Source organism: Acidisphaera sp. L21 (assembly GCF_009765685.1).
Taxonomy (GTDB): Bacteria; Pseudomonadota; Alphaproteobacteria; order Acetobacterales; family Acetobacteraceae; genus LMUY01.
Window position 1 is genome coordinate 1,526 of the sequence record NZ_LMUY01000089.1, and the last position, 42,837, is coordinate 44,362.

A 42,837-nucleotide genomic window follows, 5' to 3' on the forward strand; every position below is an offset into this window, starting at 1 on the left:
TGCTGCCACTTACCGCGCGGGTCGGTGAAGCGCAGGTCCACATACTCGACCGAATGCTCCTGGATCATTTCCAGGACTTTCGACGCCTCGCTCGCCGCCACCGGCGTCGCTGCCTTCTTCGCCATACCGTCTGTTCTCCTAAAAGATGGCCGCAATGTGCGGCCGACTAGATTGCTTCGTTTCCGCGCTCGCCAGTGCGTATCCGCACGACTTCCTCAATATTGCTCACGAAGATCTTGCCATCGCCGATTCGCCCGGTTCGGGCTGCAACGACGATCGCCTCGACCGCCCGTTCCACAACGTCATCCTCGCAAACGACCTCGATCTTCACCTTCGGCAGGAAGTCCACGACGTATTCGGCGCCGCGATACAGTTCCGTGTGACCTTTCTGACGACCGAAACCCTTCGCTTCCACGACAGTGATGCCTTGAAGCCCGACCTCGTGCAGAGCGTCCTTCACTTCATCCAGCTTGAATGGCTTGATGACCGCCTCGATCTTCTTCACCTCGTCTCCCCCATATCTGAGGCCGCCGCAACCGGGGTGCGACGGCGGCGGAGGGTTGCATGCGCCGTGCCATGGGGCAATGCGCTAGGCGGGGGATTGGCCCGAAATGGCAGCTTTCGGTGCAGCAGATTGAATGCCCGGCCCTACAGCGCCATAATGCCTCGATGCGCCAGCGGAGGAACCGCCCAAAATGAAGCCTGCGAACGAGCTGCTATCCGGGATCGGCACCACGATTTTCACGGTGATGTCGGCCCTGGCAACTCAGCACGGCGCCATCAATTTGGGCCAGGGCTTTCCAGACAGTGACGGCCCCTTGGACGTGCTCGCCGCGGCCGCGGCCGCGCTGACCGACGGGCGCAATCAATACCCGCCTCTCACCGGCGTGACAGAACTGCGTCAGGCCGTTGCCGCGGCGAATGCTAGGTTCTATGGCCTGGATGTCGACCCGGCGACCGAGGTGGTCGTCACCTCCGGCGCGACCGAAGCCATCACTGCCAGCTTGATGGCGTTGTTGAACCCCGGCGACGAGGTCGTGCTGATCGAACCGCTATACGACACCTACCTCCCAATCGTGCGCATGTTGGGCGCCGTCCCCCGGCTCGTTCGGCTGGAGCCGCCGAAATGGGACTTGCCGCGCACCGAATTGGCCGCCGCTTTCGGCCCGAAGACCAAGGCCATCCTGCTGAACACCCCGATGAACCCCACCTCCAAGGTGTTCACCAATGCCGAGCTCGCCTTCATCGCCGATCTGCTGGTTAAGCACGATGCCTACGCAGTTTGCGACGAAGTCTACGAACACCTGACCTATGACGGCTGGCGCCACGTCCCGCTGATGACGCTGCCCGGCCTGCGGGATCGCTGCCTGCGAATCGGCAGCGCCGGCAAAACCTTCAGTCTCACTGGCTGGAAGGTGGGTTACATCACCGCACCGGCCCCGCTGGCCTTGCTGGCCGCCCGTGCGCACCAGAACCTCACCTTCACCACGCCCCCCAACCTGCAGCGGGCCGTGGCAGTCGGTCTGGCGAAGGATGACGCTTATTTCCAAGGCCTGGCGAGTGCGTTGGAGGCAAAGCGCGATCGGCTATCGGCCGGGCTGGCCGGGTTGGGCATGACGGTACTGCCCAGCCAGGGCAGCTATTTCGTGTCGGTCGACTACAGCCCGCTCGGCTTCGCCGGCGACGACGTGGCGTTCTGCCGCCATATCACCGAGCAGGCGCGCGTCACCGCGATCCCGCTAACTGCGTTCTACGACGCCTCGGGTGGTCCTGCGCCGTCACATTACGCCCGGTTCGCCTTCTGTAAGGCCGACGCGATCCTGGACGAGGCGGTGGCACGTTTGCGTCAACATTTTACCGCCCGCAGCGCCGCAAGGTTGACGGCAACCGGTTGACAGCGCTAAGTCCGCGGCCCTGGCGGCGGACGTAGCTCAGTTGGTAGAGCGCCGGTTTGTGGTACCGGTTGTCGCGGGTTCGATCCCCGTCGTTCGCCCCAGGCCGATATCCCCTATCGGGGATCGGCAATGATCCCAGCACTCATCCTTGCTGGTGGCGCGGCCCGCCGAATGGGCGGCATCGACAAGCCGATGCTGCTGCTGGCCGGGCAATCCCTTTTGGCTCATCTCATCGCTAGGCTGTCGCCTGACCATCCCCACCTCGCGATCAGCGCCAATGGTGACCCAGCCCGGTTCGCCTTGCCATACCCGATTCTGCCGGATCCCATCCAGGGGCAGGGCCCATTGGGCGGTGTGCTGGCTGGGTTGGAATGGGCAGCCGCACTAGGCGCTACTACGCTGCTGACGGTGCCCGGCGACACCCCTCTCATTCCCGTAGGCCTCGCAAGCCGCCTCGCGCCTGCCCCGGCAGCGGCCGAAAGCGGCGGTCAGCGCCATCACCTGGTGGCGCTCTGGCCTGTCGCTGCCGGGCCGCTCCTGCGCGCCTGGCTGCTCCACCCCGGCACCCGAAGCGTGCGCGCCTTTGCCGAGACCGTGCCGATGCGCTCTGTCTGGTTCCCCGGCGACCCCTTCGCCAACATCAATACGCCAGCCGATCTCGCAGCGCTCGAAGCCCGCGTGCAAGCTGGCACGTGACGTGCTTCTCTACGCCACCAAACTGCCGGAGAATTGGCTGATGAAGCGTTTGTGGGTCGCAATGGCCGTGTTTGCCGCCGGGCTGTCGACCGCCCATGCGGAGGATATCCTGATCGGAGCCATCTATCCACTCAGCGGCAACGCCTCCCAAATCGGCGTCGACGCCCAGGCGGCCGTCGGCGTGATGAGCGACATCATCAACACCGACCACGCAGCCATTCCCATGCTGCTGGGCAAGGGGGGCGGCCTGCCGCACATGCACGGTGCCCATATCAAGGTCATCTTCGCAGACCATCAGAACGACCCGCAAAAGGCCCGCGCCGAGGCTGAGCGCCTGATCACGCAGGAGCATGTCGTCGCCCTGATCGGCAGCTACACCAGCGCCACCGCCGCCACCATCAGCCAGGTCGCCGAGCGCTACGAAGTACCCTACATGGCGATGGACAACTCCTCCCCGTCGTTGAGCCAGCGCGGCTTGAAGTGGTTTTTCCGCACCAGCCCACATGATGAGATGTTCACCCAGGGCATGTTCGACTTCTACAAGGCCATTGGCGAAAAGACCGGCCACCCGGTGAAGACCGTGTCGTTGTTCTATGAGGACAGCATCTTCGGCAGCGACAGTTCCAACGTGCAGAAGAAGCTTGCCGCCGCCGCCGGAATCAAGGTTGTCGCCGATATCAAGTATCGCGCCAACTCCCCGTCTTTGTCCGCCGAGGCGCAGCGGTTGAAGTCGGCCGATGCGGACGTCGTGATGCCATCCTCCTACACCTCGGACGCGATCCTGCTGATGCGGTCGGATAACGAGATCGGCTATCACCCGACCATCATGGCGCAGTCGGCCGGATTCGCCGAAAACTCCTTCCTCACCTCGGTCGGCACCTTGGCCGATGGCGTGATGAGCCGCTCGTCCTTCGCGCTCGACGCCGTGAAGTCCCGCCCGGCGATCCCCGCCGTGAATGCGATGTTCCGGGCTCGGGCGAATAAGGACCTGAACGACAACACCTCCCGCCAGATCGTGGCCGTGCAAACCCTGGCCGACGCGATCGACCGCGCCGGGTCGTCCAAGCCGGAAGACATCCGTGCAGCACTGACCAAGACCGACATCCCGGGCGATCAGACCATCATGCCGTTGAAAGGTGTGAAGTTCGACAGTACCGGGCAGAACACGGAAGCGACGCCGGTGATCCAGCAAATCTCGGGCGGCGCCTACCACACGATCTACCCGTTCGACATTGCGGTGCAGGCGCCCGTCTGGAATGTCGGCAAGTAGGTGACGCTCGATACCGTTCTGCAGGTCGCACTCAGCGGCCTGCTGATGGGGTTGATCTACGCGCTAGTTGCCGCCGGGCTAAGCCTGATCTTCGGCTTGATGGACATTGTGAACTTTGCGCATGGCGAGTTGTTGATGCTCGCCATGTACGCCACGGTGTTGCTGAATGCCGCGACTGGGCTCGACCCGCTGCTGCAACTTCCCGTGGTCGCGGTCGGCATGTTCGTGCTGGGCGTACTGATCTATCGCTGTCTGATCGGTCGCGCCCTCGGCGTGCAGTTTAACCGCGGCATGGTGCAGATCTTCGTCACATTCGGTCTGGCCATCTTTATCCGCGGCGCTGCCCAGCTCGCCTTCGGTGGCGATTTCCGCAGCGTCAACGTGTCTTGGCTGGGCAATAAGACCGTGCATTTCGGCGGTGTTTACGTGCCGCTGCCACAATTGGCCGCCAGTCTGGTCTGTCTGGTGGCATTCGCCGCTTTGCTTGGCATCAGCCGCACCGAATTCGGCCGCGCGTTGGAGGCAACGCGAGAGGATCGTGATGCCGTGGCGCTGATCGGCATTGATCGCGATCGTATCTTCGCGCTCGGCTGGGGCCTCGGCGCTGCTGCCGTTGGCATCGCCGGCACCATGCTGGCGACATTCTATTATGTGTCGCCGACGGTCGGCGCCAACTTCGCCCTCATCGCCTACGTCACCGTGGCGCTCGGCGGGTTCGGCAGCATGACGGGCGCGCTTGTCGCCGGTGTGCTGATCGGTGAGGTCGAAGCCGTCACCGCCCAAGTGCTGGAGCCATCGCTCAAGCAGGTCGGCATGTTCGCGATCTACCTCGTCGTGCTGATGGTCCGTCCGCGTGGGTTGTTCGGAAAGATATGATGACCAACAGCATCCTTCGCCGCCGCCGCAACGAATTGGTTGCCGGCGTGCTCGTCCTCATCATCCTGGCCGTGTTGCCCCTGCCGATCCGCGACGTCTACACGCAGAACCTGATCATCCTCACCATCCTCTACGCCGGGCTGTCGCAGGCGTGGAACATCTTGGGTGGCTATTGCGGACAGATCTCACTCGGCCACGGCCTATATTTCGGCATTGGCGCCTACGTCTCCACCATGCTGTTTGTCAGCGCCGGCATTCCCCCCACGATCGGCATGTTTGCCGCCGGCATCGTGGGGGCTGTGGCGGCGTTGCTGGTGGGTTGGCCATGCTTCCGCCTCTCCGGCCACTACTACGCCATCGCGACGGTGGTGGTGGGGGAGATTGGATACCTGCTATTTCTGAACTGGGATTTCGTTGGCGCCGCAACCGGCTTGTATGTGCCGTTTCACGGCGAGAACTGGGCAGCCCTGCAATTTCGAACCTCGAAGCTACCGTTCCACTATGTCGTGCTCGCCTTCGCGGCACTCACCTGGATCGTTGCCTGGGTGATCGAGGGCTCGCGTTGGGGCTATTCGTGGCGGGCCGTCCGCGATGACGTCACGGCGGCGCGGTCGCTGGCGGTGCGGGTGTTCCCGTCCAAGATGGCTGCGGCGGCGATCAGTGGCTTCTTTACCGCGATCGGCGGCGCGATCTACGCGCAATATGTTGGCTATATCGACCCGGACAGCGTGCTTGCCTCTTCCTTCTCCGTGCTCATTGCGCTGCCAGCGGTGCTGGGTGGTGTCGGCACGCTATGGGGCCCACTGGTCGGCGCCATCGTGCTGATCCCGACCAGCGAACTGACCCGGTCCTATATGGGCGGTGCCGGCGGTATCGATCTGATGATCTATGGCGGTCTCATCGTCGTCATCGCCTTGGCCCGGCCCACCGGGCTCGTCAGCCTGCTGGGGATTCGCAAGCAAGTAGGTGGTGCCAATGCCGCCCCTACTTGAGGTCCAGAACGTCAGCAAATCCTTCGGCGGCGTGGCGGCCAATGTCGACATCAGCTTCGACGTCGCCGCCGGCGAGATACTGGGACTGATCGGGCCGAACGGCGCTGGGAAGACCAGCCTGTTCAACTCGATCTCCGGCGAGGTGTCACCTGACCGCGGGGAGATCCGGCTGGAGGGCAGGCGTATCTCCGGCACCGGCCCACTGGTCTGTGCCCGGGCCGGGATTGCCCGCACCTTCCAGGTCGTCCGCTCGTTCGACAGCATGACAGTCCGAGAAAACGTCATGGTTGGCGCATTCAGCCGCACCAATCGTGCGCGCGAGGCGATGGCCGAGGCGGAGCGCGTGCTCGACGTGGCAGGGCTGAGCGCTCGGGCCGACCATGCCGCGTATTCGCTGACCCCGCCGGAAAAACGCCGGCTGGAGATCGCGCGCGCGTTGGCCACCCGGCCGCGCATCCTGCTGCTGGACGAGATGCTGACCGGCCTGACCCCGACGGAGGCGCAATCCGGCGTGCAGCTAATCCGCGACGTACGTGACCAAGGTGTCACCGTGATCATGGTCGAGCACGTGATGGAGATTCTGCTGCCATTGATCGACCGCGCCGTAGTGCTGAATCTTGGCCGTGTACTCACCCAGGGCCTGCCGAAAGATCTAGTGCGCGACCCGGCGGTCATCCGAGCCTATTTGGGCGACAAGTATGCCGGGTGACGTGATCCTGCGTCTGGAGGACGTCTCCGCCGCCTATAAGGGCCTCAGGGCGCTGCAGGGCGTCTCGTTGGAGGTGGCGCGGGGCGAGATCGTAGCCGTGGTCGGCGCCAACGGGGCCGGCAAGAGCACCCTGCTGCGCGCGATTTCCGGGCAGGTGAGCACCGGCGGCGTCATCACCTTCGACGGCAAGTCGCTGGCCCGGGTGCCACCCCACCAGATCACTCGCATGGGCGTCGGCCTAGTGCCTGAAGGGCGGCGGTTGTTTCCGCGGCTGAGCGTGGAGGACAATCTGCGCCTGGGTGCCTATGCCCGCCGGGGCGAGGCCGACCGGTTCAAGCCGTTGGACACTGTATTCGCGCTGTTCCCCCGCCTCAAGGAGCGCCTCGCGCAACGAGCGGAGACGCTGTCTGGCGGGGAGCAGCAAATGCTGGCCATCGGCCGGGCGCTGATGACCCAGCCTCGCCTGCTAATGCTGGACGAGCCCAGTCAAGGCATCGCGCCCAAATTGGTCGACGACATTCTGGCCGCCGTAGCGCGCATTCGCACCGATCTGGGCGTGACGGTGCTGCTGGTGGAACAGCGCTTGGGCGAGGCTTTGGCGCTGGCCGACCGAGCCTATGTCCTCCAGACTGGACGCGTGGTTATGTCCGGAATGGCAGCTGATATTGCGGCAGATGATGGTGTCCGCCGGGCATATTTAGGTCTTTAGAGGGGATGATCGCATGAACCGCCTGAGCCGCCGCGGCCTCGCCGCAGCTTCCGCATTGCTGCCCGTCGCCGCGTTGATCGGCCAGGCCCACGCGCAGAGCAGCGGCACCGAGTCGGCGTTGGATCGTGTCCAACGCACCAAAACCCTGCGCATCTCCGCCCTGCCCGGCGCCGCCCCCTACTTCGCCAAGGATCTGGCCAGCGGGACCTGGAAGGGCGCCTGCGTCGAGATGGCGGCCGACATCGCCAAGGTCTTCGATGCCAAGGTCGAATATGTGGAGGGAACCTATGCCTCCTCCGTGCTGGACCTGCAGTCGAACAAGGTCGACCTTGCCTTCGCGCTGAACCCGACCCCAGCGCGGGCGCTGGCCATCAACTTCACCCATAGCTTCATCACCCATCCATTCGGCTGCATCGCCAAGGCCGGGTTCAGCCCGAAAACCTGGGACGATTTGAACAAGCCGGAGATCCGCATCGCCTGCGACGTCGGCTCCCTGCATGAGGTGGCGGCCCGGCGCTACTGCCCGAAGGCGCAGATCACCGCATTGAAGACCCCGGACGAGGCGACGCTGTTCTTCCAATCCGGCCGGGCCGACGCCTTCATCCTCGCGGCCATGCTGGGCCTGTCCGCCCTGGCGAAGAACCCGTCCATGGGCAGATACGAACTGCTCAGCGGGCCGGTGGTCGCTCTGCCAAGCAATTTTGGCGTGCGGCGAGAGGCGGATACTCGCTTCGTGGAAGTCATCAACGCCTGGATCGACTTCAATCGCGGCACTGGCCAGGTGCGTGAGTACCTCCTCGACGGGCTGGCGCTGAACGGGGTGACGCGGGACATGCTGCCCGCCGGATTGACGTTCTGACCACGCTGGCCTGATGGGCTATCAATGGGGTTTCGGCTTTCTGCTGCGTTACACCCACCTCTTCGTCGTAGGGGTGGAGGTGACGCTCGCCTATACGGTCGGCACGGTGCTGCTGGGCCTGCTACTGGGCCTTCTGATCGGGCTTGGCCGCTTGTCGAAGTCGCGTCTGGTCAATCTGCCGCTGATTGCATTGATCGAGGTGTTTCGCTGCACGCCATTATTGGTGCAGATCATCTGGTTCTACTATGCGCTGCCAATCATCCTAAATATTCAGATCCCAGCCGTCGTCGCCGCCACGCTGGTACTGTCGTTCTACACTGCAGCCTTCTATGCCGAGATCTTCCGCGGCGGCATCGCCTCGATCGAGCGTGGGCAGTGGGACGCCGCCCGGGCTGTGGGGCTGCGGCCCTGGCATGTCATGCGCCTCGTAGTGTTGCCGCAGGCGATCCGGCGGATGGTGCCGCCGTTTCTAAACCAGTCGATCATCCAGTTGAAGAACACGTCGCTAGTGTCGACGATTGCAGTACCCGATTTACTGTATCAGGGTACCTTGATCACGGGTGATACGTTCCGGCCGCTGGAAGTTTATACGGCGGTTGCGGTCATCTACTTCGTCCTGCTGTTTCCGCTCACCCGATTAGTACAGTGGTACGAAGGTAGGCTGCAGCGCGGCCATTGAGGTTAGCGAGCCAAGCAATGCGCGGCACTGTTGCAGCGTTTGGCGATTAACGAGACTTTCATTTAGCGCATCTATACCGATGGCATGCGCCCGCTTCTCAAAATACTGTCCGTCATCGCTTGCCTGACCGGCATCGACGCGCCTGTTTCCGCGCAACTGTTCGAAAGTGGTCGCTTGCTGGCAACAACCGGCGTGAATCAGTTGGAGGGCGCAGGCGGCGGAGGCCTGGTGCCGTGGGCGCTGATCACCGGCTATGGCACGCGCGACGCTATCGGCGGCAATGTTCATGGCACTTACGTCTGGCTGCCGAACTTCACCCTTGGCAGTGCCGGTGCGGCGATCGGCTTGTATGACCGGGTCGAGTTGTCGTACGCGCACGAAACGTTCGACACCCGGACAACCGGGGGCAAGCTGGGCCTGGGGAATGGGTATGCCTTCAACGAGGATGTCGTCGGCTTAAAGCTGCGCGTGTTCGGCAACGTCGTCTACGATCAGGATAGCTGGATGCCGCAAGTCGCGGTTGGCGCGCAGTTCAAATCGACTGATAATCATGCGATACTGCATGCCATCGGAGCCAAATCCTCCAAGGGCGTGGATATGTACCTGGCCGCGACCAAGCTGTTCCTGGAGGAAAGCCTGCTGCTGGATGCGACGGTGCGGCTGACCAAGGCGAACCAGTTTGGCCTTCTTGGCTTTGGTGGCGACCGCAATGGCGGTTACAGTTTTGAGTTCGAAGGCTCGGCAGCCTATCTCATCAGCCGGCAAATTGCCATCGGTGCTGAGGTGCGAACCAAGCCCGACAATCTCAGTTTTGCGAAAGAGGGAACGGCTGTCGACGTGTTCGCGGCATATTTCCTCACCAAAAATCTTTCAACCACGGTCGCCTATGTCGGCCTTGGCGATATTGCCCGGCAGAAGGGGCAGAACGGCGTTTACGTATCTCTGCAAGCCGGTTTCTAGGCCAGAAAGGCACATTGGATGGCTCATTGGATCATTGCGTTTCCAGCTATAGCGTTCTTGCTGGTGGCGGCACCCGAGGCAAAGGCGACCCTCTATGACGATATGGGCGGCAAGGAAGGGATCGATCGCCTGGTCGATAACTCGATCAAATCGTTTCTCGCAGACCCGCGGATTGGCAAGACCTTCGACGACACCAACATGGTGCGATTTCGTACGATGCTGACGGCACAATTCTGCCACATCGCCGACGGCCCTTGCAAATATAATGGGCACAGCATGGCAGTCGCGCATCGCGGCCTGGCGCTGCGACAGGTTGATTTCAACGCCCTGGCCGAGGATCTGCAATCCGCAATGGACGTGTCTGGCATTCCCTTCCGGACGCAAAACCGGCTGCTTGCCTTGTTGGCCCCCATGCAGCGTGATGTGGTGACGAAATGAGCCGCCGGCTGGCTTTTGCGAGCCTGACTCTCACATCACTGGCGCTTGGAGCCCCATGGCTGCACGCTGGTGCTGCCAACCTCGTTACGATAATTCAGTCGCACCGCGCCTTCAGCGTGACCGACCTACACCTTAAGCGAGGGGACTCTGTGCGATTCACCAATGACGACCTGTTCAATCATCAGGTCTACGTTAAGTCCCCGGCCTTCTCCTTCGACAGTGCTGAGCAGGCACCGGGTGAGGCGGTCAGTGTTGCTTTCCCGGTTGCCGGCACCTTCGACGTCCTGTGCGGCATGCACCCACGGATGCATCTGGCCGTCATTGTAGAATAATAGCGACGCGTCGGAGACCCCCCCCTTCCGGAAGAGTCTGGTGCCGATACGGTTTAAAATACTTTTGGGCTGCCTTGCGCTGACCCTTATGACGGTGGGTCTGGGATTATACAGCCGGTCGGCTGAACAACAACTCGGTGCGCTAAGCGTTCGGCTGTATGACGATGCGTTTCTGGCGATGAGTTATTTACGCTCGGCCCAGAACGACCTACTGCTCGCCGCCGCATTCCAGGACGACAAGGCCGAGGAGCGCCTGCACGACGCCGTAGCCGATATCACGGTGGCTGAGGACCGGGCCATGTCCCCATCCGGCAAGAAGGCTGCTGCCGGACTGCATAAGTCGCTGGTCGAAATATCAATGCTACACGGCCAGGCGCGCATCGACGCTATTGCCGGGGCAGAGGAAGATTTTGACACGGCGGTCGAGATCTATGGCTCCGATGGGTTTCATTTACGCCGGGTCGTGGGTGATGTGCTGGTCGATACCGATCGCCACACCTGGATCGCGCTTGGCGTGTCCGTACTGGCCGCGCTGGTCATCACGATCCTGCTGGGCCGCGCCATCCTGCCGCAGGTGCGCCAGGCGGTTCGGATCGCGCAGGCCATTGCCGGCGGAAACCTAGCCAACACCATGACGCCCCGCGGCCGCAGCGAAACCGCGGATCTTCTGCGGGCGCTGGGCATCATGCAGGCCGCCATCTCTGCCAGCTTGGAGGAGAACAAACTGTTGCTGAAGCGACAGGCGGAGGCGCATGCGGCTGAGGATCGCCACCAGGCGCAGATCGACGCCTTCGTGCAGCGTTTCGGTCGCAGCATCGCTGGCGTCTTTCGCATTGTCTCCGATTCCTCCGTGGGAATGATGCGCAAAGCCGACGGCTTGCTGACCGATGCCGACGCGCTGCTGCACAGCGAGCGGGAAATGAACCAGGAGATCGAGCAGGTCGTTGCCCGGATCGCCGAGGCCAGCACGGCATCCAAGGCATTGAGTGAGGCCATTGTCGGTATTCGGGAACAGGCGGCCCAGTCCGAGCAGCGGGCGAAAGCCGCGCTGGAGGAGACTCAGGCAGCGAATGTCCAGATGTATACGCTGGACAATGTTGCCCACGAGATCGCCATCGTCGCCAGTCTCATCGGATCCGTGGCGAGTGAGACCAAAATGCTGGCCTTGAACGCCACGATCGAGGCCGCGCGGGCTGGCCCGGCGGGCGCCGGCTTTGCCGTGGTTGCCAACGAAATCCGCCTGTTAGCGCAGCGTAGCGCGCAGGAGGCGAAGATGGTGCAGCGACGAATCGCCAGCATCGTGTCGACAACGGCCGCCACGCGCGCCTCGATCACCGCAATCGATCTATCGGCGCAGGACGTTCATCGCCTCAGCGCCTCCATCGCCGGCGCGGTCGCGCTGCAGGAAGAGGCATCGACCAGCATGTGGTGCAGCATCTGGGAAATTTCGGTCAACGCCACGAATGTCGAGCGCAGCCTGGCCGCGATTGGCGGTGTCACGCGTAAGGGCGCCGAAAACCTACGGGCGATCGGTGATGCGGCAGGAAGGCTGTCGCATCACGGCACGGATCTGAACGGCGAGGTATCTGCCTTTCTCCAATTCGTCAGGACCATCAAGCAGGGCGAGTTCAACAAGGCGCCGGTCTGCTTCGCCGCCCAGATTGAGATCGGGGGGGTCTTGCGGGTCGGCCAGGTGGTGTTCACCTCGGACGTCACAGCGACCTTCGCCCCCGTTTTCGAAGCCAATGCGGGCACGTCGGCCACTTTGCACCTGGCTGCTGGGCGGCACAGTCTTGCCGTGCGGATCACTGAGTCGGACAAGGAAGCCGTACAACTGCAACCCTCGCTTGGTGCGGAGGCGCGGCAGGATCTGCGAAACCTTCTGCTGGAGCTGAACGACGTTGCCGCGGTCGAAACCCCGCAGCTAGCCGCCGCCTAGGCCACTTTAGCGGTGGACACAGCGAAGGTGCGGGCTAGACCGTCCGCCAGGGCAATCGGGATTATGCCGAGCTGCCGGTTCATCGGCTCGATGCCCCAGCTTTTGTCCTCCAGAAGTCGCTGCACCTCCGCCCGGCGGATCGTCGGGATGCCGGGGACAACTCGGGTCAGAGGTGCGGCAAACCGCAGCAGCCCGGCGGATAGTGGCACGATGCGCGGTGGTGGCAACCCGGCGGCTCGTGCCACGGCCCGAACGAAATCGGCATAGGTCAACCGGTCCCCCCCCGCCAGCACCAGCGTCTCTGGCCGGTGCCAGATTGTGTCGATCGCGGCACGGAGGGAGCGGGTGACATCTCCTTGATAGATCGGTCGCACGAAAGCCTGACCGCCACCCGGTAAGGGCACGAGGGGCATGCGTGCGAGCAACCGGGCGAGACGTTGCACATTATCCTCGCCTTCGGCGCCATAGATCATCGTGGGGTGCAGCATCACCCCAACGCGTGAGGAACCACGAAACGCCGCTTCACCCGCCAGCACACCCAATCCATGCGCATCGGGCCAGCGGGTGAACTTGCGGGTGCTGCCCAGGAAGACGAAATGCCCCACATCACTTGGTGCGGCGTCCAAAATATCTGCCGCGTGGCGCGCGTGGGCGCAAGACACGACGACCTGCGCCTCCTTCAATGCCTTACGAAGAGTGCGCGGGCTGCGCAAATCAGCCAACCTGGGGCTGGCCGGAAGGCCAGTGGCCTGCCATTTCGCGGCGTTGCGCACGACAGGCACATATTGCACGCCATCCGCCGCCAGCGACCGGCAGAGCGCGACACCGGACCGGCCGGTTGCACCAATGATATGAACGTTCATGGGCTTCATCATAAAGGCCAGATCTAGGGGGAAAACCCTACGGTATTCAAATACCACCGCCATAATCGCTTGACTCTATAAGCCTGTACGTCAATACAGAGCGCCCAGATGCTAACGGAATTTTGCTGATGAAGACGACCCTTTCGTTGAAGCCTGCGGAGGTCACTAAGAACTGGACGCTCATCGATGCGGACGGTCTGGTGCTCGGGCGGCTTGCATCGATCATTGCCCAGCGGCTGCGTGGCAAGCACAAGCCGCAATTTACCCCGCATGTCGATTGCGGCGACCATATCGTGGTCGTGAATGCCGAGAAGGTTCGCGTGACCGGTAAGAAGGCCGACCAGTCGGTGTTCTACTATCACACCGGCTTTCCTGGTGGGATCAAAGGCCGTACGGTTCGTGCCCTGTTGACCGGCCGCCACCCCGAGCGTGTTATCGAAAAGGCCGTCGAGCGGATGATCACCCGCGGACCGCTGCAGCGCGCGCAGATGAAGCATTTGTATGTCTACGCCGGCCCTGACCACAAACAGGAAGGCCAGCAGCCACAGAAGCTGGACGTAGCCGCGCTCAACCGCAAGAACACGAGGGTCTGATGTCCGATACAACCGAGACCCGGACGGGCACGCTCGCCGACCTGAAGGACTTCGCCGTCGCTGGCGCAGTGCCAACCTCCGAGGCCGTTGCCACACTGGTCGAACCGAAGCGCGATGCGCAGGGCCGTTCCTACGCAACGGGTCGCCGCAAGAACGCGATCGCCCGCGTATGGATCAAGCCCGGCAAGGGTGAGATCAAGGTCAACGGCAAGACTGTGACCACCTATTTCGCACGCCCGGTGCTGCGGATGCTTATCACGCAGCCGTTTCTCATTTCCGACCGCTACAATCAGTTCGACGTGTTCTGCACGGTGAACGGTGGCGGCTTGTCCGGACAGGCGGGTGCGCTGCGCCACGGCATCAGCCGCGCGCTGACGTATTATGAGCCAGGCTTGCGCGGCATCCTGAAGCTTGCCGGCTTCTTGACTCGTGACAGCCGCGTGGTGGAACGCAAGAAGTACGGCAAGGCGAAGGCTCGCCGGTCTTACCAGTTCTCCAAGCGCTAATCGACCACAGCGGGGTCTGTCCTCATGGGCAGGCCTCGCCGATTGTCAGACCGATTTTGCTGCCATCAAGACAGCCATTCCGCCGTATCTCTTGCACCGACTGGGCAACGCCCCCACCATCGGGTTAGGAGGTATGTGCATGACCTACACCGTATTCATCGATGGCGAGGCGGGCACCACTGGACTTGGCATCCGTGATCGCCTGCGCGATGTTTCCGGAGTGTCGGTGCGATCCATTGACCCAGCTCGGCGCAAGGATCCGTCAGCGCGCCAGGACATGATGGCCGCGGTGGATTTGGCAATCTTGTGCCTGCACGACGAGGCCGCATGCGAGTCCGCTGCCCTCGCCACCGCCCTCGGTGCCAAAGCCCCGAAATTGCTGGACGCCAGCACGGCTCATCGGATTGACCCCGATTGGGTCTATGGCGTCCCGGAATTGGAAGCCGGGCAAGCGGATCGCATTGCTAGCGCGACGCGGGTGGCCAACCCTGGCTGCTATCCGACCGGAGCCATTACTCTGCTTAGGCCACTTGTCGCCGCCGGGATCTTGCCAGCCGACTACCCTGTCTGCGTGAACGCCATCAGCGGCTATTCCGGTGGTGGCCGCACAATGATCGAAGCGCACGAAGAAAGCGGCGGCCCGGCGTTCGAAATGTATGCGTTGGGACTGGAGCACAAGCATGTTCCGGAACTTCAGCGCTACGCCATGCTGACCCGGCGGCCGATTTTTGTTCCGTCCGTGGGGCATTTCCGCCAGGGTATGCTCGTCTCAGTGCCGCTGCATCTCGACACACTGCTGGGCAATCCGTCCGCCCAAGATCTCGCTGAGACGCTGTCTGCTTACTACGCCCATGCCAAATTTATCCGCGTAATTCCAGCAGAGGTCGGCGGCAAGCTGGAGCCGGAGGTGCTGAACGACACCAATGAGATGGAACTGCATATCTACGCCAATCCAGCCCATGGCCAGGTCGTGCTGGTGGCGCGGTTGGACAATCTAGGGAAGGGCGCCTCGGGTGCCGCGGTCCAGAACATGCGTCTGATGCTTGGCCTGGATGTCGTGGAGGAGGTCGAGCTTGCCAGCTGATGGCCCGCTTTGGGCGTTAGATGGTGTCGCGCCGCAGGTCGCGGATGATGTCTGGGTTGCACCAACCGCGGCGGTAATCGGAAATGTCGTGCTGCGCGCTGGGGTAGGGATTTGGTGGCATTGTGTGCTGCGGGGTGACACCAACCACATCCATGTCGGCGACGGCACAAACATCCAGGACGGCACCATCGTTCACGTGAACGCCGGTAGTTTCCCGACTCTGATTGGGCGTAACGTGACCATCGGCCATGCCTGCATCATTCATGCTTGCACGCTGGAGGACCGTGCCTTCGTCGGCATGGGCGCCACCGTGCTGGATGGCGCGACCATCCAGGAGGGCGGTATGCTTGCGGCAGGTGGGTTGCTGACGCCGGGCAAGGTCATCGGGCGGACCGAGTTATGGGCTGGCAGCCCGGCACGCTTGGTGCGCGTCATGGCCCCCGCAGAGCGAGCCAAATGGGACCAAACCGCGGTCCATTACACTGAACTTGGACGGCGCTTTCGCTCGGGATTGACCCCGGTCCGTTGAGCGCCGCCGCCCAGGAGGCCTCATGCACTTCGCAATGATTCCCGTCTCGCTCGCCGCCTTTGTTGCGGCGTGCGGGCCATTATCTGCGCCGCCGGACACTGCGAGCTTGCCACCGGGCGTCTTCGGCCCATCGGATCAGGATGTGCCAGCAACACAATACGCCGAAAATGCCTTCGCCGACGCCGCGCGCACCTACGGCAATCCAATGATCGCGGCTCAGGCTGTTCTGGCGATGGATTATATTGCAGGCCAACTGAACACGAGCCCACGCTGGGCAAACATTCCCGCCGATACGAAGGTTGAGTTGCTGAACGGCCGTGCAGAGACCCGGGCGGCGGTTGGAATTGCGCCAAATGCACCCTCGCAACTCGTGATCGACAGTCTGGTTGCCGCTCGAAACGACTTGGCAGTTGGCAACAAGGACGCTGCAATTGCGGCGCTGACCAACTCGGCTTTCCCGGCTGGGGGAGCCCGAACCATCGAGCTGTTATCTAATCTGCCGTATATCCAATTGGCCAATCTATCGACGCTTCACGCCTCCACCGCGCTCGACAACCAGGAAGTCAAACCAGACGCGTTTGCCGAATAGGACCGGATTACAGCGCAACAGCGCCTCCTACAAACTGGTCTGGCCACTTACGCTCCACCACCGGCCCGTCATCGCGATACGCGTAGCAGGTGTTCAGCAGCGCTGGTTTTCCCGCGCTGCTGCTGCTCTTACGCCTTGCCAACACGGGATATAGCGTCTGGAACGCCACGGTCGCCATGGGCTGCAACAGCTCCCGTAGGTGAGTGCAGCCGTGCACCCCGCCGACCCGCTCCGCTGCGGCGCGTAGGAAGCCGCGGCCGATCGTGAGGCCTACCAGGCTCGAGTAGTTGGGGGCGATCTCCGGGCAGATTCGATATGGACTGTAATCTGTCGCGGCCTCAAATCCGACAATCACCATTTCCTCATCAACAGTCATTCGCATCGACATGCCGTGCAATGGTTCGCCAGGATGCACCCATTCTCGGTCGTCGGTAGAAAAGCCCTCGCTTTTCGTGTCCGTCAGTCGCGCTTCAATGTCGAACAGCCCGTCATCCCTGCTGTAGCCGGTGAGCTCGATCCGGCGGGTATGGGCGAGTTCCCGTCTAGGTACAGGTGGGCTCAAGGGCACAGTGTTTCTCCATCATACCGCGGTGCAGCAATATATGGCCGGCCAGGCTGCCGGTGGTAGCCCTCTCAGAGCAGGCGAGCCAAGCGCACTGCTGTATGACCCCGGCTGGGGCGTAAACTGGGCATCACCAACATACAATCGTCGTGCGGCGTCCGGATCTCCGTGTTCCCATCGAGGGCGATCAGCGTGTTGCGCGCGGGGATGACTTGACCGCCCCGAAAATTGCGCACGAACGCGAAGCCGGTGGTGGCTGCCGTCACAGCCAGCGTTACTTCCGCAATCTGGATTTCACTGCGTGGGGTTTCTCCGGCCTCTAGCTCAATCTGTCGAAGCAGCGCCCCTAGGCAGGCCCGTGCGCAGATCACCGTCTCCTGCTCCCAATGTTGCCCAGCCTCCACCAGTACCGCGGCAGCCGGGCCAGGTCCGGTGAAACGGGCATAGTCGATGAGGCGTGGACCGCTGACATGGCCGTGATCGGCAATCACCAGCGGGGGAATGCCGATCAACCGGCCGAGGGCCCGCCCCTTTGCCGTGGGACCGCTGAGGATTAACGGGTCGGACGGCCATAGCATCGAATGGATATCCAGCAGCATGTCCATCTGATCGATCAACGGACGCATCGCGCGGGCACGGTCCAACTCGCTGGACCGCCGCAGGCCATTGAGGATCACCGGATCCCAAAGCCTATTTAGATCCTCGTCGACGAAACGGGATGCGGTGGGCTGCGCCGGGTCGAATCGAGCGAAGGCGGCGAGGTTGGCGAAACCCACTGTCAGCTTGCCGATGCGCGGCACAAATTTGCTCCGCAGCAGCTGCTCCAGGACGATCGCGCCAGCCAATTCATTGCCGTGCATCAGCCCCGTGATGCCGACATGCGGGCCAGGCTTGCCGGACGCGAGAGTGGTGAAGCCGGGGACGCCAGTATTGCCGGCCGTCCACGCGGAAATGTCGGGGGCGGATACCTCCACTGGGAAATGCGGCAGCATTCCTGCGGCGGCCGCCTCGGTCATGCGGCCTGCTGGATCGCCAGGCGAGCGAGAAAGGCGTCGCAGGCATCCAATTCGCTGGCAAGGATCCACTCATCGGGCGTGTGCGCCTGGGCGATGTCACCAGGGCCGCATACGATAGAGGGAATTCCGGCATCCTGATACAGCCCGGCCTCGGTGCCGTAGCTCACATAGCCGGTGCTGTTGGAGCCGGTGAGTTGCCGCACCAAACTAGCCAGTTCATGGTCGGGGTCGAGCGAAAGCCCGGGCAGCCAGTCCGCGACGGTGATGGTGAAACCGGTCGAGGGGTCCACCGCATGCATCCGCGGTTCAATTGCCGTGGCCACGTGTTTCCGTAACCGGCCGAGCGCCGCTTGCACGTCGTCGCCCGGCACCACCCGCCACTCCATCCGAAATTTCGCCAGTTCCGGGATGATGTTGAGGATTGTGCCGCCGGATAACATGCCAACGTGCACGGTCGTGTAGGGCGGGTCGAACCCAGGCACGAACGGGCCTTCCACGCCAAATCGGCGCTGTTCCGCGGCGATCCAGGCAACGGCCTCGGCCGCTGCGTGCACTGCATTCACCCCACGCGAGGGTACGGACGAATGTCCCGCGAGCCCACGGACTTTGACGTCGACGGCGATGCGGCCTTTATGACCGAGAATTGGCTGCATGCTAGTTGGTTCGCCCACGATGCACAGCGCGGGTGACTGGCCGGACTCGGCCAAGTCGACGATCAACCGCCGCGCGCCGGCACAGTCGACTTCCTCGTCGTAAGAGATAAATAGGTGGATCGGCCGCCGCAGCTTTGCCGACTGGAACCGCGGTACTGCGGCCAGACAGCATGCGACGAACCCCTTCATATCTGCGGCACCGCGCCCCACGAGCCGGCCATTTTCCGCGCGAAGCTGAAATGGATCGCTACTCCAAGCCTGCCCATCAATCGGGACGGTGTCGACATGTCCGGACAACGCGATCCCGCCTGGCCCCGGCGTCCCAATGATGACATGCAGGTTCGCCCGTTCCCCGCTTGCATCGTGGCTGAGGCGATAAGGCACGCCGAGTCCATCCAAATACTCCCGCATCCAGCCAATCAGCGGCAGGTTGGAGTTTCTGGAGGTCGTGTCGAACGACACCAACCGGCTCAAGATTTCGGTGCTGGTCATTTGAGTGTCGCTGGACATGGCGATCATCCTATACGGGTCGCGCCCGGCGGCAACCGGGGCAGGAAGGATCGTATCGGGCCTAGACCTGAGAGAGCGCGTCCTCTGCCTCTAGCCAGGCCATCTCGGCGGTGTCGATCTCACGGGCGATTGCGGCGAGCCTGGTGTTGGCGGCTGTGACCTCGACTGTACGGCTGGGGACGTATAGGGCGGGGTCGGCCAGCTTAGCTTCCAGCTTAGTGCGCTCGGCAGACAGGCGGGCGATAGCTGCCTCCGCATCCCGCGCCTGTTTGCGCAATGGGGCGGTTTGCACGCGGGCCTGCGCACGATCGCGCCTATCGTCACGCCGGGTGGGCGCCTCGGACCGAACGGGGCGCGCCCGTTCAGCCAACAAATCGCGGTAATCGTCCAAATTGCCATCGTAGGGCTTGGCTGTTCCGTCCGCGACCAGCCACAGCCGATCTGCCACCAATTCGACCAAATGCGGGTCGTGGGTGATCAGCAATACTGCCCCTTGGAACTCTGCTAATGCCCGGACCAGCGCGTCGCGGGCATCAATGTCCAGATGGTTGGTTGGCTCGTCCAGGATCAGCAATTGCGGTGCGTCCCGGGTAGCCAAGGCCAGTAGCAGCCGCGCCCGCTCCCCGCCGGAGAGTTGGGCGGTGCGGGTGTCCGCCCTGTCGGCATCTATCCCGAACCGGGCCAGTTGTGCACGAACGGCGGATGGCAGGGCGCGTAGCATCGCGCGGGCCATGTGATCGACGGAAGTCTCGTCGGGAATGAGTTCTTCGGCCTGATGCTGGGCGAAATAGCCGACTCGCAGCTTGGCGTTGCGGCGCATTTCGCCCGCTAGCGGCTCCATGCGGCCAGCCAGCAATTTTGCCAGCGTGCTCTTGCCATTGCCATTTGCGCCAAGCAGGGCGATGCGATCTTCCATATCAATTCGAAGGTTCACACCACGCAGCACCACGCGATTAGGGTAGCCGGCGTCCACCCGATCCAATTGCAGGATAGGTGGCGAGAGCATTTGCGGCTCGGGAAACTCGAATCGAGTGGCACAATCCTCTATGACGCTTTCCATCACCGGCAGTCGTTCCAGCGCCTTCAGGCGCGACTGAGCCTGCCGCGCTTTAGTGGCTTTGGCGCGAAACCGGTCCACAAACGCCTGCATATGGGCGCGCTGAGCTGCAATCCGCTCTGCGGCGTGCGCTCGTTGCATGGCCTGCTCGGTCCGAATACGGACGAATTCGGTGTAGCCACCGGGCGTGAGAGACAGGCGGCGCTGGTCAAGGTGTGCAATCGCCTCCACGGCGCGGTCCAACACTCCACGGTCATGGCTAACGATTAGGCAAGCGCCTGGAAAGCGGGCAATCCAGCCCTCCAACCACATGGTGGCTTCCAAATCCAGATGGTTGGTCGGTTCGTCAAGCAGCAATAGATCCGGCGCGGCGAACAACGCCGTTGCCAGCGCCAGCCGCATCCGCCACCCGCCGCTGAACTCGGCCACGGGTCGGCCTTGTGCTGCCGTCTCAAACCCTAAACCGGCGAGTATGGCGGCCGCCCGCGCAGGCGCAGAGTCGGCGCCGATGGTGCGCAGGCGCTCGTGGATCTCGGCCAGCCGGCCGGCTGCGGCGGTTTCTGCCTCCTCCAACAGTGCGAGCCGCTCGGGGTCGCCTTCCAGGACTGTTTCCAACAATGTCGATGGTCCGGAAGGAGCTTCCTGCCGGACCTGCGCCATCCGCGCTCCAGATGCGAGATGAATCGATCCGCCATCCAACGCGATTTCGCCAGCAATGGCGCGCAGTAGGGTGGATTTGCCTGCGCCATTGCGCCCCACTAGCCCAATCCGCCGCCCCGCATCGATACGGAGGGAGGCGTTGTCCAGCAGGGGCCGCCCAGCCATGCGCAAGGACGCGTCTTCAATGACCAGTAGGCTCATGCAGGAGGTCTAATCCGCCAGGCGGCGCGGGACCAGCCTCTGCCGTAAATGAGCGTTAGCGGGGCGGTCCCTTCAACACCCGTAGCACGGCATCTACCGTCAACCCATATGCCACATGGGTGATGAAGCTACGGCCATGCGCCTGCCACGGATAGAGTGCCGGTGACGGCGCCAATCCGGCGCGAGGTGCGGCCCATTCTTCCTCAATCGCCCAGGTTGCGACCCCAAAAGCGAAGCCGCGACCTGCCGTGAGCCATACTAGCCGGTCGCGCAGCGCCCCGAGGATCGCGCCCGGCACGATGCCCATCGCGTATCTCACCGCAACCCCAACGTTGTTGTCCTCAGGATGCGCCAGTTCGGCGCCTATGGCCTTGGTCGCCTTGGCAGCAAGGACATGGGCTGGGTCCAGCCCATGTGGTTGGGCCGCAATGGTTGCCGCGCGTGTCTGCGCGCTCTCTTTCGTCCTTAGATATCGGTCGACCTCGTTTAGCGCCCAGACGCCCGCCGCGCCCGCAATGGCCCCACGAACAAGGCCTCCAAAGATTCGATCGCCTGCCCGGTCCACCATTCGTCCCTCTCTCGTCGTTCCAAAAATCAACGTGCCCGGGCGCCAGGCAGTTCCGGCCTTGCCGGGCCTCTGCCGGTCAGTTAAAGCCCGGTCAAATCGAACTAAGGCGGACCGACATGGCCCTCGAGCGCACGTTTTCCATCATCAAGCCGGACGCGACCCGCCGAAACCTCACTGGTAAGGTGTTGGGCGCACTAGAGGCTGCCGGTCTACGCGTCGTGGCGCAGAAGCGTATCCGCCTGACTAAACAGCAAGCCGAGGAGTTTTATGGCGTTCACAAGGAGCGCCCGTTCTTTGCCGGACTGGTGACGTTCATGACGTCCGGCCCCGTGGTCGTGCAGGTGTTAGAGGCGGATGATGCCATCGCCCTAAACCGCAAGACAATGGGCGCTACTGACCCGAAGAAAGCCGACGCCGGGACTGTCCGCGCGCTGTATGCCGAAGACATTGAGGCGAACTCCGTCCACGGTTCAGACAGCCCCGAAGCAGCGAAGCAGGAGATTGCGTTCTTCTTCAGCGATGCCGAGATCGTCGGCTGAGCTACAAGACGCCAGGCTGTTGGGCCGCCATGCTGCTGGCTGCAGCATTGGCGGCCTGTGCAGCGCCGCAGCCTCTGCCGACCGCGACTGAAACACGGGCTGCGCCAGAGGGTATTGACGGCCGCTACCGCGGCATTGCCCGGTTGACCCGAGCAACGGTGGCCGGCTGTCCCCGCAGCGGTTCTCGTGTTGTGACGATTTCGGGCAACGCCTTGTCGCTGAATTACCGCGGCCAACGAGCTTCATACGCGCTGGCTGCGATCGTTGGACCGGATGGATCGGTGCATGGCAGTGATAATACCGGCACGATTGATGGCCAGATCACTGGCAGGCATTTGGATCTATCGGTGTCATCGCAGTATTGTGATGTCAGGTATGCGTTGGATAAGGCCTCCTAGTCCCGGCGGCGCGTTTCGGACTACGCGCATAAGGATTTCGCCATGATCATCGACAGCCAAGCGCAAGCAACTGACGCCGCGATACTCCAGGCCATGGCGAGCGCGACCGACCCGAGGTTGCGTGAGATTGCGGCATCCTTCGTACGACACATGCACGGGTTTGTTTGAGAGACGAAGCTGACCGAGCGAGAGTGGGAAGAGGGCGTGTCATTCCTGTATTGGATCGGTCAGGCGACGCATGACCTGCATAACGAGGGGATTCTGTTCTCCGACGCGATCGGCGTCTCTACACTGGTTTGCCTGCTAGACAACGGGGAGGTCGGCGCGCAACCGAGAATGCGTCGGCCTTGCTTGGCCGGTTCTGGCGACTAGGATCGCCGGAAACCGAGAATGGTGGCAGCATCGTCCGATCCAAGACCGATGGACCGCAACCTGCCGGATCACCAATCCCGATGGGGTAGCGCTGGCCGGTGTGGAGGTGCATGTCTGGCCCTCTGCCCCTACAGGGTAATATGAAAACCAGGACTCGAAACAAGCACCGATGAATTTGCGCGGTATCTTCCACACCGATGCTGGTGGACGGTTCAGCTTCCGCTCTGTTCGTCCTGCCGGCTATCCGGTTCCGACCAATGGGCCGGTTGGCGAGATATTGGGCGTCCAGCATCGGCATCCGCATCGCGCGGCGCATTTGCATGTTCTGGCGAACGCCCCCCTGGCTTCAAAACCCTCATCACCCAGGTTTTCGTCCCGGATGACGACCATCTGGACAGTGACGTCGTATTCGGCGTGACAGGCGCGCTTATCGGCGATTTCAAGCTCCATGACGGCGGCTCGCTCCCTGCTCCGGACGTGACAGCACCATGGTACACGCTGGACTGGGTATTTGTTATGGAGCCCGGCGAGTCCGTGCTTCCGAAACCGCCGCTCAAGTAAAGTTCGCTACGCCTCCACGGCGTCTCGAGTGAAGGCCATACAGATTGCCCCAAATAGCGGCCCTGCAGATAGGGTGAGGCACGCCAAAACAAACGACCCGGTCTGCTGAAACACTAACCCCAGCAGACTCGGAACGATGACGTTCCCTAGGCCCCAAATCGCGTTGGTGACGCCGGCGCCACTGGACGCTAATTCCTTACCCGAGGCCTCTGCGACCATGGTGTTCATCAGCGGACTGTAAGCGAACGCGCCAATGCCGAGTAGCGGCCCAGCAATCTCGAACGCAGTAAAGGTTTCGAGCTGCGAGAACACCAGCATCATCATCACAAAAAACACCAGGCAGCCGATGACCAGTGCTTTGCGCCGCCCACCCAGCCAGTCCGATACCAAACCAATGGTCGGTTTGGCGACAATCGCCCCAGCACCGAACAGGGCTACGACGAAGCCGCTCTGCACGACCGTCAGTCCATGGCCCCGCACCATTAGCGTGCCTGCCCAGAAGGCGAAACCCCAGGTTCCCCATAGAGCGCCGAACCCGGCAAGGGCCAACAGGCGGAGCTCCCGATTTGGCCACAACGCCCCGAAGTCAGGTCGTGTGTGTAATGAAGCTGCGCGCCCCGGTGCATCCCGAACCAACACATAGGCGACGATGCCAAGGCCAATGGTTACGCCGCCCAGCGTCCGATAGGCGTTCTGCCAGCCAAACTGTGTCAGCAGCACCGGCACAGTCAGGTTGGTGACCACGACGGCCAGTGAGGTCGCCGTCATAAACAGGCCCATGGCCCGCCCGCGCTCCAGCTTGTCAAACCACGTTGCGATCAGCTTCACGCCCGCCACATAGTCTGCCCCGGCCGTCAACCCCATAACCACCTGCAACAATAGCCCCATGGCAATGGATTGGACCGAGCCGAACAGAAAAGTTGCTAGGCCAAGGCAGAGGAGCGAGGCGGCAAGCGTCAGCCGGGGCCCGAGCCAATCCCCGGCGAACCCGGCGCCGATGTTCGAGATGACGTATCCAATGTAAAAAGCGGTGACGAACGCTCCAAGCCCAGCCAACGGCAGCGTGAGTGAATGACTGACCGCCCCGGCTAGGTTGCTCCAAGCCAGGCGGTCGGCAAAACTCATGAAGAATGCCGCCCAGGCCACCAGCAAAAGCAGCCAGCGGATCCCTTGATTTCCAACGGCACTCGCGTTTATCTTTGACGCCGATGCAGCCAACGCCTCATTGGGCACGAAAAACATCTCCTCTCGTATTTTTTGCAGCATGCGCCCAGCGACTCTATGCGCGCAACGCATCCATCGCCGGGTCTAGCCCATGCAAGGCATCGAGCAAGGCTGCCGCGAACGATGCCGGCCCAGTGGATTGTTTCGCTGCCAACTCGCCGGCTACGCCAAGTAGGGTTAGCGCATGCTCGGTGGCGATCAGGGCGTCGGGTTCGACGGCCAGGCATGCGGCAGCAACCGCGCCGGCCACGCAGCCCATTCCGCTCACCTTCGCCATCCATGGGTGGCCCCGATGAACGGCAAGCGTTCGCTCCCCGTCGGTGATCCAGTCGATGGCCGCGGTTATTGCCACCGTTGCGCCGGTCTCATAAGCGAGGCGGCGGGCGGATTCTACGACATCGGCAGCGTCATCAGTCGAGTCCGTGCCTCGGCCGCTGGCAACTGCGTCGGCCATCGCTCGAATCTCGGATGCGTTTCCCTTGATCAGCCGTGGCCCACGCGTCACCATAGTCTTGGCTAACGTCATTCGCACCGCAATCGCGCCGGCCGCAACCGGATCCAACACCCAGGGCCGACCAAACTGCTGCGCGTAGCTCGTCGCGATCTCTGCAGCCTCCATGCGGGCTGGATGCTGCATGCCCAGATTGACGAGCAACGCATCGGTGAACCGCGACACGGCTTCCATCTCCGCCGCCGCCTCGGCCATTAGCGGCGACGCGCCCAAGCAAGCGAGCGCATTGGCGGTTAAATTCGCAGCGACAGGGTTGGTCAGGCAGTGTACCAGCGGGCGGCGTGCGCGGATTGCGGCTAGGGTCGTGCCTGCCGGGTGTGGAGGAATGGCGGCCATCGTTGGGTTCATATCCCGGAATCAGGGGGGGCTTGTATGCCTGACTGACGCCAGCGAGGGTATTGCACACCGATTCGGCAGATCCCACCATGACTTTCTCGGCCCTCGACTCCCTACTGCTCGGCCCGCTTTTCGCGACGGAGGCGATGCGCGCCTGCTTCTCCGAGGAGGCCCAGCTTGGTGCGATGCTAGCGGCCGAGGCCGCCTTAGCTCGCGCAGAGGCATCCGTTGGCTTGGCGCCGGCAGAGTTGGGGCGCGCCGTGTCTGCTATCCCGCCCGGCGAATTGGACGTTGCAGCGCTGGGGAGGACGACCGCGTTGGCGGGCGTGCCAACAATCCCATTTGTTAAGGCCGTCCAGGGCCGCCTCTCTCCGGAGATGGAGCGGGCGTTCCACAAAGGTGCCACCACACAGGACATCATGGACACAGCCCTGGTGCTGCAGCTTCGCGAATCGCTGGCTCTCATTCGTGGCGACCTGGTAGCAGTCCTGGATGGGCTGAGCTTACTGGCCGAGACACATCGCACCACGCCATGCGTGGGCCGCACTTATGGCCAGCACGCTGCCCCACTGAGTTTTGGCTATAAGGCTGCTGTATGGTTGGCCGGGGTAGCGGAGGTCGCGGCGCGCCTGCCGGACGTGAGCAGCCGAGTGCTGGTCGCGTCTTTGGCCGGGCCGGTCGGCACTTTGGCGGCCTTGGGTGCCCAAGGCCCGATAGTGGCGGATGCATTTGCGCGCGAATTAGGTCTAGCTACCGCACCAATTGCCTGGCACGTGCGCCGGGCTGCGGTAGTCGAAACAGGATGCTGGTTGGCGCAGCTCATTGGCGCGCTGGCCAAAATCGCGACTGACATAGTGAACCTCGCCTCTACCGAAGTGGGCGAGATCGAGGAACCCTTCGTGCCAGGCCGAGGCGGCTCGTCGGCGATGCCACACAAGCGCAATCCTGTGTCATCGACGGTCATCTTAGCCGCCCACGCCGCGGCGCCCGGGAACGTTATGACCCTTCTGACGGCAATGGCCGCTGGGCACGAACGCCCCGCTGGATTGTGGCATGGGGAATGGCACGCGCTGCCCACCTTGTTCGGTCTCGCCTCCGGCGCGTTACGGGAAGCCGCGGCCTTGACGCGGGGGCTCAAGGTAAATGCGGCCCGGATGCTGGACAATATCGGCTTAACCCGCGGACTGCTGTTTGCGGATGCCGCGGCAGGCCGGTTGGGCGGCGCATTGGGCCGGGAGACCGCTCATCATCTGGTGGAGGAAGCCGCGGCTGAGGTCCGCCAAAGCAGCGCAACGCTACAGGCGGTGTTGGCAAGGGACCCGTTGGTGATAAAGACCGGGATCGACCTATCGGAAACCTTCGATCTGTCTCCTGCTGTGTTCGCTGCTGCGTCATGGGTCGACAGGTCTGTTGCGAGTGCGCAGACAACCCGCGCAGCCTTGCTGCAGTGTGATAGCGGCCGAGCTAGCACTGCGCGTTGACCTGAAGAGCGGGTCCGCCCACCCTCCGCCCGGCGCCTGAGGGGGTTTTCATGAAAACGTTTGGTATCCGGCTTCATCGGCACGGCGGTCCTGAAGTGATGGAATGGGAAGAATATGATCTTCCCCCGCTGGCGCCGGGTCAGGCGCTGCTTCGCCATACCGCGGTCGGGCTGAACTTCATCGATGTCTACCAGCGCACTGGGCTCTACCCCCAAATAATGCCTTTTATCCCCGGCTCCGAGGCCTCTGGCGTGGTGGAAGCTTTGGGCGAAGGGGTGATTAACCTGGCAATCGGTGATCGTGTTGCCTATGCCGGCGTCGCCGGCGCGTACTGCGAACATCGGATTATTGCTGCGGACCGACTGGTTAAGCTGCCGGATACGGTCGACGATCATACCGCTGCGGCGATGATGTTGCAGGGCATGACGGTCCAATATCTCATCCGCCGTACCTATCGTGTGCAACCCGGCGATACGATACTGATCCATGCCGCGGCCGGCGGGATCGGGCTGATACTATGCCAATGGGCCAAATCGTTGGGTGCGACGATCATTGGGACGGTGTCGTCGCGGGAGAAGGCGGATCTGGCGAAATCCTACGGCTGCACCTATCCAGTCGTCGCTGACGAAGCCGATTTCGTTGCGCAGGCCAAGGAGCTGACGAATGGTGCAGGGCTTCCCATCGTCTATGACAGCATAGGCAAGGATACATTCTTCAGGTCGCTCGACTGCTTGAGACCCCTGGGCACATTGGTTCTGTTCGGCCAGTCGTCCGGCGCTGTGCCTCCAATCGATCCAAACATACTGGCACGCGGCTCGTATTTTCTGACGCGACCGTCGCTAGGCGCATTCATCGCCAAACGTGCCGATCTGGAGGCCACGGCAGGGGAGTTGCTGTCCGTAGTGGAGTCGGGCGCCGTCAAGATCGTTGTAAATCAGACATATCCGCTACGTGACGCTGGCCGGGCCCAATCAGATCTTGAAGCCCGCAAGACCACCGGCTCCACGGTGCTGACAGTGTGACGGAACCGCCATCCATGTCGGAGCCGCGCGTTAAAGCAAAGCTTTGGGTCCAAATGGCACTGCGTCTCGGCTCTGCCGCGGCAAAACCCGGCGTCGTCGTGCGTAGCGGCGATCCGGACGCCGGCGGCATTATGATCGTACTTCGGGGCCGAGATGGCTTGGTTGTGCTGTCTCAGGTGCGCGCGGGAGAGGGCGAGTCGGCTTGGATGCGGGGCACTGGAGCCGTTCCGGTCGAAGAACAGGCCGCAGACGCCTACATTTTTCGACAGGTCCGATTTGACCCAGACCTTTGGGTCGTCGAGTTCGAGGCGCCGGACTATCTGCCGCCATTTAGTGGGAAGATCATTTGATCGACAGTTTCTGAGCAGATGATCACTGTTGCTTGATTGCGCCGGTCCATGTGGCGATTCTGCCACAGTGGGTAGGAATCAGCCACAGTGCTCTCCCGCTCCTGAAAGTTGGTGATATGTTGCACTCACCGAGAGCCGGGGGGACGAGTTCCCGGACCACCAGGCAGCTGGCTGCGTGTGAGCGCAGATTTGTTATGAGGAGAGAAAGAATGAAGCTCCGCAATGCGCTTCTGGCAGCGACCGTTTTGGCCGCACCAGTTGCGGTACACGCCCAGCCTGTCGATGGGCTCTACATCGGCGCCGGCGCAGGCGGCAACATCCTGCAGACCGAGGCCGTAAAGCGTGCCAGCAACGGCCCGTCCAACTTCGGCAAGGGTAGCGACTATCGGTTCGATGCCGGCCCGGTTGTGGTTGGTAGCGTTGGTTATGGCCTAGGCAACGGCCTGCGCTTCGAACTGCAGGGCGCCTTTTACGACAATAAGATCAGTCGCTTGAAAAACGGTGGTGCTGGCGTTTTCCGGCAGACGTCCGCTGGTGGCGATGAGTATAAGGAAGGCGTGTTTGCGAACGTTTTGTATGACGTTCCGCTGAATCAGTTTGGCCTCAACTCGCCAGTGTTCCCGTATGTCGGTGCAGGCGTTGGTTATGTTCACAACCAGATCAACAACGGCCACATCGCGACGGTGTTCGGGAACGGGGCTCCGGCCCAGTATCTTCGCACCACGGGGCAGAACGACAACCTTGGCGTTCAGGGCATCGTTGGTTTGTCCTTCCCGGTCTACAGCCTGGTGCCGGGTCTGTCGCTGACGGCAGAATACCGCTTCTTGGCCGAGATTGGTGGCCGCTCCTACAACGAGCAGTATTTCGCTCCGCGTATTGCGGTCGGCACTAAGCAGAAGTTCTCCACGGATGACTTCAACCACAGCTTCCTGGTTGGCGTCCGTTATGCCTTCAACACGCCGACGCCGGCCGTTGTTGCTCCGACCGTTGCGCCGCAGACTCAGACGGTTGCGCGCACCTACCTGGTGTTCTTCGACTGGGATCGTGCGGACTTGACCGACCGCGCTCGTCAGATCGTGTCGGAGGCTGCCCAGGCCAGCACGCGGGTGCAATACACCCGGATTGAGGTCCAAGGTAACGCGGATCGGTCCGGCACGCCTGCCTACAACCAGCGCCTATCGCTCCGTCGCGCTCAGACGGTTGCCGCCGAGCTGGTGCGTGATGGTGTGCCTCGGACCGCCATCGACATCCAGGCCTTCGGCGACACGCGTCCGCTGGTCCCGACTGCTGCTGGTGTTCGTGAGCCGCAGAACCGTCGCGTTGCGATCATCCTACGCTGATCGTTCAAGGCTAATAGTGCGATGGGTGGTGACAGCCCCATCGTACGGCTTGCTAAAGGGGAGCCGGTCCAGTCATCTGGCCGGCTTCTTCGCGTTTTGGGCACAAGTGTGCCTCCATTCGCGTCGAAAAGTGCCGAAATCCCGGGAGAGTGGCTATGAGTTGCGTTCGTAAACTGCTGCTGGCGTCGATAATCCTGGGACCGCCAAGCGCCGCGTTCGCACAACCAATTCAGGGCCTTTACATAGGCGCTGGAGCTGGTGGTAATCTTCTGCAAGAGGAACGTGTGCAAGCGTCGCCCGGGTTAGGCTTGGCTCCCAAGCGTTTGGCCACCGATGTCGGCGGTGTCGGCGTCGGCAGCATCGGCTGGGGCTTTGGTAACGGCCTGCGGTTGGAGGTTGAGGGTAATGTTCGCCACAATCGGGTTCGCCAAATAAGTGGCTTCGCCGCCGGCCCAACCGCTTCGGGCGGCGACCAATACTCCTACGGAGGGATGGTCAACGCTTTATTCGACATGGATATTGGTCTGAATTGGCTCTACCCCTATTTCGGTCTTGGTGCAGGTGTCGCTGATACCTATCTTGATCGCGTGCACTCGTATGGTGTGCCAAGCGGCGTCCGCGTGTCTACCAATGGCTGGTCAACCAATTTTGCTTACCAGGGCATCTTTGGTCTGTCCTTTCCGCTGGCTGCTGTGCCTGGCCTATCTCTGACGGCAGAATATCGCTTTTACGGCGTGCTGGACGCGCCGGGCTTTCACGCTCAAGACAATGTTGCCGTCCAGGCGCCTGGCGGGATAGCGCACCAGGGTCGAGGCAATTTCAATGTGAGCAGCGACTATAACCATAGCCTGTTGCTTGGGGTCCGCTATGCATTCGACACCGCGCCGCCGGCCCCCCCGCTAGCCCAGGTGGCTCCCACGCCGGCTGTGACGCCGGCCCGGACCTATCTCGTCTTCTTTGACTGGGATCGGGCGGATCTGACCGATCGCGCACGCCAGATCGTTGCCGACGCAGCGCAGGCAAGCACGCGTGTGCAGTCGACTCGTATCGAAGTACAGGGAAATGCCGATCGCTCGGGCACGCCGGCATATAACCAGGGTTTATCGCTGCGCCGGGCGCAGACCGTCGCGGCGGAACTGGTTCGCGATGGTGTTCCGCGTTCTGCAATCGTCATCCAGGCGTTTGGCGATACACAGCCCCTGGTGCCGACAGCAGCCGGCGTCCGCGAGCCGCAGAATCGACGTGTAGCGATTATCCTCCGCTAGCGGTCGTTGCGTGGCGAAAGGGGGAGGTGCGTTATCACGCTCCTCCCCTATTGTAGCTTTGTTGTTTGGGTTCTTGCCCGGGGCCGCCACAGCCTTATGCCGCCAGCCGCTCTGGCTTGGCCTGTCGCAAGCGATGAGCGTGATCGGCTGAACGAGTTGTCTGCGGCAGAATTGATAACTGACTGGCTCATGCAGCGTCGCGACCCATTGAAAACGGCGATGTCGGATCGCGGCAGCTTGTTCTTGCGCGAAGCCGGTCTTTCACGCGAGCTATGACAATCACCGTGCGAGAACTTGAACGTGATCGTCAGGAGCTTTTCAGCCGACCATGCCGAGAGCCCAGCCTATCCACACGTCGTGCGCGATTTTGCGGCGGTCCGATGCGACCCGCCACTAATCTAGCCACAAGGCGGTTTGAGTAAAAATCTCGCAAGGCTTTTGCACCGAGGCGCGCGTTGCGGAGCATGTGGCTAAGGTGGAGTGCGATTGCCTGGATTAGCGGGCGAAATTTCGTTGTCTTATCTGTCAGGAAGGTGGGCTGCAGCGATAACTCATTAAGTTGCGGCCCACGGCTTGCATTGCGTCGGCAACAAGCCTCTAGCATCATAGCAGTATGACAAGTCCGTCCGATCCCTTCGCAAGTTACGATTTTGGCGCTTACTTTTGCGAGCTGACGGCGCGTGACGGCGATGGTGGCGCCATCAATCGCGTCCGAGACCGTGTGTCGAAGATTGGCCTGGATGCGCTCAGAACGCGCGCAGCCGGAGCAGAAGATGACCTAATCAACCTCGGCATCACCTTCACCGTCTACTCCGAGGCCGAGGCAATTGATCGGATTCTGCCGTTTGATTGCCTACCTCGCATCATCACCGCGGCAGAATGGCGGCATATCGAGGCGGGCGTGAAGCAACGGGTACGAGCGCTCAACGCTTTCCTGCATGATATCTACCATGATCGTCGGATACTGAGGGCGGGCATCATTCCGGCGGCTTTGGTTCTGGGAAATGCGAATTATCGACCGGAGATGGAGAATTTCCCCATCCGGTTCGGGACCTACGTGCACATCTGCGGCATCGACATCGTTCGTGACCGACATGGAACGTTCTGTGTGCTTGAGGACAATGCCCGCACTCCATCCGGCGTCTCCTATGTGGTCGAAAACCGACACCTCATGCGGCGGACCTTTCCCGACCTTATGGCAGGAATGCGACTGCATCCCGTCGACGATTACGGCCGCCGCCTTCGCGCCGCGATGGGCGATATTGCACCGGAAAAGGTTTTAGACCCTCAGATCGTCCTTCTCTCGCCTGGGATCTACAATTCGGCCTATTTCGAGCATGTCTTTCTTGCACGCGAAATGGGCGTACCGTTGGTTGAGGGTCCGGATCTGCTAGTCGAGGCGGATCGCGTATTCATGCGGACCACGAGTGGTTTGCGGCCTGTTCACACGATCTACCGGCGCATCAGCGACGATTTTCTAGATCCGACCGTGTTCCGCGCCGATAGTCTGTTGGGCGTTCCTGGGTTAATCGGGGCCTGGCGCGCGGGCAATGTCACGCTTGCGAATGCTGTCGGCACTGGCGTGGCGGATGACAAGGCGGTCTACGCCTACATGCCCCGCATCATTCGCTTCTACCTGGGGGAGGATGCGATCCTGCCGAATGTTGAGACGCATATCTGTGGCGAGCCGGAGGGATTGGCATTTACCCTCGCCAATCTCAGCTCCCTTGTAATTAAGCCGGTCGGCGAGTCTGGCGGATACGGGATTACAATTGGCCCTCGGGCGTCGACGGCGGAGTTGGATGCGGCGCGGGCAGCTCTTCAAGCCGATCCGTCGAATTGGATCAGCCAGCCTTTGATCGACTTGTCGGTCGCCCCTACTCTTACCGCTGGTGGATTAAGGCCGCGGCATCTTGATCTTCGGCCGTTTGCAATCACCGGCCGCGATACATGGGTGTTGCCCGGCGGGCTTACTCGAGTTGCCTTGAAGGAAGGCAGTCTGATCGTGAATTCGTCCCAGGGCGGCGGCTCAAAGGACACCTGGGTCTTGGCGGATTCATGAGCGGCATCAGCAAGGATACCGTCCTCCTCGCGCGATATGCCGAGGGACTGTTCTGGATGGCCCGTTATATCGAACGGGTTGAGAACTTGGCACGGCTGATCGACGTGACCCAGACTTTCGAAAGTCCCGGTCGCGAGGACGAGGCGTGGAGTGCGCTGTTACGCATCAATGCGGACGAGGAGCGGTTCTTGGCCGCTGGCGGAACGCTTGATCCCGAGGGGATCAAGCGGTTCTATCTGCTAGATCGCAGCAATCATACCTCCGTCCCCGCTTCGATTGAGGCAGCGAGAACTAATGCTCGCACCCTACGTCCTCTCATCAGCACTGAGATGTGGATGCAGATGAACGTGTTCCATCGCGACGTTATGGCAATCTCCGCCGATGAACTCACAGGCGACCACCTCACACGGCTTTGTGCCCGACTTAAGGAAGGGATGCAGGCTCATACCGGCATAACAGAGGGTACGTTCTTCCGCGATCAAGGCTGGAACTTTTACATGCTCGGACGTCTGATCGAGCGCGCTGACCAAACGACGCGGCTGCTAGATATCAAATATCACTTGCTCCACCTCCAAGGTATTGAGGAGCGTCGCCTGGCGGAACTCACTCAATGGGGTGGTGTGCTGCGTGCTGCCGCGGGTTACCACGCGTTTCGCCGGGTTGCTCCCGCCGGGTTTGAGGCTGCCGATGTCGTGACGTTTTTACTGTCAGATCGGTCATTTCCACGCAGTATCACGCTGTGTGTAAGCCAGGTCGAATGGCACCTGATGCAGTTGCGCAGCCGCTATAATCTACGGGGCACTGTGGCGGCGTTGGAGCGGATTGAGGAAGTGCGTGCGGCGTTGTCGTCTAATTCGGCAAATCAGTTGATCGAATCTGGCTTGCACGACTTCCTGGATTGCTTACAGCGTGATCTCAATCTCCTGGCCGGTGAAATCGGCTACGCGTTTTTCCGGGATTGGCGGCCGGAGCCACCGTCGCAAAAGCAATCGCTGGGCGCATCGTAAGTCGGTGGCAAGAGTGTCGAGAGCTCACGCCCAGCGGGTGACAGCCTCCAACGCCTCATGCATCGTCGCAAAATGGCCAATGTCGCGGCCGTCCCTCGCGCGCCAAACGCTGATCGCCTTTCCTCGACGAACGGCACCCCATTTCGCCCATTGCCCATTTACTGGGTAGATGCTGGCAAATTCTGCGATCCCAGGTGGATTTTCGTCGTGGCAAGAATGAATCGCGAGACGCACCCCGTGGTTCTGTTTCTCCATGCGCGCTAAGGCAAGCCTATCTGCCATTGTGAAGCGATCGTTCGGACGCTTGAACACCAGAATATCGGCGCCCGGCGTGGTCTGGATTTGGGACACTGCGCATCTCCCCTTGCGAGCCGCAGGATATCTCACGAAATCGTGAGGCTACGCAAAGGCGATGACATCACTTTTTGTGTGATTGGCCGACAATTCCATCGCATTCCTGTTGCATCTCAAGAAAACTCTATTGTTTATCGAATTTCCTCGTACCAGGTTCGGCCATCTCGTTCAATTAAAGCGATGGCAGAGGTTGGCCCCCAGCTTCCGGCCGGGTAGAGCCGCGGGGGCTCCCGAGATTCTTCCCAAGCTTCGATGATTGGTTCAACCCAACTCCACGCGGCTTCGACCTCGTCCCGGCGCATGAACAGAGTCGGATTGCCGCGGACGCTGTCCATGAGCAACCTCTCATAGGCGTCCGGATACCGCGTGCCGAACGCCTTCTCGAAACTTATGTCCAACTGCGTAGGGCTGAGGTGCAAGCCCCCAGGCTCTGGGCTTTTCGTCATCAACTCCAGTTTCATTCCCTCTTCCGGCTGTAGCCGGATAATCAACTTGTTTGGACTCAATGCTGCGTCTTCTCGCGTGAAGACGTTGAACGGTGCTCCACGGAACTGCACGACAATCTCACTCACCTTCTGTGGCAGCCGCTTGCCGCTTCGTAGGTAGAATGGAACGTTGTTCCAACGCCAGTTTTGGATCTCAGCCTTCAATGCTACAAAGGTTTCGGTCTTGCTGGACCGTCCTTCGCCCAGATCTGCGAGGTAGCCGGGGACGCCCTTCCCATCGATCGCACCCTGACTGTATTGACCGCGAACGGTAATGTTGCCGACTTCATGTGGCGCTATCGGCTTCAACGAGCGCAAGACCTTCAGTTTCTCATCCCGAACGGCATTGGCATCGAGACTCGTCGGCGGCTCCATCGCCAAGAGGCATAGAAGCTGCATCAGATGGTTCTGTACCATATCTCGCAGGGCACCCGAGTGGTCGTAATAGTCACCACGGCCTTCGACGCCAACCGTTTCACCCACCGTAATCTGCACGTGGTCTATGACATCTGCATTCCACAACCGTTCGAACACCACGTTGGCAAATCGAAGCGCAAGCAGATTCTGCACCGTTTCTTTGCCTAAATAATGGTCAATTCTAAAAGTCTGTGTCTCGGTGAACACCTCGCCCACGACGTCGTTGACTTGCCTTGCGGAGGCAAGGTCGTGGCCAATCGGCTTTTCCAGAACGACGCGGCTGTGTTCCGTGACTAACCCGGCGGCCTGTAGATTATTGCAGATGGGTCCGTAGAGATCAGGTGACGTTGCAAGGTAAAAGACTCGTATCCGGTCGCGCTTCTCGTTCAATAGCTTGGCCAGCGCCTCCAAGCCACCATCGGTGGCGGCATCCCCCCGCGCGTAATGGATCATGCCGGCAAACTTTTCTGTAAGCGGCTTGCTGAGGTCGCCCTTCGCAACGTGCTTGCCGATCGCTTCGGTAGCACGCAGTCGGAAGCTTTTGTCATCGAAGTCGGATCGAGCAGCACCGATAATTCGGGCATCGTCCGGAATCTGGCCATCACGCAGGCGATGATACAGCGCCGGAAGCAGTTTGCGGAGGGTGAGGTCCCCAGTGGCGCCAAAAACAATGCAATCGAATGGGTCGACTGGCTTGATAGCCATGGCTGAGAGGCCCCTTGCTGTTGCGCTGCAATGTGGGGACAAAGCCTTCATGCGTCTATCCGTTCAATCAAAGGTTTAGGTGCGCCGCCGAAAGGCCTATGCTGCACCCGCGAAATAGACCCAGGTGGATAAATGATCGACGCAACCTTAATTGCAGGCGATGGGATTGGCCCGGAAGTCGTGGACGCGACCGTCCGCGTGTTGGATGCCCTAGGCAGTCCTTTTGCGTGGGACCGCCAACCTGGTGGGATGGAGGCTGTGGCTATTGCCGGCGATCCTCTGCCACCTGCGACCCTAGCAAGCATAAAGCGCACGCGGTTGGCCTTGAAGGGGCCGTTGACCACGCCGATTGGGGGGGGATTTCGGTCGGTTAACGTGCGACTGCGGGAAGAATTTCAGCTTTACGCCAACGTCCGCCCTGCTCGAACGCTCATTCCCGGCGGCCGTTATGAAGATCTAGACCTAGTTATCATTCGTGAGAATCTAGAAGGGTTCTATGTTGCCTTCGAGCATTATATCCCTGTCGGCGACGATAGCCATGGCGTTGCGATCTCCTCAGGCGTGAACACCCGCGCCGGCGCGCAGCGGATCCTGCGTTATGCGTTCGAGTACGCCATTCGTAACGGTCGCAAAAAAGTGACAGCTGTTCACAAGGCCAATGTTCTGAAGGCGTTGACTGGGCTGTTCCTGGAGGAAGCGCGAACCATGGCGAAGGAATACGAAGGCCGTGTGGTGCTTGATGATCGCATTGTCGATGCTTGCGCGATGCAACTCGTCCTCAACCCGTGGCAGTTTGACGTTATCGTAACGACCAACTTGTTCGGCGACATTCTATCGGACGAGGCAGCCGGGTTGGTCGGCGGCCTTGGCATGGCGCCGGGCGCCAACATCGGCAAGACGGCGGCGATTTTCGAAGCGGTTCACGGCTCTGCCCCAGATATTGCAGGCAAAGGTATTGCTAATCCTACCTCTCTCATGCTGGCAGCGGCGCTCATGTTGGAACATGTCGGGCTAGCGAAAGACAAGCAGCGCCTGGAGGACGCAGTGAGTGCTGTGATGAACCAAGACGGCATTCGCACCGGCGACTTGGGTGGCAAGGCCACCACCAAAGAGTTCACCGATGGGGTAATCCAACGCCTAGCTGCGTAAGCCCGCAGTAGTCGATGATTTGGAGATGCAACTTGGGGGCGCCCCGTTGGCACTGGCCCAGCACTTGAGAGTTGGCTTGCCGGGTGACACTCTCCGCCGCACTGCGGAGTAGTACGATGCCGTTTCCGACGAGAATGCTGCTGGCTGCAATGCTCGCCATCTGCGCCACCCCGGCGATGGCGCAGCGTTGGGCTACCGTTTGGGCTGGCTCGGACCAGGGGCCGTATCCAGCCGGGAATGCCTCGGCCCAGCCAGATCTGTCGTTCACATTTCCACATCCAGAAAGCGGATCGCACGAGCAGAGCTTCCGGCTGATCATCAAGCCGGATCTCTGGGCGCGGCAGATGCGATTCCGCTTTTCGAACGCGTTTGGCACGAAGCCAGTGAGCTTCGATACTGCCTTCGTTGGCCTGCAAATGAGTGGCGCCGCACTGGTTGCCGGCACCAATCGGCCACTGACGTTCGCCGGCAAGAAGACCGTAACGGTTGCCCCGGGCGCCCAGGTGTGGTCGGACGCCGTCGGACTACCGTTCGTGCGCAACCCCGCGGCTTCCGAACTGGCTGGCCGAAAGCTAGCCGTGACGTTCCACATCCCCGGCGATAGCGGGCCGATGACTTGGCACGCCAAGGCGATGACGACCTCCTACGTAACCGCCCCGGACGCAGGGGCGATCGGGGAGTTGGAGGACGACAGCGCATACCCGGCAAGTACCACCTCCTGGTACTTCTTGGACGCCGCAGACGCCATCGTACCATCAGACACGCGTGTGGTTCTGTGCTTCGGCGACAGCATTACCGACGGCACCGCCTCCACTTTAAACGGAGATGATCGTTGGACGGATGTTCTGTCACGCCGCCTTCACGCGACGGGAGGACATGTCGCGGTTGTAGATGCCGGTATCGGTGGGAACCAGGTAGCTGGGCCGCCAGAGTACACGGCCGCCAAGCCGTTCTCAGGTGGCCCCTCGGCCATCTCGCGTCTCGATCGCGACCTTTTAACGTTGTCGGGCGTGACAGACGTAATTTGGTTCGAAGGCATCAACGATTTGGGTGCGGCCAACGCGGTGCCCGATAATGTCGCGAATACCGTGCGTGCCGGTGTTGAGAGGATCCGGGCCAAGATCAAGGGTGTCCGGGTTTTCGGCGCGACCCTCACCAGCAGCCGAGCCAGCACGGCGCCTGGTTACGGCACAGCTGACACTGATAATCGACGGCATGCGCTGAATGATCTAATCCGCAAGCCAGGCCTATTCGATGCCGTAATCGACTTTGACGGTGTCACAGTGGATCGGCAAACTGGTGAGTTACGGGCGGAATTCGTGCCACCATCTACAGCAGGTGGCACCGGAGACAAGTTGCACCCAAATCGCGCAGGTTATTTGGCGATGGGCAATGCGGTCGAACTGCGGCTGATAGTGCCTGTCGAGGTGGTTCGTCCGCGCCCCCGTCCGCGCCCCCGATCTGCAGCGTCAGCAGATGCAGCCGCCGATCCCGCCGAGATTATCCCGCAATGAGCGCTTACGCCGATTATGTCGGCCGCACGGAAATTCGCACCAACACAGTATGGCCTCATATGGAAAGGCCTAGTCGCAACGCTCGAAGTAGCGCGATCGGAGCGCGTTCTGCCGCATCTGTGGCACTGGATGCTCTCACCGACTGGGCATCCGCCAGCCAGCGCGGCCCGGACGGTCACCTGAAGCGGGGGGCTTCATTCTATCACCCGATCCCACGTTTGTGAAAACTTGACCGGAACCAACACCGTTGAGTCCGTGGCCAAAAAGGAAGGCGGCTCCGGACGTATGGTGTTTGTCACGGTGCGGCATGACGTTGACTTCTCGCATGAGCGCGTGCTCACTGAAGAGCATGATATCGTCTATCGCGGCGATGATGGAGAGGCAGTCAAATCCGGTTATGTAGCCCCACCGGTGGATGTCGCAGCCGTGCGGGAGGTTCGTCCAGATTAGGTGCAGTTATTCCGTTATTCGGCTCTGACGGGGAGTGACCATCGCGTTCATTATGACGCGATTACTTCAGACTTGAGGAGGGCTATACGGCCTGATCGCGCATGGACCGCTGCGGGCGACATGGCTGGCGATGCTGGCCACACGATTGGCCCCTATAGTACGGTTTTCATTTGGTGGCAGGAGACCTGTGTTTGCCGGAAACTCCTGGCAGGCGCAGGCACGGAAGAGTGCGGACGACTATCGTCTGCGCACGCTAGATGACACGGGCGCCGTTTGCATGACGGTCGAAGCCGGAGAATGAACGTGGCCTTCATGATCGAGCCTGTTCCCGAGCGGGGTGCGCTGCACCCTATACACCCAGGTATTAGCCGCATCGTTGCCGATAATCCGGGCCGGATGACGTATCATGGCACCAATACCTACCTGATCGAAGACCCAGACGGTGTAACCGTCCTGGATCCGGGACCGGATCAGCCCGGTCATGTTGCGAATATTCTGCGCCTGACACCCGGTCCGATTGTTCGCATTCTTTTGAGCCACACGCATCGCGATCATCTAGGCGCTCTGGGCGGTTTGAAGGCCGAAACCGGCGCACCAACCTATGGTTGGCACAAGCCCGATACCGATGCGTTTGCGCCCGATGTATCTATTCACGACGGCGACACCGTGGCGGGCATGCAGGCGATTTTCACGCCAGGCCACGCCGCCGACCATGTTTGTTTTGCGCGACCTGATGGAGTATTGTTCAGCGCAGATCATGTCATGAGCTGGTCGTCTAGCGTTGTTAGCCCACCGGGCGGCGACATGGCAGCGTATTTCGCGAGTTTAAACCGTCTTCTAGATCGGCCAACCGACACGATTTACTTTCCGGGTCACGGCCCGCCAATGGGCGAACCGCACGCCTACGTCGCCGCTTTGTTAGAGCACCGAGTTGCCCGGGAACGCGCAATCGCTACGGCGCTCAAGGATGGGCCGCGCAGTTCCACGCTGTTAGTGGACGTCCTATACTCTAAGATAGACCCGATCTTAAAAATGGCTGCCGAGCGTAACGTGTTGGCACACCTCATAAAACTGGAACGGGAGGGCCTTGTGGTCCGTCGCGGTGACGAGTGGCGGTCGCTTTAGCTCCAGACCCACTCCTTGCTGCCAATCGGACTTTCTACGACAACCTCTGGTCCAAGGCCCGGTTGATAGGGCCAGACCAATTCAATACCTGGCCCTTGGCGCAAACTCTGGCGTCTACCGCAACACGGCGTCTTGAGATCGGGGCTGGTCTGCGGCCGCGGCTTCCAACCGTGGGAACCGTATTCATCGATATCAGCATGCCGGCGCTAGGTCCGCTACAATCAGATGGCGGTCGATCGGTCGCCGGGTTAGCAACCACATTGCCGTTTGCCAACAACAGTTTCGACCTTCTCTGCGCAATGGATATTGTCGAACATGTCGCCGATGATGACGCCGTCTTTGCCGAATTGTCGCGTGTTGCTGCATCCGGTGCGGTGCTATTGCTGTCAGTTCCGTTACACCCATCGGCATGGACCGCATTCGACGAAGCGGTCGGTCATCACCGGCGATACAAGCCGGCCGCGCTGGTCGACGCGCTCGCGGTGCATGGCTTCACGGTAGAGCGAAGCGCACCTGCGGGTATGTTGCCGCGATCGTCCAAATTACTGAGTGTCGGGATGTGGTTCTTGCAGCATCGACGCGCGCGAGCAATGTGGTGGTATAATCGTGTCTTCATGCCGTTTGGCCTTCGTCGTGCCCCGGCGTTGGTGCTGCAAGATGGGATGGTTGATCCATCAGGCCTCGCGGGTGTTCTGTTAGTCTGCCGCCGGGCCTAACGGCAGCACTCTATAAGGAGAACGACGTGAGGGCTTGGTTTTACGTTGTCATTGCTTGCGTTGCGTGGCTGGCAGAGACATCTGGCGCTCGGGCTAAGCCACACGCCGCCACACCTGCTGACACGTTCCTGGACACATTGGGTGTGAATACTCACCTTGTTTACAAGGATGGGGCATACGCGAACCCTGCGCTTGTCGTGCAGGATCTGCGTTACCTCGGCATCCATCACGTGCGGGACGAGCTCGTGAGCCATTTGGGCCCGGATACAGCCAGTTTTAGCGATTACGCAACATTGGCCGATGCGGGGATGAAGTTCGACCTCGTCATCAACAGGGGGGCGCCGTCCAACTCCGGCAAGCCGTTTGTTGAAGTGGCAATGCTCACATTGGATATGTTGCAGAAAGTGATTCCACGTAGTATCGCCTCCATCGAGGGGCCAAACGAGATCAATAACTGGCCGATTGATGCTTATAAGAATCTGACCGGAATTCCCGCAGCGCTGCAGAGCCAGAAGGATATTTACGACAGCGTTCGTGCCAATCCAAAATTAAAAGGCGTATCGGTTTTCGATTTGACGGGTGCACCCAAGCAGGCAGGCTTTGCTGGCCGGGCCGATTATGGAAACCAACACCCGTATCCACATAATGGAATGCAGCCCGCGGAATGGATCAGCCGTGGCTTCGACGGGGCATACGCGCTTTCGGGAGATTTTCCGCGAGTCATTACCGAAACCGGAAATTTCAGCCTTCCTTCCACTTGGCCAATCGGCAAGCCATGGTGGGAGGCTTCAGTCATGCTCGGCGTGGACGAGGAGACCCAGGCGAAGTCAATCCTGAACTCGTATTTCCAGGCCTATGCAGATGGCGTGCACCGGACCTATGTATACGAATTGCTGGACGACAAGGCAGATCCAGCCAACACTGACTCATCGCAGCATTATGGTCTATTTCACGCCGACCATACACCCAAACCGATAGCAACGGCGCTCCATATCCTGACGGCGATCTTGCAGGGAGGGAGTCTTGCTGCCCCAAAGAACGATCAACTCGACTTCGAAGTTTTGGGTATGCCGACCACAGCGAATGCCGTGTTGTTTCAGAAATCGCCGCGCGTGTTCATTGTTGCTTTGTGGAACAATGTTCCGTTTTGGACCTGGAATACACAGGCGAGCCATGAGATCCAATCTCCTCTTGCGCGGGTGACCCTCAAGCTTGGGCAGGAAGTTAAGTCGGTTGAGGTCATCGATCCATTGATTGAGGCAATGCCAGTGCAACGGTCTGGTGCGGTGAGGACCATGCCATTGTCGGTTGGCGATCACCCGCTGCTCGTCGTCGTGACTCTGCCGTGACTGCCGAATACGACACTTCCGTAAATTAGAACGCTAATGCCTCGGACAGAACGGCTTTTTGCTATCACGGTTTGCGGCATCGAAGAGCCGGTGGGGCAGTGCGAAAGAGGTGCAACCCACGTCCTATCGATACTCGATCCGCAATATCCAGTGCATGAGGCGATTAGCGCTTTTGGCGAGCACGAGAAGCGCGAACTCCGGTTCGACGACATCATAGGCGACACGGAAGGCAAGCGCCTACCTAACCTTGAGGATGTCAATCTATTCTCTCATTTGGCCGTGATCTTTTGCACAAGCGCGGTGCCGCCGCGCATCTCCTAGGGTCCGGACCCATAAACATCTTGGCGCGACGCGTGGTGT

The 42,837-nt window shown here is 61.2% G+C and carries 47 protein-coding genes, 1 tRNA gene and 1 pseudogene; 37 read left to right on the forward strand and 12 right to left on the reverse strand.

Annotated features, from left to right (window positions below; genetic code table 11):
* Both GSQ76_RS31945 and GSQ76_RS18115 read right to left on the reverse strand, forming a co-directional pair.
* A partial coding sequence (locus GSQ76_RS31945; protein ID WP_254070487.1) for a glutamine synthetase occupies window positions 1-125 on the reverse strand: 125 nt, incomplete at its 3' end.
* Window positions 126-166: 41 nt separating this feature from the next.
* Window positions 167-505, reverse strand: a complete 339-nt coding sequence (locus tag GSQ76_RS18115; protein ID WP_158745547.1) for a P-II family nitrogen regulator — start codon at window positions 503-505, stop codon at window positions 167-169.
* A 190-nt stretch (window positions 506-695) separates the two neighbouring features.
* On the opposite strand from GSQ76_RS18115, the gene GSQ76_RS18120 reads away from it, so the two are divergent.
* From GSQ76_RS18120 to GSQ76_RS18185, 14 genes are all read left to right on the forward strand, one after another.
* The gene (locus tag GSQ76_RS18120; protein ID WP_158745548.1) at window positions 696-1,895 is read left to right on the forward strand and encodes an aminotransferase; all 1,200 of its coding nucleotides are present in this window, start codon (window positions 696-698) and stop codon (window positions 1,893-1,895) included.
* Between the two features lie 25 nt (window positions 1,896-1,920).
* Window positions 1,921-1,996 (forward strand) — tRNA-His (locus tag GSQ76_RS18125).
* 28 nt (window positions 1,997-2,024) lie between these two features.
* Window positions 2,025-2,591 (forward strand): molybdenum cofactor guanylyltransferase, encoded by a 567-nt coding sequence (mobA, locus tag GSQ76_RS18130; protein WP_158745549.1) that lies wholly within the window; start codon window positions 2,025-2,027, stop codon window positions 2,589-2,591.
* A gap of 1 nt (window position 2,592) precedes the next feature.
* Window positions 2,593-3,861 (forward strand): ABC transporter substrate-binding protein, encoded by a 1,269-nt coding sequence (locus GSQ76_RS18135; RefSeq protein WP_254070482.1) that lies wholly within the window; start codon window positions 2,593-2,595, stop codon window positions 3,859-3,861.
* The gene (locus GSQ76_RS18140; protein WP_158745550.1) at window positions 3,862-4,737 is read left to right on the forward strand and encodes a branched-chain amino acid ABC transporter permease; all 876 of its coding nucleotides are present in this window, start codon (window positions 3,862-3,864) and stop codon (window positions 4,735-4,737) included.
* Window positions 4,737-5,729: a branched-chain amino acid ABC transporter permease gene (locus tag GSQ76_RS18145; RefSeq protein WP_158745551.1), complete on the forward strand. Its 993-nt coding sequence runs from the start codon at window positions 4,737-4,739 to the stop codon at window positions 5,727-5,729. Before GSQ76_RS18140 ends, GSQ76_RS18145 begins: the two co-directional genes overlap by 1 nt.
* On the forward strand, window positions 5,713-6,438 hold the full coding sequence (locus GSQ76_RS18150) for an ABC transporter ATP-binding protein (protein ID WP_158745552.1): 726 nt from the start codon (window positions 5,713-5,715) through the stop codon (window positions 6,436-6,438). Before GSQ76_RS18145 ends, GSQ76_RS18150 begins: the two co-directional genes overlap by 17 nt.
* On the forward strand, window positions 6,428-7,147 hold the full coding sequence (locus tag GSQ76_RS18155) for an ABC transporter ATP-binding protein (RefSeq protein WP_254070483.1): 720 nt from the start codon (window positions 6,428-6,430) through the stop codon (window positions 7,145-7,147). Before GSQ76_RS18150 ends, GSQ76_RS18155 begins: the two co-directional genes overlap by 11 nt.
* A gap of 13 nt (window positions 7,148-7,160) precedes the next feature.
* On the forward strand, window positions 7,161-8,006 hold the full coding sequence (locus GSQ76_RS18160) for a transporter substrate-binding domain-containing protein (RefSeq protein WP_158745553.1): 846 nt from the start codon (window positions 7,161-7,163) through the stop codon (window positions 8,004-8,006).
* A 13-nt stretch (window positions 8,007-8,019) separates the two neighbouring features.
* On the forward strand, window positions 8,020-8,685 hold the full coding sequence (locus GSQ76_RS18165; protein WP_158745554.1) for an amino acid ABC transporter permease: 666 nt from the start codon (window positions 8,020-8,022) through the stop codon (window positions 8,683-8,685).
* An 84-nt stretch (window positions 8,686-8,769) separates the two neighbouring features.
* Window positions 8,770-9,645, forward strand: coding sequence for a DUF3034 family protein (locus GSQ76_RS18170; protein WP_158745555.1), 876 nt, complete (start codon window positions 8,770-8,772; stop codon window positions 9,643-9,645).
* A gap of 18 nt (window positions 9,646-9,663) precedes the next feature.
* Window positions 9,664-10,083 carry a group 1 truncated hemoglobin gene (locus GSQ76_RS18175; protein WP_158745556.1) on the forward strand — a complete coding sequence of 140 codons (420 nt, stop codon included), beginning with the start codon at window positions 9,664-9,666 and terminating at the stop codon, window positions 10,081-10,083.
* The gene (locus GSQ76_RS18180; RefSeq protein WP_158745557.1) at window positions 10,080-10,415 is read left to right on the forward strand and encodes a hypothetical protein; all 336 of its coding nucleotides are present in this window, start codon (window positions 10,080-10,082) and stop codon (window positions 10,413-10,415) included. The genes GSQ76_RS18175 and GSQ76_RS18180 overlap by 4 nt, the downstream gene beginning before the upstream one ends.
* Window positions 10,416-10,455: 40 nt before the next feature.
* On the forward strand, window positions 10,456-12,354 hold the full coding sequence (locus GSQ76_RS18185) for a methyl-accepting chemotaxis protein (protein ID WP_158745558.1): 1,899 nt from the start codon (window positions 10,456-10,458) through the stop codon (window positions 12,352-12,354).
* Here GSQ76_RS18185 and GSQ76_RS18190 read toward each other — a convergent pair.
* A complete protein-coding gene (locus tag GSQ76_RS18190) occupies window positions 12,351-13,217 on the reverse strand; it encodes an SDR family oxidoreductase (RefSeq protein WP_408836867.1) in 867 nt (288 codons plus the stop codon). The two genes, GSQ76_RS18185 and GSQ76_RS18190, sit on opposite strands and share 4 nt — an antisense overlap.
* Window positions 13,218-13,345: 128 nt before the next feature.
* On the opposite strand from GSQ76_RS18190, the gene rplM reads away from it, so the two are divergent.
* From rplM to GSQ76_RS18215, 5 genes are all read left to right on the forward strand, one after another.
* Window positions 13,346-13,810: a 50S ribosomal protein L13 gene (gene rplM, locus GSQ76_RS18195; protein WP_158745560.1), complete on the forward strand. Its 465-nt coding sequence runs from the start codon at window positions 13,346-13,348 to the stop codon at window positions 13,808-13,810.
* Window positions 13,810-14,316, forward strand: coding sequence for a 30S ribosomal protein S9 (gene rpsI / locus GSQ76_RS18200; protein WP_158745561.1), 507 nt, complete (start codon window positions 13,810-13,812; stop codon window positions 14,314-14,316). Before rplM ends, rpsI begins: the two co-directional genes overlap by 1 nt.
* A 139-nt stretch (window positions 14,317-14,455) precedes the next feature.
* The gene (gene argC / locus GSQ76_RS18205) at window positions 14,456-15,400 is read left to right on the forward strand and encodes an N-acetyl-gamma-glutamyl-phosphate reductase (RefSeq protein ID WP_216851133.1); all 945 of its coding nucleotides are present in this window, start codon (window positions 14,456-14,458) and stop codon (window positions 15,398-15,400) included.
* Window positions 15,390-15,929, forward strand: a complete 540-nt coding sequence (locus GSQ76_RS18210) for a gamma carbonic anhydrase family protein (RefSeq protein WP_254070484.1) — start codon at window positions 15,390-15,392, stop codon at window positions 15,927-15,929. Before argC ends, GSQ76_RS18210 begins: the two co-directional genes overlap by 11 nt.
* A 22-nt stretch (window positions 15,930-15,951) precedes the next feature.
* On the forward strand, window positions 15,952-16,518 hold the full coding sequence (locus tag GSQ76_RS18215) for a hypothetical protein (RefSeq protein WP_158745563.1): 567 nt from the start codon (window positions 15,952-15,954) through the stop codon (window positions 16,516-16,518).
* 7 nt (window positions 16,519-16,525) lie between these two features.
* Here GSQ76_RS18215 and GSQ76_RS18220 read toward each other — a convergent pair whose 3' ends face one another.
* From GSQ76_RS18220 to GSQ76_RS18240, 5 genes are all read right to left on the reverse strand, one after another.
* Window positions 16,526-17,086, reverse strand: coding sequence for a DUF2889 domain-containing protein (locus GSQ76_RS18220; RefSeq protein ID WP_158745564.1), 561 nt, complete (start codon window positions 17,084-17,086; stop codon window positions 16,526-16,528).
* A 65-nt stretch (window positions 17,087-17,151) separates the two neighbouring features.
* On the reverse strand, window positions 17,152-18,096 hold the full coding sequence (locus GSQ76_RS18225; RefSeq protein WP_158745565.1) for a succinylglutamate desuccinylase/aspartoacylase family protein: 945 nt from the start codon (window positions 18,094-18,096) through the stop codon (window positions 17,152-17,154).
* A complete protein-coding gene (gene argE / locus GSQ76_RS18230; protein ID WP_254070489.1) occupies window positions 18,093-19,211 on the reverse strand; it encodes an acetylornithine deacetylase in 1,119 nt (372 codons plus the stop codon). The genes GSQ76_RS18225 and argE overlap by 4 nt, the downstream gene beginning before the upstream one ends.
* A 109-nt stretch (window positions 19,212-19,320) precedes the next feature.
* A complete protein-coding gene (locus tag GSQ76_RS18235) occupies window positions 19,321-21,177 on the reverse strand; it encodes an ABC-F family ATP-binding cassette domain-containing protein (protein ID WP_158745567.1) in 1,857 nt (618 codons plus the stop codon).
* A 55-nt stretch (window positions 21,178-21,232) separates the two neighbouring features.
* Complete coding sequence (locus GSQ76_RS18240; RefSeq protein WP_158745568.1) at window positions 21,233-21,496, reverse strand: hypothetical protein; 264 nt, start codon at window positions 21,494-21,496, stop codon at window positions 21,233-21,235.
* A gap of 365 nt (window positions 21,497-21,861) precedes the next feature.
* Here GSQ76_RS18240 and ndk point away from each other — a divergent pair, with 365 nt between their 5' ends.
* The 5 genes and pseudogenes from ndk to GSQ76_RS32775 form a co-directional block, all read left to right on the forward strand.
* The gene (ndk, locus tag GSQ76_RS18245) at window positions 21,862-22,284 is read left to right on the forward strand and encodes a nucleoside-diphosphate kinase (protein WP_158745569.1); all 423 of its coding nucleotides are present in this window, start codon (window positions 21,862-21,864) and stop codon (window positions 22,282-22,284) included.
* Between the two features lie 29 nt (window positions 22,285-22,313).
* Window positions 22,314-22,682, forward strand: coding sequence for a hypothetical protein (locus tag GSQ76_RS18250; RefSeq protein WP_158745570.1), 369 nt, complete (start codon window positions 22,314-22,316; stop codon window positions 22,680-22,682).
* A gap of 42 nt (window positions 22,683-22,724) precedes the next feature.
* On the forward strand, window positions 22,725-22,850 hold the full coding sequence (locus GSQ76_RS32365) for a hypothetical protein (RefSeq protein WP_256366999.1): 126 nt from the start codon (window positions 22,725-22,727) through the stop codon (window positions 22,848-22,850).
* Window positions 22,851-22,859: 9 nt separating this feature from the next.
* Window positions 22,860-23,054, forward strand: coding sequence for a dioxygenase (locus GSQ76_RS32770; protein ID WP_408836875.1), 195 nt, complete (start codon window positions 22,860-22,862; stop codon window positions 23,052-23,054).
* A 154-nt stretch (window positions 23,055-23,208) separates the two neighbouring features.
* A pseudogene (locus GSQ76_RS32775) lies at window positions 23,209-23,472 on the forward strand (hypothetical protein); the annotation flags it as partial.
* 149 nt (window positions 23,473-23,621) lie between these two features.
* Here GSQ76_RS32775 and GSQ76_RS18260 read toward each other — a convergent pair.
* Complete coding sequence (locus tag GSQ76_RS18260) at window positions 23,622-24,881, reverse strand: nitrate/nitrite transporter (protein ID WP_216851136.1); 1,260 nt, start codon at window positions 24,879-24,881, stop codon at window positions 23,622-23,624.
* Between the two features lie 13 nt (window positions 24,882-24,894).
* On the reverse strand, window positions 24,895-25,698 hold the full coding sequence (gene thiM / locus GSQ76_RS18265; protein WP_158745571.1) for a hydroxyethylthiazole kinase: 804 nt from the start codon (window positions 25,696-25,698) through the stop codon (window positions 24,895-24,897).
* A 77-nt stretch (window positions 25,699-25,775) separates the two neighbouring features.
* Between thiM and GSQ76_RS18270 the strand changes: the two genes are divergently transcribed.
* From GSQ76_RS18270 to GSQ76_RS18300, 7 genes are all read left to right on the forward strand, one after another.
* Window positions 25,776-27,167 carry an adenylosuccinate lyase family protein gene (locus GSQ76_RS18270; protein WP_158745572.1) on the forward strand — a complete coding sequence of 464 codons (1,392 nt, stop codon included), beginning with the start codon at window positions 25,776-25,778 and terminating at the stop codon, window positions 27,165-27,167.
* Window positions 27,168-27,217: 50 nt separating this feature from the next.
* Window positions 27,218-28,189 carry a quinone oxidoreductase gene (locus tag GSQ76_RS18275; RefSeq protein ID WP_158745573.1) on the forward strand — a complete coding sequence of 324 codons (972 nt, stop codon included), beginning with the start codon at window positions 27,218-27,220 and terminating at the stop codon, window positions 28,187-28,189.
* A 14-nt stretch (window positions 28,190-28,203) separates the two neighbouring features.
* Entirely contained in the window at window positions 28,204-28,539 is a 336-nt protein-coding gene (locus tag GSQ76_RS18280; RefSeq protein WP_158745574.1) for a DUF1491 family protein, read from the forward strand.
* A gap of 209 nt (window positions 28,540-28,748) precedes the next feature.
* Entirely contained in the window at window positions 28,749-29,879 is a 1,131-nt protein-coding gene (locus GSQ76_RS18285) for an OmpA family protein (protein WP_158745575.1), read from the forward strand.
* A gap of 323 nt (window positions 29,880-30,202) precedes the next feature.
* Window positions 30,203-31,144 (forward strand): OmpA family protein, encoded by a 942-nt coding sequence (locus GSQ76_RS18290; protein WP_254070485.1) that lies wholly within the window; start codon window positions 30,203-30,205, stop codon window positions 31,142-31,144.
* A 613-nt stretch (window positions 31,145-31,757) separates the two neighbouring features.
* Complete coding sequence (locus GSQ76_RS18295; protein ID WP_158745577.1) at window positions 31,758-33,206, forward strand: circularly permuted type 2 ATP-grasp protein; 1,449 nt, start codon at window positions 31,758-31,760, stop codon at window positions 33,204-33,206.
* A complete protein-coding gene (locus GSQ76_RS18300; RefSeq protein ID WP_158745578.1) occupies window positions 33,203-34,213 on the forward strand; it encodes an alpha-E domain-containing protein in 1,011 nt (336 codons plus the stop codon). The genes GSQ76_RS18295 and GSQ76_RS18300 overlap by 4 nt, the downstream gene beginning before the upstream one ends.
* 24 nt (window positions 34,214-34,237) lie before the next feature.
* On the opposite strand, the gene GSQ76_RS18305 is transcribed toward GSQ76_RS18300, so the two are convergent.
* On the reverse strand, window positions 34,238-34,564 hold the full coding sequence (locus GSQ76_RS18305; RefSeq protein ID WP_158745579.1) for a hypothetical protein: 327 nt from the start codon (window positions 34,562-34,564) through the stop codon (window positions 34,238-34,240).
* Between the two features lie 134 nt (window positions 34,565-34,698).
* On the reverse strand, window positions 34,699-36,174 hold the full coding sequence (zwf, locus tag GSQ76_RS18310) for a glucose-6-phosphate dehydrogenase (RefSeq protein WP_158745580.1): 1,476 nt from the start codon (window positions 36,172-36,174) through the stop codon (window positions 34,699-34,701).
* Between the two features lie 132 nt (window positions 36,175-36,306).
* Here zwf and GSQ76_RS18315 point away from each other — a divergent pair, with 132 nt between their 5' ends.
* The 6 genes from GSQ76_RS18315 to GSQ76_RS18340 all read left to right on the forward strand — a co-directional run bounded on the left by GSQ76_RS18315 (window position 36,307) and on the right by GSQ76_RS18340 (window position 42,477).
* Window positions 36,307-37,323: an isocitrate/isopropylmalate dehydrogenase family protein gene (locus tag GSQ76_RS18315; protein WP_158745581.1), complete on the forward strand. Its 1,017-nt coding sequence runs from the start codon at window positions 36,307-36,309 to the stop codon at window positions 37,321-37,323.
* Window positions 37,324-37,439: 116 nt separating this feature from the next.
* The gene (locus GSQ76_RS18320; protein WP_158745582.1) at window positions 37,440-38,837 is read left to right on the forward strand and encodes a GDSL-type esterase/lipase family protein; all 1,398 of its coding nucleotides are present in this window, start codon (window positions 37,440-37,442) and stop codon (window positions 38,835-38,837) included.
* Between the two features lie 228 nt (window positions 38,838-39,065).
* On the forward strand, window positions 39,066-39,287 hold the full coding sequence (locus tag GSQ76_RS18325; RefSeq protein ID WP_158745583.1) for a hypothetical protein: 222 nt from the start codon (window positions 39,066-39,068) through the stop codon (window positions 39,285-39,287).
* 297 nt (window positions 39,288-39,584) lie between these two features.
* Window positions 39,585-40,412 (forward strand): MBL fold metallo-hydrolase, encoded by an 828-nt coding sequence (locus tag GSQ76_RS18330; RefSeq protein WP_254070486.1) that lies wholly within the window; start codon window positions 39,585-39,587, stop codon window positions 40,410-40,412.
* Between the two features lie 170 nt (window positions 40,413-40,582).
* Window positions 40,583-41,128 carry a class I SAM-dependent methyltransferase gene (locus tag GSQ76_RS18335; RefSeq protein ID WP_216851137.1) on the forward strand — a complete coding sequence of 182 codons (546 nt, stop codon included), beginning with the start codon at window positions 40,583-40,585 and terminating at the stop codon, window positions 41,126-41,128.
* Between the two features lie 26 nt (window positions 41,129-41,154).
* The gene (locus GSQ76_RS18340) at window positions 41,155-42,477 is read left to right on the forward strand and encodes a calcium-binding protein (RefSeq protein WP_158745585.1); all 1,323 of its coding nucleotides are present in this window, start codon (window positions 41,155-41,157) and stop codon (window positions 42,475-42,477) included.
* The last annotated feature ends 360 nt before the right edge of the window (window positions 42,478-42,837 follow it).

What these genes read in the sequence shown, in the direction of transcription:
- GSQ76_RS18120 (WP_158745548.1), top strand. Translation starts at nt 696, where the DNA reads ATGAAGCCTGCGAACGAGCTGCTATCCGGGATCGGCACCACGATTTTC.
- mobA (WP_158745549.1), top strand. Translation starts at nt 2,025, where the DNA reads ATGATCCCAGCACTCATCCTTGCTGGTGGCGCGGCCCGCCGAATGGGC.
- GSQ76_RS18145 (WP_158745551.1), top strand. Translation starts at nt 4,737, where the DNA reads ATGACCAACAGCATCCTTCGCCGCCGCCGCAACGAATTGGTTGCCGGC.
- GSQ76_RS18150 (WP_158745552.1), top strand. Translation starts at nt 5,713, where the DNA reads ATGCCGCCCCTACTTGAGGTCCAGAACGTCAGCAAATCCTTCGGCGGC.
- GSQ76_RS18155 (WP_254070483.1), top strand. Translation starts at nt 6,428, where the DNA reads ATGCCGGGTGACGTGATCCTGCGTCTGGAGGACGTCTCCGCCGCCTAT.
- GSQ76_RS18160 (WP_158745553.1), top strand. Translation starts at nt 7,161, where the DNA reads ATGAACCGCCTGAGCCGCCGCGGCCTCGCCGCAGCTTCCGCATTGCTG.
- GSQ76_RS18165 (WP_158745554.1), top strand. Translation starts at nt 8,020, where the DNA reads ATGGGCTATCAATGGGGTTTCGGCTTTCTGCTGCGTTACACCCACCTC.
- GSQ76_RS18170 (WP_158745555.1), top strand. Translation starts at nt 8,770, where the DNA reads ATGCGCCCGCTTCTCAAAATACTGTCCGTCATCGCTTGCCTGACCGGC.
- GSQ76_RS18175 (WP_158745556.1), top strand. Translation starts at nt 9,664, where the DNA reads ATGGCTCATTGGATCATTGCGTTTCCAGCTATAGCGTTCTTGCTGGTG.
- GSQ76_RS18180 (WP_158745557.1), top strand. Translation starts at nt 10,080, where the DNA reads ATGAGCCGCCGGCTGGCTTTTGCGAGCCTGACTCTCACATCACTGGCG.
- GSQ76_RS18190 (WP_408836867.1), bottom strand. Translation starts at nt 13,217, where the DNA reads ATGAACGTTCATATCATTGGTGCAACCGGCCGGTCCGGTGTCGCGCTC.
- rplM (WP_158745560.1), top strand. Translation starts at nt 13,346, where the DNA reads ATGAAGACGACCCTTTCGTTGAAGCCTGCGGAGGTCACTAAGAACTGG.
- rpsI (WP_158745561.1), top strand. Translation starts at nt 13,810, where the DNA reads ATGTCCGATACAACCGAGACCCGGACGGGCACGCTCGCCGACCTGAAG.
- argC (WP_216851133.1), top strand. Translation starts at nt 14,456, where the DNA reads ATGACCTACACCGTATTCATCGATGGCGAGGCGGGCACCACTGGACTT.
- GSQ76_RS18215 (WP_158745563.1), top strand. Translation starts at nt 15,952, where the DNA reads ATGCACTTCGCAATGATTCCCGTCTCGCTCGCCGCCTTTGTTGCGGCG.
- GSQ76_RS18225 (WP_158745565.1), bottom strand. Translation starts at nt 18,096, where the DNA reads ATGACCGAGGCGGCCGCCGCAGGAATGCTGCCGCATTTCCCAGTGGAG.
- GSQ76_RS18235 (WP_158745567.1), bottom strand. Translation starts at nt 21,177, where the DNA reads ATGAGCCTACTGGTCATTGAAGACGCGTCCTTGCGCATGGCTGGGCGG.
- ndk (WP_158745569.1), top strand. Translation starts at nt 21,862, where the DNA reads ATGGCCCTCGAGCGCACGTTTTCCATCATCAAGCCGGACGCGACCCGC.
- GSQ76_RS18250 (WP_158745570.1), top strand. Translation starts at nt 22,314, where the DNA reads ATGCTGCTGGCTGCAGCATTGGCGGCCTGTGCAGCGCCGCAGCCTCTG.
- GSQ76_RS32365 (WP_256366999.1), top strand. Translation starts at nt 22,725, where the DNA reads ATGATCATCGACAGCCAAGCGCAAGCAACTGACGCCGCGATACTCCAG.
- GSQ76_RS18260 (WP_216851136.1), bottom strand. Translation starts at nt 24,881, where the DNA reads ATGCTGCAAAAAATACGAGAGGAGATGTTTTTCGTGCCCAATGAGGCG.
- thiM (WP_158745571.1), bottom strand. Translation starts at nt 25,698, where the DNA reads ATGAACCCAACGATGGCCGCCATTCCTCCACACCCGGCAGGCACGACC.
- GSQ76_RS18270 (WP_158745572.1), top strand. Translation starts at nt 25,776, where the DNA reads ATGACTTTCTCGGCCCTCGACTCCCTACTGCTCGGCCCGCTTTTCGCG.
- GSQ76_RS18275 (WP_158745573.1), top strand. Translation starts at nt 27,218, where the DNA reads ATGAAAACGTTTGGTATCCGGCTTCATCGGCACGGCGGTCCTGAAGTG.
- GSQ76_RS18280 (WP_158745574.1), top strand. Translation starts at nt 28,204, where the DNA reads ATGTCGGAGCCGCGCGTTAAAGCAAAGCTTTGGGTCCAAATGGCACTG.
- GSQ76_RS18285 (WP_158745575.1), top strand. Translation starts at nt 28,749, where the DNA reads ATGAAGCTCCGCAATGCGCTTCTGGCAGCGACCGTTTTGGCCGCACCA.
- GSQ76_RS18295 (WP_158745577.1), top strand. Translation starts at nt 31,758, where the DNA reads ATGACAAGTCCGTCCGATCCCTTCGCAAGTTACGATTTTGGCGCTTAC.
- GSQ76_RS18300 (WP_158745578.1), top strand. Translation starts at nt 33,203, where the DNA reads ATGAGCGGCATCAGCAAGGATACCGTCCTCCTCGCGCGATATGCCGAG.
- zwf (WP_158745580.1), bottom strand. Translation starts at nt 36,174, where the DNA reads ATGGCTATCAAGCCAGTCGACCCATTCGATTGCATTGTTTTTGGCGCC.
- GSQ76_RS18315 (WP_158745581.1), top strand. Translation starts at nt 36,307, where the DNA reads ATGATCGACGCAACCTTAATTGCAGGCGATGGGATTGGCCCGGAAGTC.
- GSQ76_RS18320 (WP_158745582.1), top strand. Translation starts at nt 37,440, where the DNA reads ATGCCGTTTCCGACGAGAATGCTGCTGGCTGCAATGCTCGCCATCTGC.
- GSQ76_RS18330 (WP_254070486.1), top strand. Translation starts at nt 39,585, where the DNA reads ATGAACGTGGCCTTCATGATCGAGCCTGTTCCCGAGCGGGGTGCGCTG.